This is a genomic window from Mesobacillus maritimus, from assembly GCF_019749255.1.
In the GTDB taxonomy this organism is placed as follows: domain Bacteria; phylum Bacillota; class Bacilli; order Bacillales; family Cytobacillaceae; genus Mesobacillus_B; species Mesobacillus_B maritimus_A.
The window spans coordinates 1-57671 of sequence record NZ_JACWFH010000008.1 but is presented as its reverse complement, the minus strand read 5'-3'; the positions used below and the strand labels follow the sequence as shown (position 1 = coordinate 57671).

Here is a 57671-nt window from a genome sequence, read left to right as displayed (position 1 = left end):
GGGTAGTATAAAACATATGACTTTCCAAATTCTTCTGAGTCAAAGGTAAACAGCACTTCACAAAGCTGTTCATTTCCGTTTTCGTCTACTACTGTAATGTTGTTTTCACCATGATCCATTTTTTTCACCTCATTGAACTATTAAGATATCCCTGCAAGATCATCACTGCAGCCATCTTGTCGATTACTTTCTTCCGTTTTTTCCTACTAACATCTGCTTCAAGTAAAACTCTTTCTGCAGCCATTGTTGTCAGACGCTCGTCCCAAAGGATGGTAGGAACACCGAATAGATTCTCAATTTCTGTTGCATATCTCTGACATGCCTCTCCACGCGGTCCAATTGTTCCATTCATATTTTTAGGAAGCCCCACAACCACTTTGTCTACATTATACTCTTTAATCAGTTTGCCTAATCGTTCAAAACCAAACTCATTTTCATCTTCATTGATTTTAAGCGTTTCAAGACCTTGTGCCGTCCAACCAAGTTCATCACTCAAGGCAATACCGACTGTTTTGGTTCCGACATCCAATCCCATTATGCGCATCTATTGTCCCTCTCGAGAACGTTTTAAATAAGACTTTACTAGCTCTTCAATGATTTCATCACGTTCTAGCTTTCTGATGATATTCCGGGCATCACGATGGCGAGGAATATAAGCAGGATCACCAGATAAGAGATAGCCAACGATTTGGTTAATCGGGTTGTACCCTTTTTCCTGAAGTGCTTCGTACACCTCGAAAAGCACGTCATTTACATCATGCTCAAACGGCTCTTCAGGGAAATTAAATTTCATCGTTTTATCGAAAGAACTCATCGAATGCACCTCACTTTTTTCGTTAAAGGTAAAAATAATAGCTTGTTACCTACCATTCTACACTACTTGACCTTTATATCAAATTGATTTAACCCATTCTTCAACAATTTGTAGAGCATTGTCGAGTTTTGCTGGATCTTTCCCACCTGCTTGGGCCATATCAGGACGACCACCGCCGCCACCGCCACAAACACTAGCAGCTTCTTTCACCAATTTACCAGCATGGAATCCTTTTTCGATTAAGTCTTTCGTGACACCTGCTATTAAATTGACCTTGCCATTGTCAGCACTCCCCAGCAAGATTACAGCTGAGCCTAGCTTTTGCTTCAAATCATCTGCCATATTTCTTAGGCTATTCATATCTGCCGCTTGGACTCTTGCAGCAATCACAGGGACTCCATTAATTTCCTTAACCTTCGATGCAAGACTACCTGCTTCAATATTACCCAATTTCGCTGCCAACGATTCATTTTCACGTTGTAAGTGTTTCGCTTCAGCTAAAATCGTATCGATTCGGGATGGTACGTCCTTTGGTGATGTCTTCAACTTAGAAGCTGCACTCTTGAGGATCGCAAGTTGGTCATTTAAAGCTTTATAAGCTGCTTCTCCTGTAACTGCCTCAATCCTCCTAGTTCCAGCGCCAATCCCGCTTTCTGAAGCGATTTTAAACAAACCAATTACAGAAGTATTTGGTACATGGCATCCACCACAAAGTTCTAAACTATAGTCTCCTACTTGAACAACTCGGACAATTTCTCCGTATTTTTCTCCAAAGAGAGCCATAGCACCCATCGCTTTTGCCTCAGCAATTGGTTTGAACTCTGTATTGACAGCAATGCTTTGCCAGATTTTCTCATTAACAATCGCTTCAATCTTTTCTAGTTCTTCTTCCGTAATCTGACCAAAGTGAGAGAAGTCAAAGCGTAGACGATCTGGCTCTACTAGTGATCCAGCCTGATTGACATGTGTTCCAAGAACATCCTTTAATGCTTGATGCAAAAGATGCGTCGCTGTATGATTTTTAATGATTTGAGAGCGGTTGCTACCATCGACCTTAGCCGTAACACTAGCGTCTTGTTTTAGTGTACCAGTCTCAACCACAGCATGATGGAGATTCTGCCCATTCGGCGCTTTTTGAACATCTTTCACAGCGACCTTCAAACCGTCAGCTTCAATTGTCCCTTTATCTGCAATTTGTCCACCACTTTCAGCATAGAAAGGTGTTTCGTCAAGAATAAAATAAAATTCTTCCCCAGCTGTTACCTGTTCAGTTAACTGACCGTCTTTGATGATTGAAACAACCTTTGATTGCGTTTCAAGCGAATCATAGCCGACAAATTTACTTGCTGTAGTAATATCGCCAAGAATCCCACCTTGAACCTGCATAGAACCAACATCTTGACGAGCAGAACGGGCACGCTCACGCTGAAGCTCCATTTCTTGCTCAAATCCTTGATGATCGACCTTCATTCCTTCATCTGCTGCATACTCTTCTGTGAGTTCTACTGGGAATCCATAAGTGTCGTATAAGCGGAAGATGTCTGCACCTTGGACGGTATCACTGCCTTTTGCCTTTTCGTTCTTAATTAACTCCGACAAAATTGCCAGTCCTTCGTGAAGCGTTTCATGGAAACGGTCTTCTTCATTCTTAATGACTTTTGCAATAAACGCCTCTTTTTCTTTTACTTGTGGGTAAAAATCCTGCATGATCTCTCCAACAACTGGAACAAGCTCAAACATAAATGGGCGATTGATATTTAATTTCTTTGCATAACGTACTGCACGTCGTAGTAATCGACGAAGGACATATCCACGCCCCTCGTTGGAAGGTAAGGCACCATCTCCGACAGCAAAAGCAACTGTACGGATATGGTCAGCAATCACTTTAAATGCTGTATCTTTATCATTTGTTACGCGATATTTTTCACCGGAGATTTCCTCTGTAGCCTTTATGATTGGCATAAAGAGATCTGTATCAAAGTTTGTTGGAACCTCTTGAATAACTGAAGCCATTCGTTCAAGACCCATACCGGTATCAATGTTCTTCTTTGGTAGCGGCGTATATGTACCGTCAGGATTATGGTTAAATTCCGAGAACACCAAATTCCAAACCTCTAAATAACGATCGTTTTCTCCACCAGGATAAAGCTCAGCATCCTCTGGATCGTTCCCATATTCCGGTCCACGATCATAAAAGATCTCTGTATTCGGTCCACTTGGGCCTTCCCCGATATCCCAGAAGTTCCCTTCAAGACGAATAATTCGTTCTGCTGGAACTCCGATTTTTTTACTCCAGATTTCATAAGCTTCTTCATCTTCTGGGTGGATGGTGACGGAAAGCTTTTCTTTTTCAAAGCCAATCCATTTTTCATCTGTTAAGAATTCCCATGCCCACTCAATTGCTTCTACCTTGAAATAATCACCAATGGAGAAGTTTCCAAGCATTTCAAAAAACGTGTGATGGCGTGCAGTCTTTCCGACGTTCTCAATATCATTTGTACGAATCGACTTTTGCGCATTTGTGATGCGTGGATTTTCTGGAATAACACGACCATCGAAATATTTCTTTAAGGTTGCTACCCCACTATTAATCCATAATAATGTTGGGTCATCATGGGGAACAAGAGGTGCACTTGGCTCCACAGCATGACCTTTTTCTTTAAAAAAATCTAAAAACAATTTCCGAACTTCTGAGCCAGTAAGCTGTTTCATACTATATCCTCCTTCATGTATTTTAAAAATATAGTTTTAGGTTTGAAGGCAAACAAAAAAGCCCCCATCCCTGGACAGGGACGAGAGCTAACTCGCGGTACCACCCTGATTATGAACGTAAAAAAACACATTCATCTCTCAAATTGCCTTAACGCGGCAAAACGGCAGTGTTTAGCTGCACTCCAGATTAGCCTTCTGTTGCTCTTCACTGAGGATTCTTTTCAGCCTTGGGAATCCCTCTCTTGACAGCGGGCTGCAACATACTCGATCTTTCCACATTTTCTACATTTTCAACTTATAGCCAAAATTATATAAAAGCAATCTTCCTTTTGTCAAATCCCTTTCACCGTAAAGGCTGTCTTTTCATCCGAATGATATGCTCTTTAGCATGGAGAATTGCTGTTTTTAACACGACTAGCACTGGTACGGCAAGAATCAATCCTAACACACCACCAACTTCTCCACCAGCAATTAGAGCAAACATAATGACCAACGGATGCATGTGGAGGCTTTTCCCTACAATAATGGGTGAGAGAATATTTCCTTCAAGAAATTGCAAGGAAAACACAATAATCAAACAAATCATAACCATTTTCATTGAGATTGTAGCAGCAATAATAACGGCCGGTACTGCCCCAATAATTGGGCCAAAATAAGGGATAACATTCGTAAGCCCGACAATGATTCCTAGCAAAAGCGAATAAGGCATACCCGCAAAGAAAAATAACAAAGTTGATAGTACTCCAATGATACAACAAACTAATAATTGACCACGAATATAGCTCCCTAAAGATTTATCTACATCACGAAGAAATAGTTTCCCTTGGTCACGCCAACGGGATGGAGTCATGTACCATGCTGCTCGTTTCATTAAGTTATAGTCTTTTAACATATAAAATGCGATGAAAGGAATAATGGCAAGGGTGACAATTGAATTAAGAAACCCCTTTAGTATGTCCAGAATAACCGACAAAATCCCCTCTAAATAGGCTTCAACGGCAAGTATGCTATTGTCGATTCGCTCTTTTACCGCAGGTGGCCAGCGAGATGTTTCATCTTGAATTCCATCTACCCACTCCTGATAATAGGCTGCAAAAATAGGAGCATTTTCACCAAGGTCATGTAATTGGTTAACAAAGGTGGGGATGCCACGGTAAATCGCAAATCCTATGCCTCCAAAAAACAATGTATAAATAATAAACACCGCCATCCCTCTATGTACCCCTCGGCTTTGGAGGTTATCAATTACGGGATGGAGAAGATAAGTGATAAAAGCGCCTACCGCAAAAGGAATCAGCAATGTCATGAATATATTCAGGAATGGAGCCCATACCATCTGTAATTTAAAAAAGATATAAACAACAAAGAACAATAACAAAAGGAAGCCTAGACGGTAAAACCACTTCATTGGTATATCCATATTTCGATCACCACCCTACATCTATTTTTTAGATGTAGAGGAGAGATTATGCATCGTCCTTAATGCTTTAAAAAATCCCCTGTAATTAAACAGGGGATCAAGCATTAAAAGATTGCTTTTGTAATCTTCTTTTGAAGTCGTTTCATTTGACGCCGATCCATCATGTCGTTTTTCTGCATATAATTGTATGCAGCCATTCCGGCACCTACTACTAATGCTGAGGTTAACATTTTATTCATCGTCGCTTCACCTCTTACGTTTATTTCGCGTGGCCGTTAGTGTCAAATACCAAACATGCGCTCTTCCTCGTCAAATAGATCGTCGAGGGAGCTCAAGGATCCGTCTTCTTCCACCTGGTGGGTATGAATAATGCCTTTAGACAGGGTTAATTCAATAAAGCAACTCCAGCAGTAGTATTGGTTGATTCCAATCTTTCCGATATCTTTACTTTGGCAGTTGGGGCACGTCAACATCAATGCTCACCTCGTTAACTAAATTCTCTACGTTAACAATGATGGCATCTTTTCCTATTGCAGGGGGGTCTACGGCTTTGATCACACGCTTTCCATCTGTAATATCCGAAAAAAAGCCATCCGTTAATTCGTACCCTACAATCGTGCCCACTTCTTCCAGAAAATATACGTCCTGCAGGAGCCCTAGTTCTTTCCCGTCTTGAGTAAGCATCATCCTTCCACTAAGGCGCCCGTGATGTTCAAAGGTAAACTCGGGGGGAGTTTGAAGTTGTTCGAGAACATCCCCATTCTCAATGGTAACCCCGTCCCCTCCATAGGAATGGACATCCTCAACTCTGAGTAGAAAAGTCTTTTTAAATAAGCTGCCTTGTTTTACTAACAACCCTTTTACGTTGCCATCCCCAGTTACACTTAAATCAGAGACTTCCCCTATTTTTGTCCCACTTTTCAGATCTATGACAGGAAGACCCTTTAATAATGAAAATGTCCGCAAAGCGAGCCCACCTTTCCGAACATTTCTAGTTTCCACTGTTCTCCATGAAATCATAAGGGGTAAGGTTTTCCATCCCTATCATCGGGTCAGCTGACATCAGCACTGCAACAAGATCTTTATGTTTCTCCTCATCTTCTTCGTGCTCTTTTAATGATCGTTCTGTCTTTTCTGCTTCTTCGTTAAGTAGTTGATTTTTATCATCACCTAAAACCGGCAGAGTTTCCGAAAGCTTTAGAGCAAGTGTGGTATTCCGCTTCGTATCATCCGCTCGATCAATTCCAAGTCTGAAAGCATCCTCTTCCCCGCAAAGAATTAAAAACTGTTGGCTTCTAGTAATCGCCGTATAGAGGAGGTTTCTTCTAAGCATTCGGTAATAGCTTTTTACAACTGGTAAGATAACAATTGGAAATTCACTACCTTGTGATTTATGGACTGAACAACAATACGCATGGGTAATCTGTGAGAGGTCCTGTTTTGCATATGTAACTTCGTTTCCCTCATACGAGACAATGATTTGATCCTGTTTTTCCGTATTTTCCTTTGCGTAGAAAATCGCGACAATTTCACCCATATCGCCGTTAAAAACGTTCGCTTCGGGTTGATTTACTAGCTGGAGCACTTTATCGCCGACTCGGTATTTTACATCTCCATACGCAATCTCTTTTCGACTGCCATCAGGGTTCGGGTTAAAAATTTCTTGCATAAGCAGATTTAAGCGGTCAATCCCAGCTGGTCCTCGATACATCGGCGCCAATACTTGAATATCTTTTGCTGAATAACCCTTTTTCTTAGCATTTACCACGACTTTTTCAACAACCTGAGAAATTTGACCAGGACCACAACGAAGAAAAGAGCGATCCGACTGTGGGGACGCTAAATCTTGAGGCAATGCTCCCTTTTTTATCTGATGTGCTAACTCAATGATTGACGACCCTTCGGCTTGGCGGTAAATATCTGTTAGTCGCACTGTCGGAATTCTTTTAGAATCAAGGAAATCCTTCAGGACTTGTCCAGGACCAACTGAAGGCAACTGGTCTTCATCTCCCACAAGAATAACCTGGATATTGTTTGGCAATGCCTTAAACAATTGATGAGCTAACCAAATATCAACCATTGAAGTTTCATCGACAATGAGGATTTTCCCTTCAAGTTGGCGGTCCTCGTCATGATCAAAGCCATCTGATCCATTCCAGCGTAGCAAGCGGTGAATCGTGACAGCAGGAAGACCTGTGGATTCTGCCATTCGTTTCGCTGCTCTTCCTGTCGGGGCACAAAGTAAAAATGGAAAAGGCTCGTCTTGTTTATAATCATTGATCTCGAGGGAACAACCGTGAAGCTCAGAATAAAGCTCTACAATCCCTTTAATAACCGTCGTTTTTCCTGTGCCTGGACCTCCGGTTAAAATCATCATCGGAGACATTAATGCTGTTTGAATCGCTTCCTTTTGAGTTGGTCCATATTGGACTCCAGTCCGCTCCTCTAACTCTCCGAGCGCAAGAAGAAATTCCGACTCAGGAAACTGGTTCTCATACTGGCTTTGATCTAGAATACGCTCTATATTGGTTACTAAGCCTTTTTCTGAAAAGAAGAGAGAAGGCAGATACACGCGTTTCTCTTCTACCATCACCTTTCCTTCTTCCCCAAGCTTAATAAGCCCATTCGAAATTTCACTAAAGTCAATTTCCTGTGGCTCGTTCTGCTCAAGGATGACTTTTACTTGTTGAAGTAAATCCTCTGCTTCCATATAAACATGTCCAGCTTGCACACTAGATGACTCTAAAATATACAGACAAGCTGCTTTTATTCGGTCAGGATGACTACCTGTAATCCCTAATTGGCGACCCAGCTCATCAGCGCGACCAAATCCAATTCCCTCAATGTCCTCAACAAGTTTGAATGGATTTCCTTGGATCACTTCAATCGCTTGTTCCCGATAGGCTTGATAAATTTTCATTGATAGCTGTGGACCAAATCCATATTGATTCAAGCCAACCATTACTTGTTCTAAGCCTTGGTGCTCCATCAGATTATCATAAAGTAGTTTTGCTTTTTCGGAGCTAAGCTTAGGCACAGAATCAAGCACTGAGGGGTTTTCCATGATCCTTGAAATCGCTTTTTCCCCTAATGCTTCAACAATGCTTTCCGCTATCTTTTTCCCAATTCCTTTAAATAGATCACTCGATAAATAGGTAATGATGCCTTGCTTTGATTGTGGTAGATCTTTTCGGAAATGCGTTACTTGAAACTGAAGACCAAATTTAGGATGATCAGTAAATGCACCGAAGAATACATAGGTTTCATGTTCGTGGATTTTAGGGAAATAACCTGTAATGACGGCCTCTTTATCATCATAATCATCATTCGTATCATCAACCCGAATCCGCATTACTGTATATAGGTTTTGTTCATTATGAAAAATGGTAACGATTGGTCGACCTTTTATGTATTTTCCTTGTTCTGAAAACAAATCAAGTGAATCTTGTTTATTGTCCATCAGCTATCCCCCTAACCTTCCTCTTCCGAGAATTGCTATGCTTCTTCTATCAATTTCTTCCCATGGCCTGCTAGTAAATGATCCGGTTGCACTTCTAGTGCCTTCTCAAACATCTCTAAGGCTTTCTTTGCCTCTTCCTTAAAACCATAAGCAACGCCTAGGTTATAATATGCATCCGCATGAGATGGATCAAGGGAGACACATTTCTCTAATTGAGTAATGGCTTCATCAATGTATTCAGACTGTGCCAGGCATAAACCATAATGGAAAAAGGCCTCAGCATCCTCTTCTAATAACTCTGTACTTCTCTGAAGAAATGGGAGTGCAAGTCGCCCTTGCTCAAGTTGAACAAGCGTCATCCCTAGCATGAAATAATTATCCCCAGACTGTAGCCCCTTTTTCATCGCTAGTTCAAAGTTTTGCTTTGCTTCTTCAAATTTTTCCATTTCGTAATATAAATTTCCCTTGCTGTAATAGGCTGCTACTGCTTCTGAATCAAGCTCAATTGCCCGGTCGTAGAACTTTAGCGCTTTTTCTGTTTCGCCAACAGCAGTTAACACATTTCCAAAATTGATGTGCGCAACAGCGTTATTAGGTTCTTCTTCGATTGCTTCCATAAACGATCGTGCCGCTTCCTCCCACTTTCCCTGTTGCATATATTCAATACCTGTCTGGTTTTTATCCATCCTTACACGCTCCATTTCTGATAATGCCTTTTTTCAAACTGGGTTGCTATTGGGCACTTAAGCCCTATTCCACTACAAAATAGCTTGCAAATTTGAGGAAAAAGCTTACACATTTACTATAACGTACGAAAACGCTTATCTTAGATAGTAACAACATGATTTACGAAATCAGCTTCTGCGAAAAGTATATCATAACCATCTCTATTTAATTAGAAAATCCCCGGCTACCCAAGAGCCGGGGACTAAGACATCAGCCGACATAAGTCAGTTTGCTGCCATCTTTAAACACTTCGTCAATCGTACCTCCACCTAGACACTCATCACCATTATAAAACACAACTGCTTGTCCTGGTGTGACCGCTCTAATCGGTTCTTTGAACACAACAGAAACATTTCCGTCTTCAAGAATACGAACAGTAACTGCATTGTCCGCCTGACGATAGCGGAATTTAGCAGTGCATTCAAATTCCTGCGGCATTGGCTTGTCCGATACCCAACTTACCTGTACCGCGGTAATTGAAGTAGAGAATAAGTTATCATTTTCAAAACTTTGCCCTACATAAAGAATATTCTCTTTCAAATTTTTCCCTACAACAAACCATGGTTCTCCTGAACCTCCGATGCCAAGTCCATGTCTTTGACCAATGGTATAGTACATCAATCCATCATGTTTTCCCTTTACTTCGCCGTTAAGGGTTTCCATGCGCCCAGGCTGTGCTGGTAAATAATTACTCAAGAATTCTTTAAAATCACGTTCTCCAATAAAACAAATTCCTGTGCTATCCTTTTTCGTAGCAGTTGCTAAATTTGCTTCTTTGGCAATTTCGCGCACCTTTGATTTCTCAAGATTCCCAATTGGGAACATCACGCGACTCAATTGGTCCTGTGTTAATTGGTTCAAGAAATAAGTTTGGTCCTTATTTTCATCAAGACCCCGAAGCATTTTGTATTCCCCGTCTCGGAATGCTACTTGAGCATAATGGCCTGTTGCCAAATAGTCTGCTCCTAGGTTTAGAGCGTGTTCAAGGAATGCTTTAAATTTAATTTCTTTATTACACATAACATCAGGGTTTGGTGTACGCCCTGCTTTATATTCGTCAAGGAAATAGGTAAATACCTTATCCCAATACTGCTTTTCAAAATTTACTGCATAATATGGAATTCCAATTTGGTTGCAGACGCGAATAACATCATTGTAATCTTCTGTTGCGGTACAAACGCCATTTGCATCGGTGTCGTCCCAGTTTTTCATAAAAATACCGATGACATCGTACCCTTGCTGTTTTAATAGCAAAGCCGCTACAGACGAGTCCACGCCTCCGGACATGCCGACAACTACTCTTGTATCTTTAGGTGACTTTTCCATGATTATGACTCACCTCACTTATTGTATTTCTCTTTTACCAGGTACCCCTCAGCGATTAAGTCTTTTTACCACTTTCGCTGTTTCTTCTGCAGCCTTTGCAACTTCCTCTTTCGTATTATTTAAACCGAAACTGAAACGAATCGAGTTCGTTAATCGATCAGAGTTCTTGCCAAACATCGCCACAAGAACATGGGATGGCTCAATGGAACCAGCTGTACAAGCCGATCCACTTGAGACTGCGACCCCGGCAAGGTCAAGATTGACAAGCATGGCTTCAACATTTGTTCCCGGAAAGCTTAAGTTTAAGACATGAGGCAAGCTTTTATCAAGTAAACCGTTCAGGTCGAAAGAAATTTGGTTCTTTTTAAGACTCTCAATAAAGATACTTTTAAATTCTTGATAAAGCTTTTGCTTTTCTTCTATTTCCTCTAGGGCTATTTTAGCAGCCTCACGGAAACCTGCGATTGCGGGAACATTTTCAGTTCCTGCTCGGCGTTTTCGTTCCTGCTCACCACCAAAGGCTCTTGGGGAAAGAGAGATTCCCTCGCGCACATAAAGAAAACCAACACCCTTTGGTCCGTTAATTTTATGTGCTGAAACGGAAAGCATATCCACTTTTAAATCCTCTACATCAAGCTTTTCAACCCCATAAGCTTGAACAGCATCTGTATGAAAAACTGCTTGATGTCCATTGAGAATATCACCAATTTCCCTGATAGGCTGAATGGAACCAACTTCATTGTTCCCGTACATGATCGTTACAAGAATTGTATCTTCCCTTAATGCTGCTTGAAAAGCATCAATGGAAATACACCCTTTCTCATCCACAGGCAAATACGTCACTTCGAAACCTCGTTTTTCTAGTTCCTGACAGCTATGGAGAATGGCATGATGTTCAATCTGTGATGTGATAACATGCCTTCCCAGATGACTATTTTTTTCAGCGTAGCCAAGGACTGCCAAGTTATCTGCCTCAGTGCCACCACTGGTTAAAATAATATTATTTTCCTTTGCATTGATGCTCCTAGCAAGTTCTTCTCTAGTCTCATCTAAAATTTGTCTCGTTTCACGTCCAAAGGAGTGAATGCTAGACGGATTACCAAATTGACCTTCCATAACTTCCATCATTCTCCGAATAACCTGCGGATGAATTGGCGAGGTCGCAGCATGATCTAAATAAATTTTTTCCAAAAAGACACCTTCTTTAAATAACTAGTTGTTTATTTAGCTCTTTTCTCAAATTTTGTTACTTTTAACGTACAAAACCCTTATGCTAGCACATGCTGAGCTACAAAAGTTCATTAATGCGAAAAGAGCGTGCAAACTAATTTAAAACCTAATAACTAGCTGAAGTTACGCTAAAATCGGCTTTAGGATTTTAGCAACAACTTTTACGAAAACAGCCTTTATTATATATAAAACATATAGGCATCGGAGATCCCATTGTCCTCTTCTTCTGTATGATTAGCTAAATCCTCGATGGTTGTATGGTCAAGCACTCTTTTAATTGCATCTCGAATTCGAATCCAAAGTTCCCTTTGAGCAGGCGCTTCGTTTTCAATCCCTTCAACAAGGACAATCGGCCCTTCAAGAACACGAATGATGTCACCCGCCGTAATTTTGGACGGCTCATCCGTCAATACATACCCGCCGTAGGCACCCCTAATACTCCTAACCAGGCCAGCATTTCGTAATGGTGCCACAAGCTGCTCCAAATAGTGCTCAGACAAATCATGTGTCTGGGCGATTGATTTTAGCGATACTGGACCTTCACCGTGGTTTTTCGCTAGTTCAATCATAATTGTCATCCCGTAGCGTCCTTTTGTAGATATTTTCATAAAAAAGCACCCCTATTCGTTTTTTCTTCTCCCATATGTTTTCTTGCTTGTTTATCCTTTAATTTAGCTAGCCACCAGTTGGTCATCGTTCTGCAATGTGGCAGAGCCATGCCGGAAATTGGACCGATGCTTACACCAAAAGCAATCGTTCCCCAAAAAACAGGTCCCCCGAGTCCCCAACCGATAACAAGAGCTACAACTTCAATGACACTGCGAACCGAGCGGATACTCCAGCCAAACCGCTCTGATACGGCAATCATAAGACTATCACGTGGCCCTGCTCCAAACTGAGCCGAGATGTAAATGCCCATTCCATAACCTGAGAACAATAATCCAAAGGCAAACATAACGATTTTGCCAATGATATGGTCAGGAGTCACAATAAAACCAAGTAATAAATATAAATCAATAAACATCCCGACTAGTAGCATATTTGTAAAAGCACCAATTTGTGGAATCTCTTTTGCGATAATCGCTGAAACTGTTAAAATTACCACTCCTGCAATGATCGTCCATGATCCAATTGTCAGACCAAGATTATAATATAAACCAACGTGAAGTACATCCCACGGGGCAACACCAAAGTCACTTTTAAGCAGTAGTACAATCCCGAGTGCCATCAACAGTAATCCAACTAAATAAATGGCTATCCTTGGGACTACTTGCCCTCTTTTCTTTAACAATTGTGTCACCAGCATTTCTAAGTATTTTGATAGGCATTAGCCATTATATCATATCTTTTAAGCCATATACATTTGCCTACTTTAGAAGGTGTGATACAGTAAAATCATATTTGATTACTGATGGAGTGAGGTTCATGAGCATTAAGCCACTTGCATTCAGAATGAGGCCGCGGACAATTGATGAGGTCATCGGTCAAAGACATCTCGTTGGCGAAGGAAAAATGATTTATCGTATGGTCAAAGCACGGCAACTAAGCTCAATGATTTTATATGGTCCGCCTGGAATTGGAAAAACGTCGATTGCCTCAGCCATTGCAGGGAGCACACAATATGCGTTTCGAACATTGAATGCCGTTACAAATAATAAAAAAGATATGGAAATCGTCGCTGCTGAAGCAAAGATGTCCGGGAAAGTAATCCTTCTCCTTGACGAAGTCCATCGTCTTGACAAGGCGAAGCAGGATTTCCTTTTGCCCTACTTAGAAAATGGAATGATCACCTTAATAGGTGCGACCACGAGTAATCCGTACCATGCCATTAACCCCGCGATTCGGAGCCGGTGTCAGATTTTCGAACTAAAGCCGCTAGAACCTGAGGATATCAAGGTCGCTTTAATGAGAGCACTTACCGATAAAGAAAGAGGCTTAGGAGAATACTTAGTCGAATTGAACGACGACGCAATGGATCATTTCGCTACCGCTTCAAACGGGGATGTTCGCAGTTCATTAAACGCACTTGAGCTTGCGGTTTTGTCTACTGAAGCAAATAAAGCAGGTAAAATTAAGATTAACTTAGATACAGCAGAAGAATGTATGCAGAAAAAGAGCCTTGCTCACGACAAAGATGGAGACGCGCATTATGATGTTCTCTCAGGATTTCAAAAATCCATTCGTGGGAGTGATGTTAACGCAGCCCTTCATTATTTAGGGCGGTTGATTGAAGCAGGCGATTTAATTAGCATCAGTAGGAGAATGCTTGTCATCGCCTATGAGGATATTGGTCTAGCTAACCCCCAAGCTGGGGCTCGGACGCTCGCTGCGATTGAAACAGCCGAGCGCGTCGGCTTTCCAGAAGCTAGAATTCCGTTAGCCAATGCTGTTATCGAACTCTGTTTATCACCTAAATCCAATTCAGCCATTATGGCTATTGACGATGCCTTAGCTGACATTCGTGCCGGCAAAAGCGGGGAAGTTCCCGACCATTTACGTGACGCTCATTATAAAAGTGCAAAAGAGCTCGGCCGTGGTATTGGGTACAAATATCCGCATGATTATGAAGGTGGTTGGGTGAAACAGCAGTACCTTCCTGATAAATTAAAAGGAAAAGTGTATTTCAAACCGAAAAAGACTGGGAAATTTGAACAAGCCTTAGCTATGGTGTATGAAAAGATTATGGGGATGAGGAAATAGGTGCCGGTGGAACTTTTCACCTTCTATTACGTAATATATGATCAGAAATGGTCTTCATGAATTCTTCATGAGACCATTTTTCGTTGAATCCATCTTCTAATGTGCTGCATAAACTCTTCATAAGACCATTTTTTCTGTGATCTATCCTAAACAGTGCTCTATGAACTCTTCATAAGACCGGTTTTCAGTGAATCTACTCACAAACGTGCTCCATGAACTTTTCATAAGACCGTATTTCATTGAATCCTCTCACAAACGTGCTCTATGAACTCTTCATAAGACCGTTTTTCGTTGAATCCTCTCACAAACGTGCTCTATGAACTCTTCATAAGACCGGTTTTCGTTGAATCCTTTCACAAACGTGCTCTATGAACTCTTCATAAGACCGGTTTTCGTTGAATCCTCTCACAAACGTGCTCTATGAATTCTTCATAAGACCCCTTTTCGTTGAATCCTTTCACAAACGTGTTCTATGAACTCTTCATAAGACCCCTTTTCGTTATACCCACTCACAAACACACTCCATAATGTCCAAAAGAGAAAAAAGAGACCCAAAATTGGATCTCCTTTTCCTAATCATTCACACGATGAATTTTTATATCCTTCAATAGTTGACGGACCACGTAGCTAGCCATAATTAAGCCGCATGCTGATGGTACAAAGGCATTGGAGGAAGGTGGCATCTTTGCCTTGCGAATTGGGGCGTCTGGTTTCCCAACCACTTTATTGACCTCTTCAAGAGATACAATCGGGCTTTCATCGGAAAACACAACGGTTACTCCTTTGTGAATGCCTTCTTTACGTAAACGAGTTCGAATCACTTTTGCCAGTGGATCGGTATGCGTTTTCGAAATATCCGCAATTTGAAAGCGGGTTGGATCCATTTTATTGGCTGCACCCATGCTTGATATAATTGGAATCCCACGTTTTAGGCATTCCTTCGCTAGATGAATTTTATAAGAAATCGTATCTGACGCATCAACTACAAAATCTAAGCCATAGCTAAAGAATTGCTCGTACGTTTCCTCTGTATAGAACATTTTTAACGCAATCACTTCACAATCAGGATTGATGTCGCGAATCCGTTCTTCCATCAGTTCCACCTTTGGACGACCAACCGTAGACAACAGCGCAATAAGCTGACGATTTACATTGGTAATATCAACATCGTCTTTATCCACGAGGATAAGTCTCCCCACTCCGGAACGGGCCAGGGCTTCAGCCGCAAACGAGCCGACTCCGCCAATCCCGAGGACGGCAACCGTACTATTTTTCATAATATCGAGGCCTTCAGTGCCTATAGCCAATTCATTTCTTGAAAATTGATGAAGCATATATTCTCACTCCAAACTAGGATCAGTTCCACATATTTTCGTCTATTATTCTTATTCCCGCTAAACAATATATCATACTTTATTTCAAAAACAAGTAATTATATAGGATTAATATTGAAAAAAAGCAGCTTAAACATAAAAAAACTCCATGTAGTGATACATGGAGTTTGATGTCGTATGAGGGTAAGAGTCCCAATTATGCCGTCGCTTTTGGTGCCTTCGTTTTGATCCCGCTCTGAGCAGGTAGGTGCCCTGTCCCAAACTTTGCAAGTCCTCTATTCCAAGAGGCATTTACTTTGTTTAGAGAACCCCGGACTCCCGAAGGTAGAAATGTTCGGTCAAAACTTTAGGTTATACAACGAACACATCAGGAACTCTTATCTTTAATAAAAATATATCACATGGACATGCGAAGTTCAAGCTACTGCAATTCCATTTTATTCCACTTCTTTGTTAACTTTTAGTGACAAACTAAGCTCATCTAGTTGTTGCTCACTGACTTCTCCAGGAGCATTGGTTAATAAGCAACTTGCACTTGCTGTTTTTGGAAAGGCAATCGTATCACGAAGATTGGTTCTACCGGCAAGTAACATCACCATTCGGTCAAGACCAAGGGCAATTCCACCATGTGGCGGTGTTCCATACTCGAAAGCTTCCATCAAAAATCCGAATTGCTCATTGGCTTGTTCTTTCGTAAAGCCTAGCACCTCAAACATTTTCTCTTGGATTTCGCGTTCAAATATACGTAATGAACCTCCACCTAATTCATAACCGTTCAATACTAAGTCATATGCTTGTGCTCGTACACTGCCTGGATCAGTTTCAAGCAAGCTTAAGTCTTCCCGAACTGGCATTGTAAATGGATGATGGGCTGCATAGTAACGCCCTTCTTCCTCATCATACTCTAAAAGTGGCCAGTCAGTAATCCAAAGGAAGTTGAATGTTGATTCGTCAATTAACTCTAGGTCTTTGCCTAATTTTAAGCGCAAGGCACCAAGAGCATCGGCAACGACTTTCTTTTTATCCGCTACGAAAAGGATTAAATCTCCCGTTTCCGCCTCTAACAAGGATTTGATTGTTCCCTGAACCTCTTCAGTTAAAAACTTCGAAATTGGACCCTTCAAGCCTTCTTCCTCAACTTTTAACCAAGCTAAGCCTTTTGCTCCATAGATTGCAACAAATTCTGTTAGGCCATCAATATCTTTACGAGAATATTGAGAAGCTGCTCCCTTAACATTGATTGCTTTTACTTGACCTCCATTTTCAACAGCGGCAGTAAACACTTTAAATCCTGCATCTTTCACTGCTTCCGAAAGATCGACAAGTTCAAGACCAAAGCGTGTATCAGGCTTATCAGAACCAAAACGGCTCATGGCATCATCATAAGACATACGCTTAAATGGAGCTTCCACTTCAAGGCCTTTTACTTCTTTCATGACCTTTTGCATCATTTTTTCAGCCAGTGACAGAATGTCTTCTTGACTCATAAAGCTTGTTTCAATATCAATTTGTGTAAACTCTGGCTGACGATCCGCGCGAAGGTCCTCATCACGGAAACAGCGGGCGATTTGGTAATAACGTTCAACGCCGCCAACCATTAATAACTGTTTAAAAATTTGTGGCGATTGTGGTAATGCATAAAATTCTCCTGGATGTACACGACTTGGCACAAGATAATCTCTTGCTCCTTCAGGAGTGCTCTTTGTTAAAATTGGTGTTTCAACATCTAAGAAGCCTTCACTGTCAAGATAGTCACGAATTGCTTTCGTTGTTTGATGGCGCATTTTAAGCGTTTCGAACATAACTGGACGGCGCATATCAAGATAGCGGTACTTCAAACGAAGGTCCTCTGAAACATCTGTTTTGTCGGTAATCGTAAATGGAGGTGTTTTCGCTTCGTTAATAATCGTAATATCCTCAGCTGTTACTTCCACTTTACCAGTCTTTAGATTATCGTTAACCGTTCCTTCCGCTCTTTCTACGACTTTTCCTGTAATACTTAGAACATACTCGGAACGAACTTTTTCTGCTATCGCTAGCGCTTCTTTGGATACATCCGGATTAAATACAATTTGTACAATCCCTGTACGGTCTCTTAGATCGATAAAAATCAATCCACCCAAATCACGACGTTTCTGAACCCATCCTTTTAATGTAACGGACTTACCAATGGCTTGTTCCGTTACCTCCCCGCAAAAATACGATCTACCAAACATGATGTTTCCCCCTTTATTTACATAGTTCTTTAAATTTTTCTAAAAAGGCGTCTAGCGGCAATTCTGTTTGTCCACCATCTTCCATTGACTTCAAGGAAATCTTATTCTCTGCAAGCTCATCATCACCTAAAACAGCTACGTATTTTGCTTTAAAACGGTCAGCAGCTTTAAACTGTGCTTTTATTTTCCGGTCGAGATAATCTCTTTCTGCCGAAAATCCAGCACTTCTTAGCTGGTGGAGAAGACCGACAGTATAATCCTTAGCCTTTTCACCAAGTGATACCACATAGCAATCAATTTTATTGGCAATAGGAAGTTCTACCCCTTCTGCATCCAATGCCGCAAGCAAACGCTCAATACTAAAGGCAAATCCAATCCCAGGTGTTTCTGGTCCGCCAATTTCTTCGACTAGGCCATTATAGCGTCCACCACCACAAAGGGTCGTTATCGCTCCAAAGCCTTCTGCATCACTCATAATTTCGAATGCCGTATGATTGTAGTAATCTAGGCCACGAACAAGGTTCGGGTCCAATTCGTACTCAATGCCAACATTCGTTAAGTATTGCTTCACCTTGGAAAAGTACTCACTTGAACTCTCATTTAAGAAATTAATAATCGACGGTGCCGATTTCATCAACTCATGATCACGGTCTGCCTTACAGTCAAGAATGCGCATTGGATTTTTTTCAAGACGGTTCCGACAGTCACCGCAAAACTCCCCAATCCGTGGTTGAAAATGTTCGATGAGCGCATCACGGTGAGCTTTGCGACTTTCTTTATCACCAAGGCTATTCACCACAAGCTTCAATTTCGTTAATCCAAGCTTTTGATAGATTGACATCGCAAGTGAAATGACTTCTGCATCAATCGCTGGGTCATTGCTTCCAAGCGCTTCGACTCCAAATTGAACAAATTGACGGTAACGACCGGCCTGTGGGCGCTCATAGCGAAACATTGGTCCCATATAATACAGTTTCACTGGCTGACTTGGTAAGCCAAACATTTTGTGCTCAACATACGATCTTACGGTTGAAGCCGTGCCTTCTGGTCTTAATGTCAGTTCTCTTCCTCCACGGTCCTCGAAGGAGTACATTTCTTTTTGAACAATATCGGTCGTATCGCCTACTCCACGTAGGAATAATTCTGTATGTTCAAAAATGGGCGTTCGGATTTCTTTGTATTGATAGTTCTCACAAATCTCTCTTGCTATATTCTCGATATACTGCCATTTTTCCGTTTCCCCTGGCAAAATATCTTGTGTCCCGCGCGGTATTTGAATCTGTTTTGACATGCCGGACAACCTCCTTCATCTTCAGTTCGCTTTTTTATGTAAATAAAAAAAGCCCCCGTCTCCTTGTTATAAAACAAGGGACGAGAGCTTTTGCTTCCCGTGGTGCCACCCTAATTGAAGACAATCTTCTGCCTTCCACTTTTACAGTTAACGCCTGCAACGTCCCTTCCTACTAATGGGTAGCCCATTTTCAAAAAGGAGCCTTCGAGGTGTTCATTCATCAAGTCATCATGCGGAAAAGCTTTCAGCCTTGGACTTTCCCTCTCTTTTCATGTGGATCTTCATTACTATTCCCCATCAACGGCAATCTTTCAATATGACATTATATTTGTTTATAATACGGAGGAAAAACCCCCTTGTCAAGAACGTTCTAGCTGTTTTTTCAGTTTTTTTACATCCCGAAGCGAAAGTCCAAATTCAGAAGCAAGTTCAATCATGTTAGAGCTTTGCTCTTTCTGGATAAAATCATGAAGGTCCACACTTAAAACTTGGTTTTCTCCAAGATGTGCCATATTCGCGTTCGCACTATGTCGCATATAATCACCTTCCATACTGTTATGTATCTATTGTTCCCATGAAGACAAAAATATTTCATTCCTCTCAACCTTTTTAAAAAAGATTACAATGTGTGAAACTTCGTGATTTTGGTAAAATAATCCGTTAGAATAAAAACAAAGAAATAATTGCAGGGAGAGTGAGAATGTTTGCTGAATAAAAAAATGGCCGCCGTTCTTTTATGCCTGTTGCTTATTGTCACAGGTAGCATCCAGAAGGCCGGACCAGCTGAGGCCAATAATGGGTTTGTAACCATTACAGCATCGAACTTAAATGTCAGAGGAGGTCCTGGGCTGAGCTATTCAGTAGTTAGCAAGGTCAATAAAGGGGAAAAGTATCCAATTTTAACCCAAGAAGGAGATTGGATAAAAATTGGTTTATCTGCGGGTCGAGAAGGCTGGGTGGCTGAATGGTTTACTTCAAAGGTGACAACTAGCAACGATGTTAATCCAAGTGCCACAACTGGGATCGTGACCGCTGATAGCTTAAGGGTTCGAACAGGACCTGGGACAAGCTATTCTTTGGCTGGTTCGTTAACAAATGGGGAGACCGTTACAATCGTTGAATCAACTGGGAATTCGATAAAAATTAAGAGTACTTCAGTGGAAGGCTGGGTTTCAAAAGAATACATAAGCACTGGAGCAAGCTCGTCCACTACCCAAGCAAGAACACAACAAACCGAAGCAGTTGTCTCGTCCGGGGTAAATGTTCGAACTAGCCCTTCCTTGTCAGGGGAAAAGATTGGCAGCCTTATTAAAGGTTCAAGAGTTGCCGTCTATTCACAATCGAATGGCTGGGCACAGATTCAATTTAATGGGACAAACTCTTGGGTCAGCAGTGAGTATTTGGAATTTGCGAATCAAACTGCTGCTAACATATCAAACTCGTCGCTTCCTCAAGCAACCGTGTCGGCTTCGACTCTATCCATCAGAGATAGCGCAAGCCTTGATGGGAGTGTAATCGGACAAGTACTCAAGGGGCAGAGATTTGCCATTCTTGAAGAATCCAATAATTGGGTAAAAATTGAGTACGAGACTGGGAAAACAGGCTGGGCAGCTGGGTGGTTTTTTGAGAAAAGCCAAAATAAAGCACCTGTTTCTAAACGCCCACTAAATGGGCAAACCATTACTGTTTTAAGTAACGGCACCAATATTCGCAGTGACGCAGGAGCACACGCTTCTGTCATCCAAAGAGCGGACAACGGTGATCGTTTTGAAGTCATCGACCTTACCGATGACTGGTATCAGATTCGTCTTAAAGGTGGGAAAACCGGCTATGTTGCAGGGTGGCTTGTTTCTTTAACCGGATCCGGCCAGCAAATCGAAAAACCTGATGGTGGGGTCCACACAAAGAACAAAAAAATAGTGATTGATCCTGGCCACGGAGGAAATGATAGTGGCACCATCGGAGCAAGGGGAACACTAGAAAAAGATTTAACTCTAACTACAGCTAAGTTACTTTACAATAAGCTAAAATCATCTGGGGCAGATGTTTATATGACGAGGACTTCTGATACATACGTTTCATTAGCATCAAGAGTTGCGACCTCTCATAACCAGAATGCCGATGCCTTTATTTCAATTCATTATGATAGCATTGAAGATAAAAGTGTCCGGGGAATGACGACCTATTATTACAATAATCCAAACCTAGCGAAAGAGTTACATTCTAGTGTTATTAATAAAACAAAGCTAAACAACAGAGAAGTTCGCTATGGAAACTATCATGTACTTAGAGAAAACAGACAAAATAGTGCGCTTCTGGAACTTGGTTATTTAAGCAACCCAACAGAAGAAATACTAGTTACCTCACAGCAATATCAACAATCGGTCGCAGATGGGCTGTTTGAAGGAGTCGCGAGGTATTTGAAGGTATTTTAGATTAGGACATCACTCTGTAATTAAGGAACCCTACTGACACACGCTAGGAAGAATTATTTTCTTCCTAGCATTTTACTTTTTTAAGCTAATCACCTGATAGCATGCTTCGAATTTTTTTCTCTTCCTGTATCAATGACTTGATATTTAGAGGTTCTTACGGACAGAAACGGATGAATACCGCTTAGTTCTGTCCGAACTCATGCCAACTTCGGACTGGAACTCTTGGTATTCCCTTCCTGCTGTCCGAACACCTACCAACTTCGGACTGAATCTCTTGATTTTCCCTTCCTCCTGTCCGAACACCTACCAACTTCGGACTGAATCTCTTGATTTTCCCTTCCTGCTGTCCGAACACCTACCAACTTCGGACTGAATCTCTTGATTTTCCCTTCCTCCTGTCCGAACACCTACCAACTTCGGACTGAATCTCTTGATTTTCCCTTCCTCCTGTCCGAACACCTACCAACTTCGGACAGGAACTTTTAACATTAACTTGTTTCTGTCCGTATAGCCAACTCCCTATTAAGAAATCACAGAATAAAAAAAGCATACCCTCACTTTGTAAGTGAAGTATGCTTTTTCGCTTTTTTAATTTAGAATTCTAATACCCCAAAGAAGCTTACCTTCATTGACTATCAATAATCAATGTTACCGGTCCGTCATTTGTGAGCTGGACGTCCATCATCGCTCCAAATACGCCAGTCTCGACCTTTACCCCTTTTTCGCGAAGCTTGGAGTTGAACAGTTCATAAATTTCATTAGCATGATCCGGTCGGGCTGCCTCCATAAAGTTTGGACGCCTTCCTTTGCGGCAATCTCCATAAAGGGTAAATTGGGAAACAGACAAAATTTCACCAGCTACATCAAGCAAGGATAAATTCATCTTTCCATTCTCATCTTCAAAAACACGTAGATTAGCGACCTTTTCAGCAAGAAAAGCGGCATCCTTTTCTTGATCATCATGAGTGACACCAACAAGGACAACAAAACCTTTGGTGATGGAACCTGTCACTTTTCCTTCGACCGTTACCTTTGCTTCCTTACTACGCTGAACAACAACGCGCATACCAAAAAACTCCTTAAATAAATACCTGTCCTCCAGCATAATACCACGTTAAAGCACTGGGGGTCAGGCACCTTTTAGTTGTTAGTTTAATACCCTTCTGACTGAGTAAACGTCAGGGATTTGTTTAATTCGATCAACCACTTTTTGAAGGTGGCTGACATTTGTGATTGAGATGGACATATTAATGGTCGCAACCTTGTTACGGTCAGACTTTCCAGAAACTGCTGATATATTAGTTTTCGTTTCATTTACAGCCTGGAGCACTTCATTGAGCAGTCCTCTGCGATCATATCCACTTATTTCGATATCAACATTGTATTCTTTTCGGTCATTTAAAGCTGATTCCCATTCAACCGGAATCAAGCGTGCTTGAGCATCATCTGTATGGATGTTGGTACAGTCTGCACGGTGAACCGAGACTCCCCTACCCTTTGTGATAAATCCAACGATGTCATCACCTGGGATTGGGTTACAGCACCGCGATAATCGGATTAACAAGTTATCAATCCCTGAAACCCGAACACCCGACTCACGTTTTTTCACCGCTGGGAGTGCTTTAAGTTCTGACACTGCAAGCGCAAGATCCTTCTCCTGCTCTTTATCCCGCTTCTTACGCCATTTTTCCGTTAATCGGTTGGCTACTTGAAGTGCAGTAACACCACCATACCCTACCGCTGCATACATATCTTCTTCGGTTGAGAAATTGAATTTATCTGCTACCTGCTTCAAGTTTTCAACAGTAAGGATTTCTTTTAAATCAAAATCCATCGCTTTAATCTCTTTTTCAACAAGCTCACGGCCTTTGTCGACATTTTCGTCTTTCCGCTGCTTTTTAAAGAACTGACGGATTTTATTTTTAGCCTGAGACGTTTGCGCAAGCTTAAGCCAATCTTGACTTGGTCCATAAGAATGCTTAGACGTGAGAATTTCAATGATATCCCCAGTTTTCAGCTTATAGTCAAGCGTAACCATTTTTCCGTTCACTTTCGCACCAATTGTTTTATTACCGATTTCCGAATGGATCCGATAGGCAAAATCAATTGGAACGGAACCGGAAGGAAGCTCAATAACGTCAGCTTTCGGCGTGAACACAAAGACCATGTCTGAAAACAAATCAATTTTTAAGGATTCCATAAATTCTTCAGCATCTGCTGTTTCATTTTGGAATTCAAGGATTTCACGGAACCATGTTAGCTTTTTATCTAAGGTAAGTCCCTCTTCAACTGGTTTCCCTTCTTTATAAGCCCAGTGAGCCGCTACCCCGAATTCGGCGATACGATGCATTTCTGTGGTACGAATTTGCACCTCTAGAGGGTCACCCTTTGGACCAATCACCGTTGTATGAAGCGACTGATACATATTTGGCTTCGGCATCGCAATATAGTCCTTAAATCGACCTGGCATCGGTTTCCAGCATGTATGAATGATCCCCAGAACCGCATAACAATCTTTAATGCTGTTAACAATAATTCTCACTGCTAACAAGTCATAGATTTCAGTAAACTGCTTATTCTGCAAGGCCATTTTTCGGTAGATGCTATAAATATGCTTTGGTCTACCGTTTAGCTCGGCTTTAATATTGACATCCTTTAATTGATTTTGAACCTCAACAATGACCTCTTCTAAATATTGTTCACGCTCCGCGCGCTTTTTCTTCATTAAGTTGACAATGCGATAATATTGCTGTGGATTTAGATACCTTAAAGCTGTATCCTCAAGCTCCCACTTAATTTTGGATATTCCGAGCCTGTGTGCAAGTGGAGCAAATATTTCTAGTGTTTCATTAGAGATTCTGCGTTGTTTTTCTGGAGGAAGATGCTTAAGTGTTCTCATGTTGTGGAGTCGATCCGCTAGTTTGATTAAAATGACCCTAATATCCTGAGCCATTGCCACAAACATTTTCCGGTGGTTTTCCGCTTGTTGCTCTTCCTGAGATTTATACTTGATTTTACCGAGCTTTGTTACTCCGTCGACAAGCATTGCCACCTCAGAATTAAAAGCTTCCTCAAGATCTTCAAGGCTTACTTCTGTATCCTCGACAACATCATGAAGAAAACCTGCTGCCACGGTCGCAGGATCCATCTCTAAATCAGCCAATATCCCGGCAACCTGAATGGGATGTATGATATAAGGTTCGCCTGATTTCCGATACTGGTCATGATGAGCCGCTTTGGCAAAATGGTATGCTTTCTCAACCATTTTGACATGCTCATCATTTAGATATTCACTTGTCATTTTTATAACTTGCTCGGCGGTTAATACTTCATCATTCGCCATGAAATCACCTTTTATCATAAAAAATCTGGAGGATTTTGCAATGTCTCCAGCGGCCATTGTATAAAATAAAATGGTTTCCTAACCATATTCCTAATTCAAAAGTATCAAATGGATTGTTATTATTATCAAAGAAAAATTCCAATATGTAAAGGAAAGAATGTTATTTCGGCTGAAAAATACAAAATCTGTCGAAAAAAATTTCCTAGTTATATGGAAAAGGCACCTCAGAAGAAGTGCCTGCTCTCTAATATTCCAATAAAGTTAAAACATCGTAGTTATCTAATTTGCTGCGACCATCAAGGTAAGTTAGTTCAATTAGGAAAGCAATCCCCGCAACGACGCCACCGAGTTCTTCTACTAATTTAATCGTGGCTTCGATTGTACCACCTGTAGCAAGCAAATCATCAGTAATTAACACTCTCTGACCAGGTTTAATTGCATCCTTATGAATGGTTAAAGTGTCTTTTCCATATTCAAGGCCATAATCCACTTTAGCCGTTTCACGTGGCAGTTTTCCTTCCTTACGAACTGGAGCAAAGCCTACTCCAAGTGAATAAGCGACTGGGCAGCCAATAATAAAACCGCGAGCTTCCGGTCCTACAATTAGGTCAATCTCTCTTTCACGTGCATAAGTGACAATCTGATCGGTTGCATACTTATATGCTTCTCCATTAGCCATCAATGGTGTGATATCCTTAAACGTGATACCCGGTTTTGGCCAATCGGGTACGATGGCTACATATTGCTTTAAATCCATGTTGAAATTGCCTCCTCATTTTGCACCGACCCTTGAATGACTTGGTCGAACCAACTCTTCAACTGCTCAAAAGATGAATAGAGCAGCTCATTTTCAAGAGTAAATGTTGCCTGTTTTTTCTGATAGGTTTTAGATTCAGATAAGTCCCTTTTCGGAACGTTCTTTTCTAAGGAAATAAATCCATTGTCTATTTTAACAAACTCTAGGTCAAAAAACACCTGTGACATAAATTCTACCGTTTCTTTTGTCCATCCACGGTATTTTGCCAATTCTTCTCCGTGGCGTTTCAAGTCAAAGGAACCTCTTTTAGCCAAGAACGCATAGTACCATTTAAAATGTTCCCTCGTAGGCATCGTACTAAAGAAATCGCTATTTTCTTTATGAAAATGAACATAAATTCTAGCTGGTTGCTTCCCCGAAACAAGTTTTTCTAGTACTTCCATAGATGGTGGTAAATCGAGAAGCACAATATTCTTATGCTTGATTTCAGTCTGTGTAGCGGCTTCCTCATTTTCAACCTTAAGGAGATTACCTAAGCCATATCGTTGGAACATTGCTTCATTTCCGTGATCAAATAAGATCCACTTCGTATCTTCTATTGGAATCATTTCAGCCAATTTATCATGTCGTCTCAACCCACGAATATCAAAAAGTTGCCAGCTATGAACCGCAAGATCCTGCAAGAAGATTTGTGGTTTTCTCATATTGTTCCATTCATTAATCGAAAGTTCACCAATGGCAGATAACGCCGATATTGGTGAAATTTCTTCATGAAGTGGACCAAGTCCAAAGCCAATCCCATCTAATGATGTACCTTCATTTGTTAGTGTAACCTTAAGGTGGTTCTGATTTGCACCAATTTTTCGCATAGAAGAAATTTGGGTTTCCTTAATGAGTACCTTAGGTTTCGGATTATCAACACCGTATGGAGCAAGTTGCCCCATTTCAGCAATCGAATCTAAATTTATTTCACCTAGAGAGACTTCTAGGTCCACTTGGGTAACCGGGATTAAGTCAGACTCCGTTAACTGCTCAACACCAAGAGCGTTTAGCCTTTGTCTAAGCGTATCCACATCCTCTAAATTTAGTGTCATTCCTGCTGCCATTGGGTGTCCACCAAAGTGTGGCAGAATATCTCGACAGGTTGAAAGGTTTTTAAATAAGTCAAAACCTTGAATGCTTCGTGCTGAACCTTTAGCCAAACCTTTTTCCTTATCAAAACTAAGGACGATGGTTGGGCGGTAAAATTTTTCAACAAGGCGAGAAGCGACAATCCCAATCACTCCAGGATTCCAACCTTCCTTGCCAATGACAAGTACATGATTATCTTTAATTGGATAATGGTTTTCCACTTCAGCAATCGCTTCTTCGGCAATTGACGCAACGAGAGTTTGGCGCTCTTTATTCAACCCATCTATCTCTTCGGCTAACATCATAGCTTCGTCTCGATCGTTTGTTAACAAGAGTTGAACTGCAGGATCTGCGCTACCTAGTCGACCGGCAGCATTAATCCTTGGTCCAATGACAAACCCCACTGTTTCTTCACTAATCGATGGCAACTCCGTTTTCGTCATAGAAAGCAACGCTTTTAGACCGAGGTTTTCCGTTCGTTTCATCTGTTGAATTCCTTTTTTTGCAATCAGACGATTTTCTCCTGTTAATGAAACAAGGTCAGCGATTGTCCCAATTGAAGCAATTTCTAGTAACTCTTCAGGAACAAATCCATAAAGGGCGTGCGCGACTTTAAAAGCGACACCAACACCAGCTAGGTCCCTAAAAGGATAAACACTATCTTCAAGTTTTGGATGGATGATTGCATATGCATTTGGTAGCTTAGGTCCAGGTTCATGGTGATCTGTAATGATTAAGTCTAGCCCTAGTTCCTTTGCAACATCCGCTTCATGTAACGCTGATATCCCCGTATCGACGGTAATAATCAACTTGACTCCATTCTCTGCTGCATGTCTAAAAGCAGGCTCATTTGGGCCATAGCCTTCAGTAAAACGGTTTGGAATATAGAAGTCTACATTTGCACCTAAATCTACTAACACTCTCATCATAACCGTTGTTGAACTCACACCATCCGCATCGTAGTCACCAAAGATTAGAATTGGCTCTTGATGTTCAATGGCTTGTTTCACTCTATCTACTAATTTATCCATATCTTTTAATAAATACGGATCATGAAAAGATTGATTTTCTTCAAATAAAAAATACCGGGCATCTTCCACGGTATCAATTCCGCGATTGACAAGCAAACTTGCAGTCAAAGGAGCAATATTTAATGCAACTGCCAGCTCTTCCGCTTTTAGTTGGTCGGTTTCTTTTACAACCCACCTAGTCCTGGATTTTAACATACGTTCACCCCTTAGCCTTTTCATTATACAGAAGCATCCTATTAGTTTCAATCCGCGGAAAACTAAGGCAATGCCCGTATATTAATGGGAATGAGGGAGCTAACGCGTATAATTTCCATAAAATGCTGTTCGTAGATTAAAGGGTCCTAATTAGAGTGTAACACTACAAAAACGCACAGAAAGAGTCTAAAATTGTAGAGAAAACACTTTGTTTCGTAGAGTGAAAATTTCCCAACTGACCCCCGTTTTAAATAAAACTGATAAATTTACTATTTTTCACACCTACTAAGCCCATTCTAAGCAAAAAAACCGCAGGAACTCAGGTTCCTGCGGTTTTTCAATTCATAATTAAACTTGTGGTTCATCAGAAATTTTACTTTTTTCCTTATAAGTAATAATTGTACCTTTTTTCTTAAGTTCTTTCACTTTAAGGACGTAATATAACTGTGCTGCAATAAAGATGGACGAATACGTACCCGCAATTAGTCCAATTAGCAAGGCTAAAGAGAAGTTCCAGATTGACTGGCTACCAAAGATGAGCAATGCTACAACAGTTAATACAACCGTAAGGATCGTATTTATCGAACGACCCATTGTTTGACGTAAGCTTTGATTCACGACCTCGGAAATATCTTCAGGGGTCTTCAGTTTTTTCTTGCGTCTCAAATTCTCGCGAATACGGTCAAAGGTAACGATCGTATCATTGATTGAGTACCCGATAATCGTTAAAACAGCAGCAATAAAGGTCAAATCAACCTCTAGTCTTAACAAGCTGAATACGGCGATGATAAAGAAAGCATCGTGGACAAGCGCGAGAACTGCTGGCGCCGCCATACGAATTTCAAATCGAACCGTTACATATAACACGATGCCAATGGAGGCAAGAATAACTGCAATAAAGGCATTTTCTGCAAGTTCCTTCCCAATCATTGGAGACACCGTACTAACATTTGGCTCAGCACCATACAGCTTTTTAAATTCTGCTTTTAAATCAGCAATTTCATCTTTTGATAGAACATCTTTATAGCGAGCAACTCCAATTTCATTGTTTTCTCCTGAAATCACAATGTCATCGGTTTCAATGCCAGATTCCGCTAGGTTTTCTTTTAATTTGTCAGCTGTGACAGTCTGATCAGAGAGAACCTCAATACGTGTCCCACTCGAAAAGTCAATGCCAAGATTTAAACGGAAGATGACAAGAACAATCAAACCGGCTGCAAGTAATACAGAAGAGATGGTAAAGAACAATTTCCGAGATTTAATAAAATCAAAACGATCAAATTTCGTTTTTAAATCAAGTGTTTCAACGTTCTCGGAAATATGATGAATTTCATTCTTCTTAACGCCAAACCAACCTGGTTTGTTGTTTAAAATCCCACTGTTTACCCAAAGTGCAAGGAATAACCTTGATCCGAACACGGCTGTAATAAAGCTCATGAATACACTCAGAATGAGCATTGTAGCAAAGCCTTTTACTGAGCTCGTCCCGTATAGGAATAGCACGAATGCAGCAATCAATGTTGTAAAGTTTGCATCTAAAATGGTTGAAAGAGAGTTTTTACTACCTGCAGCAAATGCTGCTTTTATATTGCGTCCAACTTTCAATTCTTCTTTGATTCGTTCATAGGTGATGATATTGGCATCGACGGCCATTCCGACACCTAGGATCAAGGCAGCTATCCCTGGAAGCGTAAGAACTCCGTTCATCCAATCAAAGACCAATAATATAAGGTAAATATAAATAGATAAGGTTACCACAGCAATAAAGCCTGGGAAACGATAATAGCCAATCATAAATAGGAATATGGCAATAATCCCTAAAATCCCTGCTATGATGGTTTCATTTAGTGCTTGTTCCCCAAATTTTGCCCCAACCGACGTTGAGTATTGTTCTTCAAGCTCAACAGGTAAAGCACCAGCATTTAAAAGATTAGCTAGCTCTTTTGCCTCCTCAACAGTGAAGTTACCAGTAATTTGCACCGTCTCTGTTGGCAAGACCTGTGTCACGTTCGGTGCAGAAAGGAATTTTGGTGCAGGCTTCATTCTTTCTTCTTTATACGAGTCAACGCCCTCTTCATAATCAAGCCAAATGACTAGCTGATTTTCAGGTGCCATCGCAAGGATTTCTTGTGTGATTTTTCCAAACTGTTCGCCGCTCTTTAATGTGATTGAGACACTAGGTGCATTGTTTTCATCAAAACTTTGTGTAGCACCGTTTTCCGCTAAGTCGGTACCATCCATCATCACGCGGTCATTCGCATCACGGAAGCTAAGTTTGGCTTCTGTTGAGAGAATTTCACGAGCCTTTGCCTGGTCCGTAACACCAGCCAACTGGACTCGAATTCTGTCCTCTCCTTCGATTTGGATATTTGGTTCACTTACTCCAAGAACATTGACACGTCGATCTAGGGCTTCAACGGTACTCACCAACATCTCCCTGTCAATAACTTGTCCTTTCTCTGCAGGTTTTACTTCATAAAGAACTTCAAATCCACCTTGAAGATCTAGACCAAGCTTAATATTTCCTAAAATATTCTGTGTTGTGAATCCCATTGCACTTCCAATAAGAATCACGACAAGGAAGAATGCAATGAGACGACTGCGTTTTACCATTATGTATAAGTCCTCCTAACCAATATCCAAAAAAATAAAGTCTTCATGCATTTCTCAATGAAAACTTGCAAAAAAATTACAATTTAATTATGAACTTGCAGACTATTACTGTCAATTTAACAAAGATATAAATTTAAGTTAAAATGAACATTTATTTTAATAGTTCCCTCCGTTCCTCTTCATCTGAAAGAGTGAGGCTAGTTTGCTTGAAGGCTTCAACTGTAGCAAAATTCATATATTCCCCGGGTTTAACCGCTAATATATCTGCAACTATTTCATACAAACGGGTATTTTCTTTCGGCTTTTTCCACCTTTTATTGAGCAAATATTCCCACATTTCTTTTTCAGTAACCGCTCCATACCCTAGCATCTTTAGTTCCTCTAGTTTACTTTTTATTGCGGGGCGAACATTCTTCCTAAATTGCTCGTACATATGCTCGTGCTCCATGCACTCCGCCTCCCTGGCTGCTCTATGAATTTTTTAAAATCTTAATACCTGTCATGCTTTGTCCACTCATGTGCATATAGATATTGTATCTGAAATTAGCATTTTTGAGAAGGCGGGAGCAGGATGTCAAAGTTTTTAAAAGGAACAATGATCTTACTAGTTGCGGGATTTGTCACAAGAATCCTTGGGTTTATTAATCGAATTGTACTAGCCCGGTTCATAGGCGAGGAAGGTGTCGGCCTTTATATGATGGCCTTCCCTACTTTTATCCTTGTCGTCACCATCACTCAACTTGGACTACCTGTCGCCATCTCAAAGCATGTCGCAGAGGCGGAAGCACAGGGTGATTTTGCGAAAATCAAAAAAATTCTCGTTGTCTCATTGGCAACAACCATTTCTCTTTCCTTAATCTTTACGCCAGCGTTATTTTTCTTGGCACCTCAGCTCTCGCAAATCCTATTTACCGATGAACGAACCCTTCTCCCTTTGCTCGCGATTACCCCAATTATTCCAATCGTGGCCGTGTCATCGGTTTTAAGGGGATATTTTCAAGGGAGACAAAACATGAAGCCGGGGGCCATCTCCCAAGTCATTGAGCAGGTTGTCCGCATTGCCTTAATTGCTGGACTCACAAAGACATTTCTTCCTTATGGGATTGAATACGCAGCCGCAGCAGCAATGGCATCAGCTGTTATAGGCGAATTAGCTTCACTACTTTATTTAATCACCACTTTTAAAATCAAAAAGAAATTTCGACTCCGAAGAAACTTTTTTCAATTCGTTCAATCTGGAAATAAAACCCTTAAAGAATTAATGAACATTGCCCTACCGACAACCGGTAGTCGAATGATTGGATCGATTTCCTGGTTTTTTGAACCAATCGTCGTCGCCCACAGTTTAGCCATTGCCGGTGTCGCAGCCACAGTAGCAACAAAGCAATATGGAGCATTAACTGGTTTTGCCCTTCCACTGTTAATGTTACCGTCATTTGTCATGAATTCTCTTTCAACTTCTCTAGTTCCAGCCATCAGCGAAGCACACTCAAAAAAGGATTTTAAAATGATTGAACACCGTCTTCAGCAATCCCTGCGTTTTTCTTTTCTAACAGGTGGATTGTCGATTATCATCCTTTATGTTTTGGCTGAGCCACTCATGCGGGTGATGTATGGAACCGATACTGGCACGGAGTTTATTCTATTAATGGCACCATTCTTTTTATTTTACTATTTCCAAGCACCGCTCCAAGCCACCCTCCAGGCTTTAGATTTGGCTAGAGCTGCAATGATCAACAGCCTGATTGGAAATATCGCTAAAATTGCGGTGATTTTTATGCTTGCCAGTCAACCAGCCTTCGGTATTAAAGGAGCGGCACTAGGGTTAACAATGGGATTTGTGTTAACCACTTCACTTCATTTTGCCACTGTCCTTAAAGCAGTATCGTTCACCTTCCATATTCGTGAGTATATGAAAACCTTTGCTGTTATTGCCTTATCCATCTATCTTGGTTTCCTAATTTGGGACAGCCTTGGGTCGAATATAGCTTTATCGTTAAGGGTATTAATTTCAGCAACCATTATTAGTGTTATCTATAGCTTTGCTGTTCTTTTAACAGGATTAATCAAAAAAGAAGAACTTATTAGAATACCTGTTATTGGGAGACCTCTATCAAACTTAGCGTTTACCGCAAAGAAAAAATAACAACGCACCAGGATTTTATTGGTCCTGGCGCGTTATTTTTCATCCTTTATATCAACGTAAAATTTATTTTTGTTTTGATTATAGTTGCAAAAGGATATTTGATCGATATCTGGATAACCTTTCTTGGTTAACTGATCATAAAGCCATGATTTACTTTTCCCGATTACATTTAAATTCTCATTTTGAACAGCTCCATCAATAATGAGGGTCAACGCTAAATTTGCTTTTTCCCCTCTTTTAAAAATAGATAGTTTCCCTGATGTCTCCAAAATGGCATAATCAACATCCTCAATGTCGGAGACTCCACCTTCCCTTAATTGAAGAAGCAAGTCATCAAAATTATAGCGCTGTTTTCGCATCTCATTTTCATCAATCTTTCCTTTATTGATGATGATACTAGGTTTTCCATCAACCAATAATCGAAAGCGTTTACTCTTTAAGGATATAAAGGCTAGGAAATACTGCACGCCTACAAGTAACAGCATTGGTACTAAGGATTTAATGAGTGGGTCATCATTTTTTTCAATCGCGATAGCCGCCATCTCTGCAATCATCATGAAAACAACCAAATCTAATAAACTTAACTCCCCTATTTCCCTTTTCCCCATTACTCGGAAGATCGTTAAAATGACCGCATATAGAGCTAAGGTCCTGAAAATAATGGATGCGTACTCTTCCATTCATAATCCCCTCCGAAACACATGCATTAGGAAATAGCATTCGGCAACAGGTACTAAATTATTCCCTCGATCCTAAAAAATGATTCTTGAAAAATCCGGTAAATTTTAATTCTATTTTTGCTTCTTAAGAATATGCTTGTACTAAGGTAATCTAGGCGGCATTGGGTAAAACCAGTGTAGGAAGGGGAGAAGAAAGATGGAATCAAGGAGTTTGGGAATTGCTGTGCTCTACGGGGTTATTGCAATATTCGTTTTCGCTATTCTAAGTAGTTTAGTCTTTTCACTTTTGTTAGCCTATACTTCAGTACAAGAATCATCCCTGAAGTATGTCGTAACAACCGTTTCATTCCTCTCGTTATTTATCGGTGGATTTATTACCGGAAAGAATGGCAAACAAAAAGGATGGCTGATTGGTGGCGCAACTGGGCTTATCTATTCAATCATCATTTTCCTATTTCAATATCTTGGACATGATAGCCTATTTTCCTCAGAACAAATCATCTATCATACCTGTTATATCCTAACAGCGATGATGGGAGCTATTCTTGGTGTAAATATGAGCTCTACGAAATCACGAAATTAAAAGATCTAGCAAAAGAGCCAAATAAAAAAGCAGGTGCTTTGCACCTGCTTTTTTGCTCTATTCACTAACGACGTCGCGGATTGCGTTACGGTCATAAGTTAAACGGCTTCCATCTCCACACTTGATGACGACAGTTCCTTCGTCTAGTGCATCGACAAACCCATGAAGCCCACCGATCGTTACGATGCGGTCCCCTTTTTTAAGGTCACTTTGCATCTGTTGTACTGCTTTTTGCTTCTTCTGTTGAGGACGAATCAACAAGAAGTAGAATAGCACGAACATTAAAATCAGTGGGAATACTGTACCTAATAAACCTTCCATTCTTTCTCCTCCTTTCGCATTCTCAAGCCAGCTGCTTATTAAAAGTTTTTCGCATTCGGCTTATTGAAGCCATAGCGCTCAAAAAATTCTTCTCTGAAATCTCCTAATCGGTCTTCCATGATTGCTTGTCTGACTTGCTCCATTAATTTTAACAGAAAATGAAGGTTATGGTAAGTAGTAAGCCTTATTCCAAATGTTTCATCACATTTAATCAAATGGCGAATATAAGCGCGTGAATAATTCCGACAAGTATAGCAATCACATTCCGGGTCAATTGGACCAAAATCGCGCGCATACTTCGCATTTTTGACAACCAAACGTCCTTGACTTGTCATCAACGTCCCATTTCGTGCAATCCTTGTTGGAAGAACACAGTCGAACATATCAATTCCACGAATACTACCGTCAATTAATGAATCTGGTGAGCCAACTCCCATTAAGTACCTTGGCTTATTTGTTGGCAATAAAGGTGTCGTAAACTCGAGCGCCCGGTTCATCACATCTTTCGGTTCGCCAACGGAAAGACCTCCGACCGCGTAACCTGGGAAATCAAGAGATACAAGATCTTTTGCACTTTGTTTCCGTAACTCTTCGTACTCTCCACCTTGGACAATTCCAAACAACCCTTGGTCCTCTGGACGCTTATGAGCTTTTAAGCAGCGCTCAGCCCATCTAGAGGTTCGCTCAACAGAAGATTTCATATATTCATATGTAGCTGGATATGGTGGACATTCATCAAAGGCCATCATGATATCAGAACCAAGGGCATTTTGAATCTCCATTGCTTTTTCAGGCGAAAGAAATAGCTTGTCTCCGTTTAGGTGGTTGCGAAAATGAACTCCTTCTTCCTCAATTTTTCGGAACTCACTTAAACTAAAGACCTGGAAGCCACCAGAATCAGTCAGGATTGCGCGATCCCAGTTCATAAATTTATGTAGCCCGCCGGCTTCTTTCACAATTTCATGACCAGGACGAAGCCATAGATGATAGGTATTGCTTAAAATAATCCCGGCACCCATATCCTTCAGGTCCTCTGGAGCCATTGTTTTCACCGTTGCGAGGGTTCCAACAGGCATGAAAGCTGGTGTATCAAACGATCCATGAGGGGTATGAACACGACCAAGCCTCGCACCGGTTTGCTTACAGGTTTTTATTAATTCATATGTGATTGCAGACAATTGTGTTGCTCCTTCCATGTTTAAATCCTAGTTGTTTATAAAATAAATTTTCGTAGTATGACTATTACGTTTAGAGGATGAGCATCGCATCGCCAAAGCTGAAGAAACGATATTTTTCCTTTACGGCAGTATTGTAAGCATTTAGGACAGGTTCACGGCCAGCTAGGGCGCTTACCAACATAATTAAAGTAGATTTCGGAAGATGAAAATTCGTGATCATCCCGTTGATCCCTTTAAACTCATAGCCAGGGAAAATAAAAATATCCGTCCAACCACTAGAAGCAATAAACTCACCCTGATTTGCCGAGGCAATGGTCTCTAACGTCCTGGTAGATGTCGTGCCAACCGAAATAATCCGTCCTCCTTGATTCCGCACTTCATTAAGAAGGCGTGCCGTCCCTTCAGACATGATGTAAAATTCCGAATGCATTTCGTGATCCTCAATCGTTTCAGCACTTACTGGTCTGAACGTCCCCAGTCCAACATGTAAGGTAATGAACGTGATATGAACGCCCTTTGCTCTGATTTCCTCTAGCAAAGCCTCCGTAAAATGAAGTCCTGCCGTTGGTGCAGCCGCCGAGCCGCGCTCCTTGGCATAGACGGTTTGATACCGGTCCTGGTCATCTAGTTGTTCTTTGATATAAGGAGGCAACGGCATTTCCCCTAGTTCATCGAGAACTTCGTAAAAAATACCTTCATATGTAAACTCTAGCTCCCGGCCACCATGATCCGATTCACCGGTACAAACAGCGGTCAAAAGACCGTCTCCAAAGAGTATTTTCGTCCCTTTCTTGACCCGTTTCCCTGGTTTTACAAGTGTCTCCCACTTGTCTCCTTCTACCTGTTTCAGAAGCAGAACCTCAATCTTTGCTCCAGTGTCTTCCTTAATCCCAAACAATCTCGCTGGTAGTACACGAGTATCGTTAAGCACAAGACAATCCCCTGGACGAAGGTAATCAACGATATTCTTAAAAATACTATGTTGCAAATCTCCAGTCTTCTTATCTAAAACCATCAATCTGCTTTCTGACCGGTTCGCTAGTGGAACTTGAGCAATCAATTCCTCTGGCAAATGAAAATCAAATAAATCTACTTTCATGTTGTAATTTCACCTATATTCTTTTTATGTATTTGCAGTGTTAAACGAGACGTTGATTTCCGCTCCAGGCACGAGCGGTTCGCGGGCGTGCATGGGGAGCCTGGCCAGCGCTTGTCGGGGCTGAACAAGGCGCATCCGCTTTTCTATCTCCTCGGCGCTTTTAGCGCCTGTGGGGTCTCCCCTGCCCCGTACTTCCGCAGGAGTCTTCGTGCCTTCCGCTCCAATCAACAGTGTAAATATTCAACAATATTCGTTAACAGCCTAAGTATTATCGAAAACGCCCGACAAAATAAAAAATTAACGACAGGAGGATGCTGACGACAATTGAGGTTACGATTGGAAAATAAAACGTTGTCCCACCCTTTTTAATGACGATATCACCTGGTAGCTTTCCGAGATTAAAAAAGTGCACAAGAAAACCAGCGATGAATATCACCGCCCCAAGAATCATTAGAAGCTTCCCCATTCCCGTCATTCAGATGGCACCTCCATTTGAAAGTGTCGGTAAACCGCGTGGGTAACAACTCTACCACGAGGTGTTCGTTGTAGAAACCCAATTTGCAACAAATACGGCTCATAAACATCCTCAATCGTATGAGATTCTTCCCCAATAGTTGCGGCAATCGTTTCCAACCCGACCGGCCCTCCACGAAATTTCTCAATTATCCCTTTAAGTAATTTATGGTCAATATGGTCGAGTCCTAAACGGTCCACCTGCATCAACTCAAGTGCCTCATTAGCCAGTTCGATATCAACCGAACCATCGCTGCGCACCTGAGCAAAGTCACGGACACGTCGCAGCAAGCGGTTGGCAATTCTTGGTGTTCCCCGCGAGCGGCGAGCAATCTCAACAGCTGCACTCATATCAATTTCTGTATCAAGCACATCTGCTGTGCGGATAACAATTTCTCGTAAATCTTCCTCTTTATAATACTCTAATCGGCTTAGCACACCAAATCGGTCTCTTAATGGGGCAGATAAAGATCCTGCTCTCGTTGTAGCCCCAACAAGCGTAAACGGCGGCAAATCAAGCCGGACAGAACGTGCTGAGGGGCCTTTTCCAATCACAATATCTAGGCAGAAATCCTCCATTGCTGGATACAGAACCTCCTCAATTGCTCGGGGAAGTCGATGAATTTCATCAATGAATAACACATCCCCTGGTTCAAGCGCGGTCAAAATAGCTGCTAAATCACCTGGCCGTTCAATTGCTGGACCAGAGGTAGTGCGCAAGTTGACGCCCATCTCATTCGCAATAATTGCTGCAAGCGTTGTTTTTCCGAGTCCTGGAGGTCCATATAAAAGCACATGGTCCAACGTTTCCTGCCTGAACTTTGCTGCCTTTATGAACACCTCAAGATTCTCTTTAACCTTATCTTGCCCAATGTACTGAGTTAAGGTTTGAGGGCGCAAGCTTTGTTCAAAGGATAGCTCCTGCTCGCCTGCTTCTGTGGAGATGATCCGTTCGTCCATATTTTCATCACCCTTTAAATCTAGTTTCCGTGAAACAAGTGAACATCATTCGTAAATAAAGCTCTTTTCTAACTTTATTAATCAAAACAACCTATCTTAATAATTTCTGCAATGCCTTTTTAATATATTGGTCGGTTGTTAGTTTTTCTTTTTTCAGCTCAGGGGTAATTTTCTTCAATTCTTTTTCTGAATACCCAAGAGCTTTCAATGCTAGCACAGCTTCATCAAACTCAGATGAGACATCCTCAACCACAGCTTCTTCACTGAACAGATTCGGAAAGAAATCAGGAACGATATCTTGAAGCTTCCCTTTTAAATCGAGAATCATCTGCCTCGCTGTCTTTTTCCCAACACCAGGGAACTTGACGAGAAAGACTTCATCTTCATTTTCAATCGCCTGAACAACCTGTTGTGGTTCGCCTGAAGCCAAAATGGCCAGTGCTCCTTTGGGTCCGATTCCTGTTACATTTAACAACCTGATAAAAAGAGCTTTCTCCTCACGTGACTGAAATCCGTATAAAGCCATTACATCTTCGCGTACATAATGTAAGGTGAAAATTTGTATTTCAAACCCCATCTGCTTTGTAAAAGCAAAAGGATTAGGCGTATGGATTTGGTACCCTACACCACCGTTGTCTACTACGATGTACTCTGGACTAATATAGTCAAGCTTTCCTTTTATATATTCAAACAATTATCTTTCGCTCCTCTATTTTGCTGTACCCCATTTTATCACACTATCTGACTAGGAACGAAGTAATTTAATCTTCCACTCACACAAATAAGGACCGGTATTGACCCGGTCCTGTTAATTTTTTTGCATTTCTTCACTTGTATATGGTTTAAAGGCTTCAATCACTTTTTCATATTGATCTTTTGTTTTAATAGGAATTCCTTTTATCAATTGCAGGCGCTTTCGACTTTCCAACTTCCCGACATCAATTTGAAAGAAAGATTGAATGATTCTTGATTCATCCGGGCGCCCATTGAAAATGGTTAGCACCCCATCTTCTGTTATACCAAAATAGCCATTTGCTTTTAATAGTGGAGATATATCGTCAACATTTTGTTTAAAAACTACTGTATCTTCGTTCATTGAGATAAATTGCCATCCATCATACCGTAACCATAGATCCTCCAACGACCGTACCGTTTCCTCTACCTGTTCTTCACTAATCTCACCGTCAAGGTAGACTCTCTCCAAAATGACCGTTATGCCCAATGGGACTGCCTTCTCTTCATCTAGCTGATTAGGCTGAGCTGCGAACACAATCCCACTACTCAGTGAGAAACCAAGGCCAATAAAAGCAAATACTACGCTAAGCGTCTTGACAACAGACTTCCATCCCATTGCCGGTCACCTCACTCTTTTAAATTCATTACTAGTATGACCCATATATTCATATTTATTATACGAAAATCTAAAGCGAAAAGAGGATCAAAACTATCATAACCAAAACTAAAAGAAGCAGCCTATCGACTGCCTCTAATAAGAAATAATTTTATTTTTAAGACTCTGAATAAACGTTTTTCTCTCGCTGAATTCAGAAACCGCCATTTCCACCAATGGTGCTACCCTAGCTGGGTTATAGTAACTGTTTAATTTGATAATTCGATTCCATTCTCGAAAAATATCGGATGGATACATTAATCCATAAAGAAATGCCTTGTCGTGAAAATGTTCAGATATCCCATCCATTTTAGACAAAGATTCAAGTGACCAATTCATAAACGGGAGGATTCGGTTACAATACTGTAGCAGGTCATAACTTGCAGGTCCAATTGAAACAAGATCAAAGTCAATTAAATAGAGGGCTTTAGATGTTGAACGAATAAAATTATGGTGTGCAACATCTCCATGGAGAATTACCGGAGTTCGTGATTCAAAATCTATTTTATGTTTTTCCATTCCCGCCAATGCCACTTCTGCCCATTCTATAAGCTCTGATGTAATTTGTTTTGGAACGTAATAGTTTACGATTGCTTGATTGATTTTAAAGCGCTCCAGACGTTCCCTCCACTTTTTAAGTAGATTCTGTTTAGGTATTACTCTTTTATAAGTGGGGACGAGCCTTTTGGTCGTTAAATGAAAGCTTTTGAGCAATTGAAGACCTTCTTCACGCTCTTTTTGTGTTTGATACGTAAAACGGTGTTTATTATGCGCAACATAACTGATACAGCCATAATACCGATTTTCGAATAACAGTGGGGAATCCGTAAACTGATAAAACTGGTAGGTTTCATTAAATCCTGCTCTTACAAGTGAGGCTGTCAAATCTTGTTGTAGTCTGAGCTTAGATAGGTTTTGATACCCTTTTAAGATAAAAATATCCTTGTTTGTTTCTACTAGAAACACATTGCTTCGGATTTGTTTGAGTTGCAGAATCTCCAATGGCAGACTATTGGTTAAAAAGGAGAAGAGACGATCGATAAAATCGTCCCTTCCGGGGTGAAAATTAATATTCATTGCTTTCGTCTTCATCATCCCGAGGCATTCCATATGGATCTCCAGGCATTTGTTGCGCTGGATCAAATCCTGCCATCGGACCATAGCCCATTTGAGGGTCGAAACCTTGCTGTGGTGCAAATCCCGGTTGACCTCCGAATCCTGGTTGTGGACCGAAGCCCGGTTGTTGGCCTCCAAAACCTGCTTGTGGACCGAAGCCTGGTTGACCTCCAAAGCCTGGCTGTGCACCAAATCCTGGTTGACCTTCAAAGCCTGGTTGTGGACCGAAGCCTGGTTGTGGACCGAAGCCCGGTTGACCTCCAAAGCCTGGTTGTGGACCGAATCCTGGTTGGCCTCCAAAGCCTGGTTGTGGACCGAATCCTGGTTGGCCTCCAAAGCCTGGTTGTGGACCGAAGCCTGGTTGACCTCCGAATCCTGGCTGCGGACCGAAGCCTGGTTGACCTCCAAAGCCTGGCTGTGGACCATACCCCATTCCAGGGCCTCCTGAGCCACAACCACAATCATTCATCATTGGTGCTTGTTGCGGCATCAATGGCATATTCATATTCATGTTCATATCAGGAGAATCGTAATCCTCAACTCCTTGAACCTGTGGCATTAACGGCATTTGTTCATTCATAGCGCCCTGCACTTGTGGCATCATTCCGTGTGGCATTTGCTCATCCATTGCACCCTGTACCTGCGGCATCATTCCGTGCGGCATCTGCTCATCCATTGCTCCTTGTACCTGCGGCATCATTCCGTATGGCATCATTCCATGGTGATGATAGCCATTTGGCTCACAAAGACCTGAACCTGGTAGAACTGGTGAAATTGGGACTGGTGGTGGACAAGGATAGTTCATTGCTGGTGCCATATTGTACGGCATTGGAGCTTGCATATTTTCTACACCCGCAACAGCCTGTTGAGGCATATTAGGCATATGCGGCATGTTTGGCATTTGACCATAAGGTGAAGATTCTGGACTTTCTACACCTGGCATTTGTGCTCCTTGAACTTGTGGAAATGGCATTTGCTGCTGACCAGGGTACCCTGGTCCCTGCATGCCTGGTAACATTGGAAATTGATGTGGATATGGAATCATAGAATCCTGGAAACCTCCTTGATTGATTGGAATAATTGAGGAAGACTCATCCCCAAAACCATCTGTATTGTAATTTGGCATCGCTTCTTGTTTGACACCCGGGAAAATGTTTTTTGGTTTTAATGGTAACTGTGGCCCTTCTTGCATAGGCATTTGCTGTGGCGGTGCCATATTGGCCATATTTTGAGTGTAAAATTGACTAAGTTCATTTTCTGGAATCATTGTTTGAGGCATTTTAGGCGCAAATGGTTTTTTCGGTGTTTCTTTTATTGCTTCCTGTTTCGGTAGCTGTTTTGGTTTTGGGACCTCCGAAATCGGCTTAGGCATAGGCTTTGGTGCCGGTTTCGGTGCCTCCATAATTGGTTTTGGAGCTGGTTTCGGCTTCGGTGTCTCCATAATAGGTTTTGGTGCTGGTTTTGGTTTTGGTGCTGGCTTTGGTGCTGGTTTTGGTTCTTCCATTATTGGTGCGACTTCCTCCGGAGATTCTTCTACCGGTAGAGGTTCTTCCTTTGGCTTTTCCTTTATAATGGGATGTTCCTTCTTTGGCATCTCTTTTTTACTACCCCAATTGATTTTTGCCTTTCCGTCCGAGATGGGCGCTTCTTTCTTAATCGTCCCCCCTGTAGTCGGAACTTTTATTTTCATACCGGGCATTATCATATCAGGGTTGCTGAGCTGTGTATTCATCTGCTTCAGCTCTTCAAAGTTCACGCCGTACTTCTTGGCGATCTTCCAAAGAGTATCCCCTTTCTGTACGATATGGATCTTCATGATTTCCCTCCTATGGCATAAGTCCATATAGTCTATGTTTGTGTAGGCAAATTGCCATTAATCTTCAAAAAAACTTATGCTTCTCTCCCCATGTATATGTAACCAACCTAAAATTAAAGCTTTTCCACTGAAAATGGATTAGCCCAATTCGTAGAGGTTTTTTTCTATATTCTTAATTTTTTGTTCAACCTTTGGTTATACCTCTGATTCTATTTGCAACTATCTGTAGTCTATTTGCAGATTCCCTTGGTCTATTTGCAGTTATCTATGTCCTATTTGCGGAAAGCACCTTTCTATTTGCATCTGGTTTTTCTATTCATGTATTCTGCTGTTCTATTTGCGAATTTCCCCAATCTATTTGCAACTTTCTTTACCCTATTTGCAGATAGCACCTTTCTATTTGTATCTGGTTTTTCTATTCACGTATTTTGCTGTTCTATTTGCGGATTTCCTCAATCTATTTGCAACTTTCTTTATCCTATTTGCAGTAAACACCTTTCTATTTGCACCGCCCTTTTCTATTCACGTATTCTGCTGTTCTATTTGCGAATTTCCCCAATCTATTTGCAACTTTCTTTACCCTATTTGCAGTAAACACCTTTCTATTTGCACTGCATTTTTCTATTCACGTATTTTGCTGTTCTATTTGCACTTTTCCCCAACCTATTTGCAACTTTCTATATCCTATTTGCAGAAAGCACCTTTCTATTTGCACACCCCACTTTTATTCACTCAGTTACCAGTTCTATTCACGAAAAATTACGGTCTATTCGCGCCGTTCCGACTATTATTCGCACTCCCCCTTTTTAATCACCCAAAATAAAAAAGTGCCCCAGCAAACCCTAGGACACTTTTACTATTAAGATTGTTCAAGCATTCGATTTAGTGCTTTTCTTGCATTTTCTGCTACGACCTCGTCTACTTCAATCACATTATGGCCTTCTCCTTGGTCAATCGAATCTAGACACCAAACTAAATGCGGCAAATCGATTCGATTCATCGTCAGACAAGGACACATATGCGGATTTAAAGAGATAATCTGTTTGTCTGGATGCTGTTGAATGATACGCTTGACCAGATTCATTTCAGTTCCGATTGCCCAGGCTGAGCCAGGAGAAGAGGCATTAATTGCTTCTATAATATAATTTGTAGATCCAGCTAAATCCGATAAACCGACAACCTCGCGACGACATTCTGGATGAACAATAATCTTCATCTCAGGATACGTCTCACGAACTTGGCGAATATTTTCAACAGTAAAGTTTTCGTGAACAGAACAATGACCTTTCCATAGAATCACCTTCACATTCTCAATTAAACCCTCAAATTCCAACTCATCTTTTAGCGGATTCCAAATCGCCATCTCATCCAGCCTGATACCTATATTAAAAGCGGTGTTGCGACCCAGATGCTGATCAGGTAAAAACAGTAGACGTTCTTTCTGTTCAAACGCCCAGCGAACCATTTTTTCTGCATTGGAAGATGTTACTGTTGCTCCGCCATGTTCACCAACAAAAGATTTAATTGCAGCAGTCGAATTGACATACGTAAGTGGCAAGATGGTTTCACCAAACATCTGTACTAGCTTGCTCCATGCGCGTTCCGTCTGGTATATATCGGCCATATCGGCCATCGAACAGCCTGCACGCATATCAGGTAAATAAACTTTCTGATCCTTTTTCGTTAAAATATCAGCCGTTTCCGCCATAAAATGCACACCGCAAAACACGATATGCTCAGCATCCTGGTTTTCTGCCGACAGCTGCGCTAATTTTAAGGAGTCGCCAGTCGAATCAGCAAACTGAATGACTTCATCCTTTTGATAATGATGTCCTGGAATATATAATTTATTTCCGAGTTTTTCTTTTACTTCACGTACCCTCGCTTCAAGTTCGTCTTTGGTCATATTGCGATAATTCTCAGGCAGTTCTAACGGACGGGAACCTATTACATTCAGTAGATCCATTCTTTCTCCCCCTTTGTTTACATATTCACTTTTACGCTAATATCAAAAGCCTTTACCGTATGCGTAAGAAATCCTAAGGATATATAGTCAACACCGGTATCTCGGTAGCTAGGTAAGGTTTCCATCGAGATTCCGCCTGACGCTTCCGTTGCAATGCCTGAAGGAACAAGTTTAATCAGTTCTTTGATTTCTTCAGGTGAGCGATTGTCAAACATGATACAGTCCACTTTTGCTTCCACTGCTTCAAGAACTTGGTCTCTCGTCTCCGTTTCGACCTCAATTTTAACCATATGGCCAATTTGCCTGCGGACCTCATTTACCGCATTCGTAATTCCACCTGCAAAGCTGATGTGGTTGTCTTTGATCATGACCGCATCATACAGTCCATACCGGTGATTGAACCCTCCGCCACTACGAACAGCATATTTTTCGAGCATCCTTAAGCCTGGTGTCGTTTTTCTTGTATCACAAATTCGTGTATGAACGCTTGCCAACGACTCAACCGCTGCCTTTGTTTTCGTAGCAATTCCTGACATCCGCTGGACAAGATTTAGTACAACTCTTTCACCTTTTAAAAGATCAGCTGTATTCCCCTTTACAATCCCAAGCTTTTGACCAATTTCAACAGATTCGCCATCAGATGTCATCATTTCAATCACTGCATTTGGATCAAGCAACTGGAACCCCGTGCGAATTACTTCTGCTCCACAAAACACACCAGCTTCCTTCGCGATAAACACAATCTCACCGATTCCGGCTTTTCCAAAGATTAAATCACTTGAGACATCTCTGTCGCCGATATCTTCAAGAAAAAACTGTTCAAGTTGTAAGCGCAGTTTTAATTTGTTCACTGAGACCATCCTTTTTTATTTTTCTTTTATAGACGATTTGGTTCTTAAACCAATTTGCATGATCTTCCATAGGGAAATCGGCTCTGTAATGCCCGCCCCTACTCTCAGTTCTGACCAAGGCAGCATTTGTTATCAACCAAGATGTTATCAGCATAAACACACTGTTCATTTCTTCAGTCGAATAATCATCCAACGAGGTTTCTACCCAATCCTCTACCCTGTAGGATTCAAGCCAATTTTTTTGCATCGTTAAACCCCCGTTATGACGGACAATCCCCGTTCGGTCCATCATCGTTTGCTGTAAAATATGTTTATCCGGGAGAGACAGATTTTCCTTTTGTGCAGGTGTTAATGATGCTGGTCCCTCGAATGGCATAGCTTTGTTATCATTAGCAATTACTTTTAACTCCGATTGAGCATTAAGCCAGTTTCCAAGTCGTTTCCCATAAACCAATCCTTCTAGCAAAGAATTGCTGGCGAGGCGGTTGGCTCCATGAACACCGGTACAGGCTACCTCTCCAATCGCATAAAGACCAGCAATATTGGTTCGTCCCAAGCGGTCTGTTTTAACTCCTCCCATTAAAAAATGACTTCCAGGAGCAACGGGCAATCGGTCTGATGCCAGCTCTACCCCTGACTCGCGACAGATTGCCGAGACCGTTGGAAAACGCTCAGTGAAATTTTCAACCTTACTAATATCTAAATAAATGGGTTTTCCCAGTTTTAAGTATTCATAGATGGTTTGCGATACTATGTGACGCGGCGCAAGATCCTTAAGCGGATGGACGTCTTCCATAATGAAAGTGCCCTCCTCCGTTACAAGCCTCGCTCCTTCCCCGCGGACAGCTTCGGAAATCAAGCCTTTCGTATGTCCGTCTACATACAGAAGGGTAGGGTGAAACTGAATAAACTCCATGTCAACAAGCTCTGCTCCGGCAAGGTAGGCTAGCGCTAAACCATCTCCTGTCACCGTTTCCGCATTGGATGTAAAATGATACAACTGCCCGCAGCCGCCAGTCGCAAGCACAACATGGTCTGCATAATAGTATTCAGTTTTCCCGCCTCGAAGTTTCCCCTTCACTCCAATACATTGACCTTCGACGTTTACGATCAATTCATAAACAAAGACATTTTCCTGAACTGTGATATGGCTACCTAATTGGGAGACAAGAAACTCAACAATCGCTTTTCCTGTCGCATCCCCACCGCTATGGACGATTCTCTTTTCAGAATGAGCCCCTTCCATGCCGAGCTTTAAATGCCCATTTTCATTAAAATCAAAAGAACATCCTGCTTCTAACAGTTCTTCGATGATATCTGGGGCTTCTTCCGTTAACTCCTTTACTGCTTCTGAATCATTGTGGTTTCTGCCTGCCTCCAGTGTGTCAAGGTAATGTAAATTGGGATGATCCTTTACACCTAATGCTGCTGCGACACCGCCTTGAGCCATATGTGAATTTCCATTTGTCGTCGTACTTTTTGTGAGAACCATCACATTTAAATCCTCTTTTAAGGTTCTTGCTAACTGTAAAGCAGCGATGCCACTGCCCACAATCAGCACATTCGCAATTTTCATCATTTCTTTCCTCCTGATTTTACAGGTGTCTTGACACCTATATTTACATAGATTTAAACTATTGACAAGATATTTTTATATTTTAGGAGACTGAGAATGAAATATTTCGATTATGCTGCTAGCAGCCCGCTCGATAAAGAAGCCGCCGACTTGTATGTTAAAACCGCTACAGAATACTATGGGAACAGTCAAAGTCTGCATGATATCGGGTATCAAGCAAATGCCCTACTGGAGAATGCCCGGAAAGAAATGAGTAAGTTATTCGCTGTTGAAGCTGACGGGATTTTTTTTACCTCAGGAGGATCGGAAAGTAATTTGCTTGGCATTCGTGCTTTATTATCAGGAAAGCTAAAAGAAGGGGCTCATATCATTACCGGGATTGCCGAACATGATTCGGTTTATCTTGTCATGAAAATGCTTCAAAAAGAAGGCTACGAGGTAACCTATTTACCGTTTAATAGGGAGGGAAAGATAGAGGTTGCTGCAGTTGAAGAAGCGATGCGGGAGGACACCATTTTAGTTTCCATCCAACATGCTAATCCTGAAATTGGAACCTTGCAGCCTATAAAGGAAATTAGCTCTTTATGTAAAAAGAATCAGGTTCTGCTGCATAGTGATTGCGTTCAGTCTTTCGGAAAAACTCCGATTCAAGAAGTCTCTTCTGTAGTTGATGCGCTGTCCATATCGGGACATAAATTTTACGGTCCAAAAGGAACAGGGGTAGCTTACGTGAATCCCAGAGTGGCTTGGAGACCTTATATTGAGGGAGTTACCCATGAAAAGGGCCTTCGAGCAGGGACGGTTAATGTTCCAGGGATTCTTGCAATGACCTTAGCCGCTCAGAAGGCTGTTACGAGACTTGATGAGGAGATGGACCGTTTAACCTTTTTACGGGAAGTGTTTACAAGTCAATTTTCCTTGATAGGGAATTCTGTAACGATTTACCCTTCACAGCTCCCTGGGCTGATTGGCATGTGCCTCCACGGCCATGAAGGTCAGTGGGTGATGCTTGAATGCAATCGAAGGGGATTTGCCATCTCAACTGGAACAGCTTGTCACGTCGGGCTATTAACTCCGTCCAAAACGATGGCGGCGATTGGCGTAACTGGTAAAGCTGCAAAGGAATTTTTTCGGATTTCGTTTGGAAGGCAGACCTCTGAAGAAGATGTTAGAAGTCTTGGTGGTTATATAGCGGAACTCGCGCAACAGGCAGAGATGAATGAACTTCGTCGCTGAGATATGGTACAATTTTTAAAGGGAAGTTTGATTAAGGAGAGTTACAAAATGAAAAAAGTATTAGGTGAAGAGCGACGCACCCTTTTATTGGATATCTTAAAATCAAGTACCGAACCGATAACAGGCGGGGAGCTTGCGGCACAAACGAACGTCAGTCGTCAGGTGATTGTCGGAGATATTACCTTGTTAAAGGCGCGGAACGAACCAATTATTGCGACAAGTCAGGGGTATCTTTACATGCATACAAGTTCGCCAGCGGTTCTGACCGAACGAACGATTGCCTGCAGTCATTCTCCTGAAGAAACCGAAGAAGAATTGAACATCCTCGTCGACCAAGGAGTCACGGTTAAGGATGTCCGCATCGAGCACCCTGTTTATGGTGATTTAACGGCTTCCATTATGGTTTCAAACCGCCGTGAAGTGAAGCAATTTATGGAGAAAATCAAAAGTACAAATTCCGGATACCTCTCCGAACTAACAGAAGGCATCCATATCCATACGATTGCCGCCCAAAGCGAACGCGCATTAGACGAAGCCGAAGCAGCAATGAAAGAAGCTGGGTACTTGATTGATCTAACCGATTAATAATAAGAGGCTACACTCATTAAGTCGCTTGGTAGAGCGGCTGGGAGTGTAGCCTCTTTGAAATTTTATGATTCTATTTTACCGTTCTACTATACTTAAACCTGTTTCAGGTTATTAGAACCGCTCTATTTTAACCAGCTTCAGGCAAATAGAACTCTAGCTCATCCTATAGCTTAAAAGAAGGATAACTTCCTAGTACCTTCACGGAGCAGCCAAGTGCTTCGAGTTCGGCCATGGCCCCAGGAATGAGGACTTCGTCCATTTGTTGTTCAATGTCAATAATAAAGAAGTAATTTCCAAGTCCTGTCTTTGTCGGTCTAGACTCAATTTTCGATAAATTCAGGTTGCGCCACGAGAAAGCCGATAACACTTGGTGGAGTGCCCCAGTGCGGTCGGAAGGCAATGTTACAACCAAAGTAGTTTTCGAGCCTTTGCTCACAAGTTCAGATGGTGGCAAAGCTTGCTCTTGCTTTGATAACACCACGAATCTAGTATGATTATGGTCATAATCATGAATGTTCTCCCTAACGATGGTTAATCCATATTCCAATGCAGCCAGTCCGTTTGCAATCGCAGCAAGGTTCTTTTCAGGATGCTCCTGGACATATTGAGCCGCAGCGGCTGTGGAGGTCATTCTTTCGCTTGCGACCCCCTTCATTTCACGGTGGAGAAATTTATGGCATTGAGCAAGTGCGTGCGAATGGCTTAAAATCAATTCTGCCTCTGGCCAACGACCTTCATTTTCTGGATGCACCATCAAATGCTGCTGAATCGGCGCTGTTGCCTCGCCAATGATAAATAATGGTACCTCATGAATCAAATAATCTAATGTGATATTGACCGATCCTTCAAGTGCATTTTCAATCGGAACAACCGCAAAATCACAAAAACCTTCTTCTACCGAATCAATGCATTCAGGAATGGTCACAAACGGGGTTGCTTCCTCCCCAGGAAATAAATGACGAACTGCTAGATCTGTAAACGTGGCCCGCGGGCCCAAATAACCAATCTTCATTGTTTCTCCCTCACTCCCCCTGTTGTCAAAAGGTGCAGAAGGACCAAGTCCCGCCGCACCACTTTTAAGCATTCTTTTTTCTATGTAAGGATCTTAAGTACTTAAAAACTTAAGCACCAGATCCAAGTACTTCTACTTTTTCAACAAATTCAAGCTGGCGAAGCCTTGTCAGCAACTCATCCATCTCCACCTTCATATCCCCAATGTTTAAACTTAGAGTAACATTGGCTCGCCCCTGTAGGGGAATCGTTTGGTGAATGGTCAGCACATTGCAACCACTTTTTGCGACAAGGCTCAACAGCTCGGATAAAGTTCCAGAACGGTCCTCAAGATGGAAAAACAAGCTGATGATCCGCTCTTTTACAACAGTATGAAACGGGTAAACAGTATCACGGTACTTATAATAAGCACTTCTGCTTAAATCGACCTTCTGAACCGCATCCCATACAGAATCGGCTTTGCCCCGTTCAATCATTTCCTTGGCATCTAATGTCTTTTTCATTGCCTCCGGAAGCACATCTTCTCTAACAAGATAAAATTTCTTATCGAAATGGTTCAGCTTCATTTCTCCACCCCGTGGTTCATTCAACTATTCAACAAATTCGAATTCATATTTCAGGATGCGAACGGTATCGCCATCCTTCGCTCCGCGTGCACGAAGTGCGTCATCAATGCCCATCCCACGCATTTGGCGAGCAAACTTACGAGTGGATTCTTCACTAGCAAAGTTCGTCATCTTAAACAGCTTTTCGATCGTTTCGCCGGAGATAATGAACGTACCATCTGGATCCCTTGTAATCGTAAACTTGTCAGTGTCCTCTTCATGTCTGTATATAACACGATTTTCACCTGGGTTGTCCTCAACCTCTTCAAGGAGCGGGAACTCTGGTGTTTTCTCAATCGTATCAGCGATCGAGAACAACAAATCACGCAAGCCTTCCCTTGTAAAAGCAGAAATAGGGAACACCGGATGATCCTCCGTAAGTTTCTCTTTAAATGCAGCAAGATTATCGGCCGCTTCTGGCATGTCCATTTTATTGGCAACAATGATTTGTGGACGCTCGGTTAAGCGAAGATTATATTCTTCCAATTCCTTATTAATGATTAAATAATCTTCATAAGGATCCCGACCTTCAACGGCTGCCATATCAATCACGTGCACAATGACCCTTGTTCGTTCAATATGTCGTAAAAATTGATGACCTAGTCCAACACCTGAATGGGCGCCTTCAATAAGTCCTGGTAAATCAGCCATAACAAAGCTACGACCGTCTTCCGTCTCGACCATACCTAGATTCGGAACAATCGTTGTAAAATGGTACTCAGCAATTTTCGGACGAGCTGCAGAAACTACAGACAATAATGTTGATTTTCCAACGCTCGGGAAGCCAACAAGGCCGACATCTGCAAGCAGTTTCAGCTCAAGGACAACATCTCTTTCCTGACCTGGTTCCCCGTTTTCGGATAATTCTGGTGCAGGGTTTGCAGGTGTCGCAAAACGACTGTTCCCACGGCCACCACGGCCACCTTTGGCAACCACTGCGCGTTGACCATGCTCAGTAAGGTCGGCAATGACTTCCTGCGTTGCTGCATCAGTCACGACCGTGCCCGGTGGAACCTTAACAATCATATCCTGAGCACCTCGACCGTGCTGGTTCTTTGACATCCCGTGTTCTCCACGAGGCGCTTTAAAATGACGCTTATAGCGGAAATCCATCAAGGTGCGCAAACCTTCTTCAACTTCAAAGACTACGTTGGCTCCTCGACCACCATCGCCACCAGCAGGTCCACCATTTGGCACATATTTTTCTCTGCGGAAGGCGACCATTCCGTTACCGCCATCGCCGCCTTTTACATAAATTTTCACCTGATCGACAAACATTGTATTAAATTACCACCTGTCTTGAATTAATTTTTTTATGGATGATTTCAGTATTATCATACCCGTTGTGAAGGAATCGTAAAAATTTCAAACGATACTTCTTCTTCTGAAACAGCACTTACCACAATCTTCGTATTTGAATCTACTGGCTCTTCTAAAAAACGAAGGAATGAGCTTTTATCGGTTAGTATTCCGCTGAAATCAAAAAAGAAACGAGTCTCCTTCTCGTCCGCTTGGATACTCACGGATAGATGGTTTTCCTGAAATTTTTCGATACATGCATCTAACGTCTCAAATAACCTACTTGTCCAATGGGCAAGCAGCTGGTCATCAAGATGGTGGATATTGAGCGTTTTTTTCACTTCATAATCTAGTTGAAAAGAATGTTGATCCCAATTGCAGGTTAACAGCGAAGAAGCAAATTGAGGGAGGTTTAGGTTGGTTAGGTTGGATTCCTGCCTAGCTTCGAAGATAATCTCCTCGACGATTTCTTTCACCCTGTCCACTTTATTTAATGATAGGTTCCCTTTTATCAATTGGATCTTATTCAGCCAATCATGGCGTGCATGCTTTAATACCTCTAAGGTATCCCAATCTTTTTTCATAGATAATACTCCTAATCGTAGAAAACTGTCTTTTGTTAGTATAACAAAAAAGCGGGAAAAGGTAAGCAAATTTAGGCTGGAACTGCAAGATTTGGTAATATCATTGGATAAAAAAAGGCTTTGTGATGAAACTTAGTTGTTGATTTATGTTCCAGGCACGGGCGGTTCGCGGGCAGTCCGGCAGGAGTCTTCGTGCCTTCCGCTCCAATCAACCTGTAGATAAAATGCAATTACCTTTAACTCAGAAAATAAAAAAGAAAACCCTAACCACATAGGCTAGGGTTTTCCTGGTTTACTTAAGCTTCTTGAGCTGCTGGGTAAACACTTACTTGCTTTTTGTCACGGCCTAGGCGCTCAAACTTAACAACGCCATCAACCTTCGCGAATAGTGTATCGTCGCCACCTTTACCCACGTTTACACCTGGGTAAATTTTTGTTCCGCGTTGACGGTAAAGGATAGAGCCACCAGATACAAACTGACCGTCTGCACGCTTAGCACCTAGGCGCTTAGCATGAGAGTCACGTCCGTTCTTTGTAGAACCTACTCCCTTTTTGGAAGCGAACAATTGAAGATCCAATTTCAATAACATGTATTCCACCTCCTACTTTTTGAAGGTAATTTTTATGTGTTCTCGATAATTTTCCTCAATCGTTTGCAATTGGACAACCATTCCCTCGAGTAGAAGTTGTACCTTCTCATTTACACTCTCCGAAAGATTTTTCGGTAAAGTACAGCGGAGAAAGCCGTCCTCATCATGAGTGATCTCAGGAGTGATGCCAGTTAAGGCATGCACGGCATTGATTGCGCCAACAGATACAGCGGATACGCCTGCACAGACGATATCTTGACCCCGTTCAGCAAAAAATGCATGGCCGCTAATAGCAAAGGATTGAATGGCACCGGATTGTGTACGATAAATCACAGCGTCAATCATTGAGAGCCAACCTTAAGCGTTGATTTTTTCAATAACAACTTTAGTGTATGGCTGACGATGACCTTGCTTTTTACGATAGTTCTTCTTCGCTTTGTATTTGAAAACGATGATTTTCTTTTGACGGCCCTGCTTTTCAACTTTAGCAGATACAGAAGCTCCTTCAACAACTGGGCTTCCTACCTTCACGTCTTCTCCACCAACAAAAAGAACTTTGTCAAAAGTTACTGTTTCACCAGCTTCAGCGTTAAGCTTTTCGATGTAGATTGCTTGTCCTTCTTCTACACGGATTTGCTTGCCGCCAGTTTCGATAATTGCGTACATTCCACTGCACCTCCTCTTAGACTCAGACTCGCCATCCGCAGGCGTTTGCTTTAAGCAAAGCTTATTGACCTGGTCTGTGCGGTTGTAGCACGGGTGCGCTACAAACATAACATGAAAATACTATCATAGGATGCTATCTTTGTCAATCCTAATCTGATCTGTACCTCAGTTAATCCATCCCTTACTTTAGCACAGATTTTCGAATGTGGGAATACCCAACTGATGGGAATCACCGTTTTATTTGTCTGCCTTTATTGAAATCTCTTTAACGGTCCCGAGCTGACGGATATTGTAGTCAGGCTTCGGGGATTGTCTTTTGCTAAAGAAGATTTTCACTCCGACTGCATCCTCTACTCGCATTCGATGTACATCGTTTTCTCCTGAGAATACCTCAATAACCTCATCTGTTGCCTCAATTAAAGCAGCTTCATAGTCTGATTGACGATGATCCCACAACTCGCGTTCAAGACGGAAAGCCAGCGTTTCTGCACTTAATACCCTCCCAGTGCCACTGCATACCTTACAATGTGTGGTCATTGCCTCAGAAATTGTCAATTTCGTCTTTTTCCTCGTAAGCTGTAAGATTCCGAGCTCCGTTAGCCCAGCAATTCTTGTACGCCGACCATCTTCCGCAAGGGCCGTTTCCAGCACCTTAATCACCGCTTCTCTATCCTCAGCATTCTTCATATCAATAAAATCAATCAAAATCATCCCACCAAGATCTCGCAGGCGAATCTGTCGAGCAATTTCCTTTGCGGCGAGCTTATTCGTAGCAACCACCGTAGCTCTCAAGTCATTTTTACTAGAGAATCTTCCTGTATTCACATCGATAATCGTTAGCGCTTCAGCGATATCAAAGATCAAATAAGCACCGTTATCTAGCCAAACGACTCTTTTTAAGAGCCTTTCAATTTCTTTTTCAATTCCGTAAGCCTCGAAGATATTTTCTGATTTTTGATGATAGCGAATATCTAGGCTAGAATTATCCTTATTTCCTTCTAGTCTTTTCTTTAGCAACTGATCATCGGCAATGACTTCTCCTGACCTGAGACTGCTCATCAGTGATAGTAACTCTTCATAAAAGAAATCCTTAGCCATCACAATTCCTGGCTTTTTCTTATTTTTAACCTGAAGCGCTAATTCCTGATAGTCCTGGCGCAATCGTTCAAATTCTTCCTTCAGCGTTTCTTCAGTTTGCGAAGTGGCAGATGTTCGAAAAATGATGCCTTCTTCCTCTGTTTTCAATTGCTCACCAAAGGCACGCCACTTTTTCTTGACCTCAGCTTCACCTACCTTTTTTGAGACTGCGGTATATTTTCCTGAAGGCATATAGATTAAATGATCACCCTGAATCTCAATGATTGCGGTGAGTTTTGCACCCTTTGTCCCAGCAGCATCCTTTTCAACTTGGACAAGCAATTTTTCACCTTGATGAAGATATCCTGAAATGCTTCGATTGGCTTTTTCCTCCTTGCTTCGCGGATCAAGAACAAAGGAAGGCAATTTATCACGAAACAAAAACCCACTTTTTTCTTCGCCAAACTGGACAAACGCCGCATTCATTCCTGGGACTACTTTCTCAACGACCCCGAGATAAATATTCCCCACCAAAGACTGCTGGTCAGGTTGTTCTATGTAAAGACGTTCAAGTTTTTCATTTTTTAGAAGCGCAAACCGCTTTTCTCTTGTTAACGCATTGATGATTAATTGATCCAATTTAGTTCCCCACTTTATTAAAATAAAAATAAGCAGGAATCCAGAAGTTCCTGCTTATCTATTATGCTATTTTTTATAAAAGGAAAGCAAATTCTCTTCCCGTTAATAAATGTAAACCAAGTCGCCCATTTTGCCTTGAAGATTCTTTTCAGCAAAATAAGCATGTAATAGTTCATTTTCATCAAGCGCCGCCTCTGTCCCGTCTTTTTTCTTGACAATCACTCGATGCTTACAACCTCGTTGAAAATGTTCGAGAACGGTAGTGATTTCTTCCTCCTCGGTTACTTCAATCGGCATCAGCTGCCTAAACTCCCCTTGATTTCCATAATATCGTTCCATTAAGAACCGAATAAACACGTAGCGCCGCTGCTTCCACTCATAAAATAGCGAAAACGCGAGAAAAGCGATAATAATCATAACATTTAACGTAAAAGGACCAATTAACAGCATCGCGATTGCAAAAAGCACCAAGACGGCTGCAGAGACAAAGATGGTCTGAACATGCGCTCGCGGGAACGCTTTTCGAAGGCTTAATAGTAAAAAAATCAGCTTGCCACCGTCAAGCGGCCATACTGGCAAAAGATTGAACAATAACACCATTAAGTTAAATTCCGTAAATCGGTCGTACCAATATTCAGGGATAACCCCCATCGAAAAGAGACCATAAGCGAGAGCAGCCATCCAAATATGCTGAATTGGACCAGCACTAACGACTACAGTCTCTTGATATAGAGAGCGATTGCCATGCTCATCCATCTCAGCCACGCCACCGAACGGCAACAATGAAATCTTTTTAATTCTCCACGAAAAAAAAGAAGCTGCCGCTGCGTGGCCCATCTCATGAATAAAAATGATTAGCAGCAATAAAGACAGCTCGATAAAATGGGCCGTTAAAATTGCCACAGCAACAACAACCCAAAGCAGCGGATGGATATGGATTTTTGAAAAAAGGCTAACAGCTTTATTCAAATTTGATCACCCCAATGGGATCAATAAAATCATCGCCTTTTTTAATCGCAAAATAAAAGGAACCTTTTTCTTCATTGGCTACTGATGAAGCTTTGCCGACCGAAACTCCTGAGCTGATATACTCATACACATTTACATCAAAGTCAGCTAGATTTCCATACCATGATTCGCTCTTGTCCGCATGCTGGATGATGACTGTCTTCCCGAACCCTTCTTTCGTGCCGACAAAACGGACAAGTCCCTCACTCATTGCTTCAACTGGGGCGTCCTTGCCTGTTTCAATCGTAATTCTTTGCCCATTATCGCCAAAGTCCTCGAGAATTTTCCCCGAAGCAGGCAGTGCATAATGCGTGTTGTTCCTGCTATCAGGCACCTCTGCCTCCTTCTCTTTCGTCGGGAGAAGGGCTAGCGGCTTTCCGAATTGATCTTGATACCAATCAGAAACAGCAGCAAATTGAAAATCAGTTTCCATTGTGTTCGTCACAAAGTTTTTAATCGGCTCCACCCGTTCCACATCACTACGAAACAGGATTGCCACAACGAGGACGAGACAAGCAGAAGCAAGAATTTTCAACATGAAAACTTCCTTCTTAAACAATGGATGATTGCCGTCCCCTGGACCTGCATCATACGACGGGAGCTTATCAAATCCATAAAGCTCCTCTGTTTCAGGCAGGTTATTCCGGTTCATCGGCCTGGCCCTTTTCTCCATACGATCTCTTTCCCGCTTACGTTTTTCAATTCTCTTCCGGATATCATCAGCTCTTGACCCCATGTTACCCCACCATTCCTTTGATTGGACAGTTTGTACAATATATGAAGATGTGGGGACAAGTATGCCAAAATTCATAGTTAGTGATATTGGGAGGTTTTGTTGGTGACCTTTTTGTGGTTGTCTTTGTCTTTACCACTCAGGGCGCCAATGAAGCTTATTGGTTACCTTTCTTGTTATTGGCTTCTTCACTTAGGTCATCTATCACCTTTATTGGTGCCCTTAGTTGGCGAGTCCCTCATCACGTAGGTCACCAATAACACCTATTGGGGTCCTTTCTGAATATCGTCATTATCAGTTAGGGATCCTACAGTCTTCACTATCTTCTTCACCATTATGGGCATTGAGGGGGGCTTTCATTTACCAAACTCCTCTTTCTTGGTCTAGTATGAGCATCTAGCAGGCTTCTCTGTTCCCATACTCTTCTTCTTCAACCTAGTAAGGGCATCGAGCAGACTTCTCTGTTCCCATACTACTCTTGTTCACCCCAGTATGGGCATCTAGCGGACCTCTCTGTTCCCATACTCCTCTTCTTCACCCGACTATGGGCATCGAGCGGCTCTCTCTGTTCCCATACTCTTCTTCTTCAACCTAGTATGGGTATTGAGCTGGCCTTTCTGTTCCCATACTCCTCTTCTTCAACCTAGTATGGGCATCGAGCAGACTTCTCTGTTTAGAAATGCTAATTTAATTATGTACAAAAATG

Annotated in this window: 53 protein-coding genes, 1 other RNA gene and 3 other annotated features (1 of these 57 running past the window's edge); of the genes, 6 read left to right on the top strand and 48 right to left on the bottom strand. The window is 41.7% G+C overall.

Annotation, left to right across the window (positions count from 1 at the left end; all coding sequences use genetic code 11):
• From H0185_RS05615 to H0185_RS05550, 14 genes are all read right to left on the bottom strand, one after another.
• Positions 1-119: the 5' end (the start) of a DUF1292 domain-containing protein gene (locus H0185_RS05615; RefSeq protein WP_221872042.1), read on the bottom strand. 169 nt of this gene lie to the left of the window's left edge; only the first 119 of its 288 coding nucleotides appear in the window; it begins with the start codon at positions 117-119; its stop codon lies beyond the left edge, outside the window.
• 5 nt (positions 120-124) lie between these two features.
• Positions 125-544: a Holliday junction resolvase RuvX gene (ruvX, locus tag H0185_RS05610; protein WP_221872040.1), complete on the bottom strand. Its 420-nt coding sequence runs from the start codon at positions 542-544 to the stop codon at positions 125-127.
• Positions 545-814, bottom strand: a complete 270-nt coding sequence (locus H0185_RS05605) for an IreB family regulatory phosphoprotein (protein WP_090741157.1) — start codon at positions 812-814, stop codon at positions 545-547. It abuts the gene before it with no gap.
• A 78-nt stretch (positions 815-892) separates the two neighbouring features.
• A complete protein-coding gene (alaS, locus tag H0185_RS05600; protein WP_221872039.1) occupies positions 893-3526 on the bottom strand; it encodes an alanine--tRNA ligase in 2634 nt (877 codons plus the stop codon).
• 73 nt (positions 3527-3599) lie between these two features.
• Positions 3600-3811, bottom strand: a binding site (T-box leader).
• A 58-nt stretch (positions 3812-3869) separates the two neighbouring features.
• Positions 3870-4946 (bottom strand): AI-2E family transporter, encoded by a 1077-nt coding sequence (locus tag H0185_RS05595; protein ID WP_221872037.1) that lies wholly within the window; start codon positions 4944-4946, stop codon positions 3870-3872.
• Between the two features lie 104 nt (positions 4947-5050).
• Entirely contained in the window at positions 5051-5185 is a 135-nt protein-coding gene (locus H0185_RS05590) for a YrzQ family protein (protein ID WP_221872035.1), read from the bottom strand.
• A gap of 42 nt (positions 5186-5227) precedes the next feature.
• On the bottom strand, positions 5228-5419 hold the full coding sequence (locus H0185_RS05585) for a hypothetical protein (RefSeq protein WP_221872033.1): 192 nt from the start codon (positions 5417-5419) through the stop codon (positions 5228-5230).
• The gene (locus tag H0185_RS05580) at positions 5391-5912 is read right to left on the bottom strand and encodes a PRC-barrel domain-containing protein (RefSeq protein ID WP_221872031.1); all 522 of its coding nucleotides are present in this window, start codon (positions 5910-5912) and stop codon (positions 5391-5393) included. The genes H0185_RS05585 and H0185_RS05580 overlap by 29 nt, the downstream gene beginning before the upstream one ends.
• A gap of 25 nt (positions 5913-5937) precedes the next feature.
• Positions 5938-8406 (bottom strand): SF1B family DNA helicase RecD2, encoded by a 2469-nt coding sequence (gene recD2 / locus H0185_RS05575; protein ID WP_221872029.1) that lies wholly within the window; start codon positions 8404-8406, stop codon positions 5938-5940.
• A gap of 35 nt (positions 8407-8441) precedes the next feature.
• The gene (locus H0185_RS05570) at positions 8442-9092 is read right to left on the bottom strand and encodes a tetratricopeptide repeat protein (RefSeq protein ID WP_221872027.1); all 651 of its coding nucleotides are present in this window, start codon (positions 9090-9092) and stop codon (positions 8442-8444) included.
• Between the two features lie 250 nt (positions 9093-9342).
• Complete coding sequence (gene mnmA / locus H0185_RS05565) at positions 9343-10458, bottom strand: tRNA 2-thiouridine(34) synthase MnmA (RefSeq protein ID WP_221872025.1); 1116 nt, start codon at positions 10456-10458, stop codon at positions 9343-9345.
• Positions 10459-10506: 48 nt separating this feature from the next.
• On the bottom strand, positions 10507-11649 hold the full coding sequence (locus tag H0185_RS05560; protein WP_221872023.1) for a cysteine desulfurase family protein: 1143 nt from the start codon (positions 11647-11649) through the stop codon (positions 10507-10509).
• Between the two features lie 218 nt (positions 11650-11867).
• Complete coding sequence (gene cymR / locus H0185_RS05555) at positions 11868-12296, bottom strand: cysteine metabolism transcriptional regulator CymR (RefSeq protein ID WP_221872021.1); 429 nt, start codon at positions 12294-12296, stop codon at positions 11868-11870.
• Complete coding sequence (locus tag H0185_RS05550) at positions 12293-12979, bottom strand: YczE/YyaS/YitT family protein (protein ID WP_246629038.1); 687 nt, start codon at positions 12977-12979, stop codon at positions 12293-12295. Before H0185_RS05550 ends, cymR begins: the two co-directional genes overlap by 4 nt.
• A gap of 134 nt (positions 12980-13113) precedes the next feature.
• Here H0185_RS05550 and H0185_RS05545 point away from each other — a divergent pair, with 134 nt between their 5' ends.
• The gene (locus H0185_RS05545; protein WP_221872017.1) at positions 13114-14388 is read left to right on the top strand and encodes a replication-associated recombination protein A; all 1275 of its coding nucleotides are present in this window, start codon (positions 13114-13116) and stop codon (positions 14386-14388) included.
• A gap of 572 nt (positions 14389-14960) precedes the next feature.
• Here H0185_RS05545 and H0185_RS05540 read toward each other — a convergent pair.
• From H0185_RS05540 to H0185_RS05520, 5 genes are all read right to left on the bottom strand, one after another.
• The gene (locus H0185_RS05540; RefSeq protein ID WP_221872015.1) at positions 14961-15722 is read right to left on the bottom strand and encodes a tRNA threonylcarbamoyladenosine dehydratase; all 762 of its coding nucleotides are present in this window, start codon (positions 15720-15722) and stop codon (positions 14961-14963) included.
• Positions 15723-15907: 185 nt separating this feature from the next.
• Positions 15908-16099: non-coding RNA, 6S RNA (ssrS, locus tag H0185_RS05535), on the bottom strand.
• A gap of 60 nt (positions 16100-16159) precedes the next feature.
• Positions 16160-17938 (bottom strand): aspartate--tRNA ligase, encoded by a 1779-nt coding sequence (gene aspS / locus H0185_RS05530; protein ID WP_221872012.1) that lies wholly within the window; start codon positions 17936-17938, stop codon positions 16160-16162.
• Between the two features lie 13 nt (positions 17939-17951).
• On the bottom strand, positions 17952-19229 hold the full coding sequence (gene hisS, locus H0185_RS05525) for a histidine--tRNA ligase (protein WP_221872010.1): 1278 nt from the start codon (positions 19227-19229) through the stop codon (positions 17952-17954).
• Between the two features lie 73 nt (positions 19230-19302).
• Positions 19303-19539, bottom strand: a binding site (T-box leader).
• A gap of 49 nt (positions 19540-19588) precedes the next feature.
• Positions 19589-19765, bottom strand: coding sequence for a hypothetical protein (locus H0185_RS05520; protein ID WP_221872008.1), 177 nt, complete (start codon positions 19763-19765; stop codon positions 19589-19591).
• 168 nt (positions 19766-19933) lie between these two features.
• Here H0185_RS05520 and H0185_RS05515 point away from each other — a divergent pair, with 168 nt between their 5' ends.
• A complete protein-coding gene (locus H0185_RS05515) occupies positions 19934-21664 on the top strand; it encodes an N-acetylmuramoyl-L-alanine amidase family protein (RefSeq protein ID WP_221872006.1) in 1731 nt (576 codons plus the stop codon).
• A 625-nt stretch (positions 21665-22289) separates the two neighbouring features.
• On the opposite strand, the gene dtd is transcribed toward H0185_RS05515, so the two are convergent.
• The 6 genes from dtd to H0185_RS05485 form a co-directional block, all read right to left on the bottom strand.
• On the bottom strand, positions 22290-22730 hold the full coding sequence (gene dtd, locus H0185_RS05510) for a D-aminoacyl-tRNA deacylase (RefSeq protein WP_221872004.1): 441 nt from the start codon (positions 22728-22730) through the stop codon (positions 22290-22292).
• An 81-nt stretch (positions 22731-22811) separates the two neighbouring features.
• Complete coding sequence (locus H0185_RS05505; protein ID WP_221872002.1) at positions 22812-25007, bottom strand: RelA/SpoT family protein; 2196 nt, start codon at positions 25005-25007, stop codon at positions 22812-22814.
• Positions 25008-25251: 244 nt separating this feature from the next.
• A complete protein-coding gene (locus tag H0185_RS05500; RefSeq protein ID WP_221872000.1) occupies positions 25252-25764 on the bottom strand; it encodes an adenine phosphoribosyltransferase in 513 nt (170 codons plus the stop codon).
• Positions 25755-28121: a single-stranded-DNA-specific exonuclease RecJ gene (gene recJ, locus H0185_RS05495; RefSeq protein ID WP_221871998.1), complete on the bottom strand. Its 2367-nt coding sequence runs from the start codon at positions 28119-28121 to the stop codon at positions 25755-25757. Before recJ ends, H0185_RS05500 begins: the two co-directional genes overlap by 10 nt.
• A gap of 348 nt (positions 28122-28469) precedes the next feature.
• The gene (gene secDF, locus H0185_RS05490; RefSeq protein WP_221871997.1) at positions 28470-30734 is read right to left on the bottom strand and encodes a protein translocase subunit SecDF; all 2265 of its coding nucleotides are present in this window, start codon (positions 30732-30734) and stop codon (positions 28470-28472) included.
• A 151-nt stretch (positions 30735-30885) separates the two neighbouring features.
• Complete coding sequence (locus H0185_RS05485) at positions 30886-31182, bottom strand: post-transcriptional regulator (RefSeq protein ID WP_221871995.1); 297 nt, start codon at positions 31180-31182, stop codon at positions 30886-30888.
• Between the two features lie 123 nt (positions 31183-31305).
• Between H0185_RS05485 and spoVB the strand changes: the two genes are divergently transcribed.
• A complete protein-coding gene (spoVB, locus tag H0185_RS05480; protein WP_221871993.1) occupies positions 31306-32880 on the top strand; it encodes a stage V sporulation protein B in 1575 nt (524 codons plus the stop codon).
• 32 nt (positions 32881-32912) lie between these two features.
• Here the strand turns inward: spoVB and H0185_RS05475 are convergent, their stop codons facing one another.
• Positions 32913-33560: a DUF421 domain-containing protein gene (locus H0185_RS05475; protein WP_221871991.1), complete on the bottom strand. Its 648-nt coding sequence runs from the start codon at positions 33558-33560 to the stop codon at positions 32913-32915.
• Between the two features lie 196 nt (positions 33561-33756).
• On the opposite strand from H0185_RS05475, the gene H0185_RS05470 reads away from it, so the two are divergent.
• Positions 33757-34143, top strand: a complete 387-nt coding sequence (locus H0185_RS05470; RefSeq protein ID WP_221871989.1) for a TIGR04086 family membrane protein — start codon at positions 33757-33759, stop codon at positions 34141-34143.
• A 57-nt stretch (positions 34144-34200) separates the two neighbouring features.
• On the opposite strand, the gene yajC is transcribed toward H0185_RS05470, so the two are convergent.
• The 12 genes from yajC to nadB form a co-directional block, all read right to left on the bottom strand.
• Positions 34201-34464, bottom strand: a complete 264-nt coding sequence (yajC, locus tag H0185_RS05465; protein WP_221871987.1) for a preprotein translocase subunit YajC — start codon at positions 34462-34464, stop codon at positions 34201-34203.
• Positions 34465-34502: 38 nt separating this feature from the next.
• Entirely contained in the window at positions 34503-35642 is a 1140-nt protein-coding gene (gene tgt, locus H0185_RS05460; RefSeq protein ID WP_221871985.1) for a tRNA guanosine(34) transglycosylase Tgt, read from the bottom strand.
• A 70-nt stretch (positions 35643-35712) separates the two neighbouring features.
• Positions 35713-36741, bottom strand: coding sequence for a tRNA preQ1(34) S-adenosylmethionine ribosyltransferase-isomerase QueA (queA, locus tag H0185_RS05455; RefSeq protein ID WP_221871983.1), 1029 nt, complete (start codon positions 36739-36741; stop codon positions 35713-35715).
• A gap of 268 nt (positions 36742-37009) precedes the next feature.
• The gene (locus H0185_RS05450) at positions 37010-37216 is read right to left on the bottom strand and encodes a DUF2905 domain-containing protein (protein ID WP_221871981.1); all 207 of its coding nucleotides are present in this window, start codon (positions 37214-37216) and stop codon (positions 37010-37012) included.
• On the bottom strand, positions 37213-38214 hold the full coding sequence (gene ruvB / locus H0185_RS05445; RefSeq protein ID WP_221871979.1) for a Holliday junction branch migration DNA helicase RuvB: 1002 nt from the start codon (positions 38212-38214) through the stop codon (positions 37213-37215). Before ruvB ends, H0185_RS05450 begins: the two co-directional genes overlap by 4 nt.
• A 91-nt stretch (positions 38215-38305) precedes the next feature.
• Positions 38306-38908: a Holliday junction branch migration protein RuvA gene (gene ruvA, locus H0185_RS05440; protein WP_221871977.1), complete on the bottom strand. Its 603-nt coding sequence runs from the start codon at positions 38906-38908 to the stop codon at positions 38306-38308.
• A gap of 114 nt (positions 38909-39022) precedes the next feature.
• Complete coding sequence (locus H0185_RS05435; RefSeq protein ID WP_221871975.1) at positions 39023-39565, bottom strand: intercompartmental signaling factor BofC; 543 nt, start codon at positions 39563-39565, stop codon at positions 39023-39025.
• 135 nt (positions 39566-39700) lie between these two features.
• Entirely contained in the window at positions 39701-40699 is a 999-nt protein-coding gene (locus tag H0185_RS05430) for a phosphotransferase (protein ID WP_221871974.1), read from the bottom strand.
• Positions 40671-42536 (bottom strand): SafA/ExsA family spore coat assembly protein, encoded by a 1866-nt coding sequence (gene safA, locus H0185_RS24230; RefSeq protein ID WP_221871972.1) that lies wholly within the window; start codon positions 42534-42536, stop codon positions 40671-40673. Before safA ends, H0185_RS05430 begins: the two co-directional genes overlap by 29 nt.
• 859 nt (positions 42537-43395) lie before the next feature.
• Positions 43396-44502, bottom strand: coding sequence for a quinolinate synthase NadA (nadA, locus tag H0185_RS05420; protein WP_221871970.1), 1107 nt, complete (start codon positions 44500-44502; stop codon positions 43396-43398).
• A 17-nt stretch (positions 44503-44519) separates the two neighbouring features.
• A complete protein-coding gene (gene nadC / locus H0185_RS05415) occupies positions 44520-45353 on the bottom strand; it encodes a carboxylating nicotinate-nucleotide diphosphorylase (protein WP_221871968.1) in 834 nt (277 codons plus the stop codon).
• Complete coding sequence (gene nadB, locus H0185_RS05410) at positions 45322-46932, bottom strand: L-aspartate oxidase (RefSeq protein WP_343223089.1); 1611 nt, start codon at positions 46930-46932, stop codon at positions 45322-45324. Before nadB ends, nadC begins: the two co-directional genes overlap by 32 nt.
• 93 nt (positions 46933-47025) lie before the next feature.
• Between nadB and H0185_RS05405 the strand changes: the two genes are divergently transcribed.
• Positions 47026-48165 carry an IscS subfamily cysteine desulfurase gene (locus H0185_RS05405; RefSeq protein ID WP_221871966.1) on the top strand — a complete coding sequence of 380 codons (1140 nt, stop codon included), beginning with the start codon at positions 47026-47028 and terminating at the stop codon, positions 48163-48165.
• 48 nt (positions 48166-48213) lie between these two features.
• Positions 48214-48750 carry a transcription repressor NadR gene (locus H0185_RS05400; protein WP_221871964.1) on the top strand — a complete coding sequence of 179 codons (537 nt, stop codon included), beginning with the start codon at positions 48214-48216 and terminating at the stop codon, positions 48748-48750.
• A gap of 166 nt (positions 48751-48916) precedes the next feature.
• Here the strand turns inward: H0185_RS05400 and pheA are convergent, their stop codons facing one another.
• The 10 genes from pheA to H0185_RS05350 all read right to left on the bottom strand — a co-directional run bounded on the left by pheA (position 48917) and on the right by H0185_RS05350 (position 56968).
• Complete coding sequence (gene pheA / locus H0185_RS05395) at positions 48917-49765, bottom strand: prephenate dehydratase (protein WP_221871962.1); 849 nt, start codon at positions 49763-49765, stop codon at positions 48917-48919.
• Between the two features lie 109 nt (positions 49766-49874).
• Complete coding sequence (locus H0185_RS05390; RefSeq protein WP_221871961.1) at positions 49875-50330, bottom strand: ACT domain-containing protein; 456 nt, start codon at positions 50328-50330, stop codon at positions 49875-49877.
• Between the two features lie 24 nt (positions 50331-50354).
• A complete protein-coding gene (obgE, locus tag H0185_RS05385) occupies positions 50355-51647 on the bottom strand; it encodes a GTPase ObgE (RefSeq protein ID WP_221871959.1) in 1293 nt (430 codons plus the stop codon).
• Positions 51648-51703: 56 nt separating this feature from the next.
• Positions 51704-52252: a Spo0B C-terminal domain-containing protein gene (locus H0185_RS05380; RefSeq protein ID WP_221871957.1), complete on the bottom strand. Its 549-nt coding sequence runs from the start codon at positions 52250-52252 to the stop codon at positions 51704-51706.
• Positions 52253-52548: 296 nt separating this feature from the next.
• Positions 52549-52842 carry a 50S ribosomal protein L27 gene (gene rpmA, locus H0185_RS05375; protein ID WP_221871955.1) on the bottom strand — a complete coding sequence of 98 codons (294 nt, stop codon included), beginning with the start codon at positions 52840-52842 and terminating at the stop codon, positions 52549-52551.
• A gap of 12 nt (positions 52843-52854) precedes the next feature.
• Positions 52855-53187: a ribosomal-processing cysteine protease Prp gene (locus H0185_RS05370; RefSeq protein WP_221871953.1), complete on the bottom strand. Its 333-nt coding sequence runs from the start codon at positions 53185-53187 to the stop codon at positions 52855-52857.
• A gap of 12 nt (positions 53188-53199) precedes the next feature.
• Positions 53200-53508, bottom strand: a complete 309-nt coding sequence (gene rplU / locus H0185_RS05365) for a 50S ribosomal protein L21 (protein WP_221871951.1) — start codon at positions 53506-53508, stop codon at positions 53200-53202.
• Positions 53509-53522: 14 nt separating this feature from the next.
• Positions 53523-53602, bottom strand: a sequence feature (ribosomal protein L21 leader region).
• A gap of 143 nt (positions 53603-53745) precedes the next feature.
• On the bottom strand, positions 53746-55224 hold the full coding sequence (locus tag H0185_RS05360) for an Rne/Rng family ribonuclease (protein ID WP_221871949.1): 1479 nt from the start codon (positions 55222-55224) through the stop codon (positions 53746-53748).
• A gap of 102 nt (positions 55225-55326) precedes the next feature.
• Positions 55327-56193, bottom strand: a complete 867-nt coding sequence (locus H0185_RS05355; RefSeq protein ID WP_221871947.1) for a M50 family metallopeptidase — start codon at positions 56191-56193, stop codon at positions 55327-55329.
• The gene (locus tag H0185_RS05350; RefSeq protein ID WP_221871945.1) at positions 56186-56968 is read right to left on the bottom strand and encodes a M23 family metallopeptidase; all 783 of its coding nucleotides are present in this window, start codon (positions 56966-56968) and stop codon (positions 56186-56188) included. Before H0185_RS05350 ends, H0185_RS05355 begins: the two co-directional genes overlap by 8 nt.
• Between the last annotated feature and the right edge of the window lie 703 nt (positions 56969-57671).

Bases quoted from the DNA above. Each gene is read 5' to 3' on its own strand.
- recJ (WP_221871998.1), bottom strand. From the start codon at position 28,121: ATGTTAAAATCCAGGACTAGGTGGGTTGTAAAAGAAACCGACCAACTA.
- dtd (WP_221872004.1), bottom strand. From the start codon at position 22,730: ATGCGCGTTGTTGTTCAGCGTAGTAAGGAAGCAAAGGTAACGGTCGAA.
- H0185_RS05380 (WP_221871957.1), bottom strand. From the start codon at position 52,252: ATGAAAAAAGATTGGGATACCTTAGAGGTATTAAAGCATGCACGCCAT.
- cymR (WP_221872021.1), bottom strand. From the start codon at position 12,296: ATGAAAATATCTACAAAAGGACGCTACGGGATGACAATTATGATTGAA.
- recD2 (WP_221872029.1), bottom strand. From the start codon at position 8,406: ATGGACAATAAACAAGATTCACTTGATTTGTTTTCAGAACAAGGAAAA.
- H0185_RS05405 (WP_221871966.1), top strand. From the start codon at position 47,026: ATGAAATATTTCGATTATGCTGCTAGCAGCCCGCTCGATAAAGAAGCC.
- H0185_RS05450 (WP_221871981.1), bottom strand. From the start codon at position 37,216: ATGACGGGAATGGGGAAGCTTCTAATGATTCTTGGGGCGGTGATATTC.
- hisS (WP_221872010.1), bottom strand. From the start codon at position 19,229: ATGTCAAAACAGATTCAAATACCGCGCGGGACACAAGATATTTTGCCA.
- rpmA (WP_221871955.1), bottom strand. From the start codon at position 52,842: ATGTTATTGAAATTGGATCTTCAATTGTTCGCTTCCAAAAAGGGAGTA.
- alaS (WP_221872039.1), bottom strand. From the start codon at position 3,526: ATGAAACAGCTTACTGGCTCAGAAGTTCGGAAATTGTTTTTAGATTTT.
- H0185_RS05605 (WP_090741157.1), bottom strand. From the start codon at position 814: ATGAGTTCTTTCGATAAAACGATGAAATTTAATTTCCCTGAAGAGCCG.
- H0185_RS05570 (WP_221872027.1), bottom strand. From the start codon at position 9,092: ATGGATAAAAACCAGACAGGTATTGAATATATGCAACAGGGAAAGTGG.
- queA (WP_221871983.1), bottom strand. From the start codon at position 36,741: ATGAAAGTAGATTTATTTGATTTTCATTTGCCAGAGGAATTGATTGCT.
- H0185_RS05390 (WP_221871961.1), bottom strand. From the start codon at position 50,330: ATGAAGCTGAACCATTTCGATAAGAAATTTTATCTTGTTAGAGAAGAT.
- ruvB (WP_221871979.1), bottom strand. From the start codon at position 38,214: ATGGACGAACGGATCATCTCCACAGAAGCAGGCGAGCAGGAGCTATCC.
- H0185_RS05585 (WP_221872033.1), bottom strand. From the start codon at position 5,419: ATGTTGACGTGCCCCAACTGCCAAAGTAAAGATATCGGAAAGATTGGA.
- H0185_RS05430 (WP_221871974.1), bottom strand. From the start codon at position 40,699: ATGATGAAGACGAAAGCAATGAATATTAATTTTCACCCCGGAAGGGAC.
- H0185_RS05400 (WP_221871964.1), top strand. From the start codon at position 48,214: ATGAAAAAAGTATTAGGTGAAGAGCGACGCACCCTTTTATTGGATATC.
- pheA (WP_221871962.1), bottom strand. From the start codon at position 49,765: ATGAAGATTGGTTATTTGGGCCCGCGGGCCACGTTTACAGATCTAGCA.
- obgE (WP_221871959.1), bottom strand. From the start codon at position 51,647: ATGTTTGTCGATCAGGTGAAAATTTATGTAAAAGGCGGCGATGGCGGT.
- ruvX (WP_221872040.1), bottom strand. From the start codon at position 544: ATGCGCATAATGGGATTGGATGTCGGAACCAAAACAGTCGGTATTGCC.
- secDF (WP_221871997.1), bottom strand. From the start codon at position 30,734: ATGGTAAAACGCAGTCGTCTCATTGCATTCTTCCTTGTCGTGATTCTT.
- H0185_RS05595 (WP_221872037.1), bottom strand. From the start codon at position 4,946: ATGGATATACCAATGAAGTGGTTTTACCGTCTAGGCTTCCTTTTGTTA.
- nadB (WP_343223089.1), bottom strand. From the start codon at position 46,932: ATGATGAAAATTGCGAATGTGCTGATTGTGGGCAGTGGCATCGCTGCT.
- H0185_RS05545 (WP_221872017.1), top strand. From the start codon at position 13,114: ATGAGCATTAAGCCACTTGCATTCAGAATGAGGCCGCGGACAATTGAT.
- yajC (WP_221871987.1), bottom strand. From the start codon at position 34,464: ATGGAAGGTTTATTAGGTACAGTATTCCCACTGATTTTAATGTTCGTG.
- safA (WP_221871972.1), bottom strand. From the start codon at position 42,536: ATGAAGATCCATATCGTACAGAAAGGGGATACTCTTTGGAAGATCGCC.
- H0185_RS05350 (WP_221871945.1), bottom strand. From the start codon at position 56,968: ATGGGGTCAAGAGCTGATGATATCCGGAAGAGAATTGAAAAACGTAAG.
- aspS (WP_221872012.1), bottom strand. From the start codon at position 17,938: ATGTTTGGTAGATCGTATTTTTGCGGGGAGGTAACGGAACAAGCCATT.
- H0185_RS05485 (WP_221871995.1), bottom strand. From the start codon at position 31,182: ATGGAGCACGAGCATATGTACGAGCAATTTAGGAAGAATGTTCGCCCC.
- H0185_RS05370 (WP_221871953.1), bottom strand. From the start codon at position 53,187: ATGATTGACGCTGTGATTTATCGTACACAATCCGGTGCCATTCAATCC.
- H0185_RS05520 (WP_221872008.1), bottom strand. From the start codon at position 19,765: ATGCGACATAGTGCGAACGCGAATATGGCACATCTTGGAGAAAACCAA.
- nadA (WP_221871970.1), bottom strand. From the start codon at position 44,502: ATGGATCTACTGAATGTAATAGGTTCCCGTCCGTTAGAACTGCCTGAG.
- mnmA (WP_221872025.1), bottom strand. From the start codon at position 10,458: ATGGAAAAGTCACCTAAAGATACAAGAGTAGTTGTCGGCATGTCCGGA.
- H0185_RS05435 (WP_221871975.1), bottom strand. From the start codon at position 39,565: ATGGGATGGAAGTCTGTTGTCAAGACGCTTAGCGTAGTATTTGCTTTT.
- spoVB (WP_221871993.1), top strand. From the start codon at position 31,306: ATGTCAAAGTTTTTAAAAGGAACAATGATCTTACTAGTTGCGGGATTT.
- H0185_RS05470 (WP_221871989.1), top strand. From the start codon at position 33,757: ATGGAATCAAGGAGTTTGGGAATTGCTGTGCTCTACGGGGTTATTGCA.
- H0185_RS05505 (WP_221872002.1), bottom strand. From the start codon at position 25,007: ATGGCGAATGATGAAGTATTAACCGCCGAGCAAGTTATAAAAATGACA.
- H0185_RS05500 (WP_221872000.1), bottom strand. From the start codon at position 25,764: ATGGATTTAAAGCAATATGTAGCCATCGTACCCGATTGGCCAAAACCG.
- H0185_RS05475 (WP_221871991.1), bottom strand. From the start codon at position 33,560: ATGGAAGAGTACGCATCCATTATTTTCAGGACCTTAGCTCTATATGCG.
- H0185_RS05590 (WP_221872035.1), bottom strand. From the start codon at position 5,185: ATGAATAAAATGTTAACCTCAGCATTAGTAGTAGGTGCCGGAATGGCT.
- rplU (WP_221871951.1), bottom strand. From the start codon at position 53,508: ATGTACGCAATTATCGAAACTGGCGGCAAGCAAATCCGTGTAGAAGAA.
- H0185_RS05540 (WP_221872015.1), bottom strand. From the start codon at position 15,722: ATGCTTCATCAATTTTCAAGAAATGAATTGGCTATAGGCACTGAAGGC.